Here is a 54,937-nt window from a genome sequence, read left to right as displayed (position 1 = left end):
CCGCGTCGTCGTGCAGCCGGCCGCCCACGTGCGCCAGCAGTTCGTCGTGGACCGCGCTCAGGACGTGTTCCGGTTCGTCGGACACATGGCGTGCCACCCCTTCGGCCAGCGGGTAGAACGTGCGCGCACGGTCGCGGGCCTCGGTGACCCCGTCGGTGTAGAGCAGCAGCTGGTCCCCCTCGGAGAAGGGCAGGATCTCCAGGCAGGGGGGCTCGGCGACGAGGGCGCGCAGGCCCAGGGGCGGGGCCGGCCGGGTGGACTCGGCCGCGACGACCTCCCCCGAGGCGGATATCAGGAGGGGAGGCGCGTGTCCGCAGTTCACCATCTCCAGCCGCCCCTCCCCCGGGTGTCCGACGACCACCGCGGTGACGAAGTCGTCGGGGCCCAGGTTGCGCGCCAGGCTCCGCTCGATCCTGCCGACGACGGCCAGGAGATCCGGCTCGTCGTAGGCGGCCTCGCGAAAGATCCCCAGGACCAGGGCGGCGGTGCCCACCGCGGGCAGTCCCTTGCCGCGCACGTCGCCCACGATGAGCCTGACCCCGTGCGGGGTGGACACCAGGGCGTACAGGTCACCGCCGATCCGGGCCTCCGCCGCCGCGGCGCTGTAGCGGACCGCCACCCGGAACGGGCCCACGTTCTGCGGCACGGGCTGCAGCACCGCGTGCTGCGCGGCCTCCGCGACCGAGCGGACGGCGTCGAGCACCCGCTCCCGACGCCCCCGCAACGCGCTGGCCAGGGCGCTCGCCAGCGTGACGGCCAGCAGGGCCGACAGGACGACGGCCAGCTCACGCGCCGGCACCCCGTCCCGGGCGCCGAGCGTCCCGCCGAGCGCCGCGGCGAGGAAACCGACACACAGCACGCCCCGGAAGCCGTTGGTGCTGGCCGCCAGCGCCGGACCGGCCGCGAGCAGCGGCAGCCAGAACAACCCCGAACCGCCGAGAACGTCCGCCCACACGACCCCGCAGACGATCAGTACGGGCAGCACCGGGATCCCGGCGGCCAGCTGCGGGACGGCGCCGCGGGAGGCAGCCGCTCCCGGACGCGCCCCCCGCTTCCTGAACGGCCACGACGGCCCGTGGTGGTCGCCATGTTCTTCCGCCTGCCTCATGTTCCGACCGCAATCCTCACTGCACGGGGTGCACTACCGACTTGTCCGTTTCATCCAGGAAAAGGGTTCGGTCGGCACGTCACAAGGAGCGGATTTTCAGATAGTGAACGAGAGGCTCCTGGTCACCCGGTCGGCCACCGGGAGCAGTCTGGCCCGCAGCTCGGGGAGCCGGGCGAGCCGTTCCGTCGGGAGGGAGACGCCGAGCGAGCCGAGAACGTCACCGCGGTAGATCGGCACGGCGACGCACACCGTGCCGAGCGCGTACTCCTCCAGGTCCGTGACGGCCGGGGCGAGGGGAGAGGTGTCGAGCTTGCGGAGCAGTTCCGGGAGGCTGGTGATGGTGCGGGGGGTCAGGTCGGCGAGATGGTGCCGGGAGAGGTAGTCGCGGCGCGCGTCGTCGTCCAGTTCCCGCAGGACCGCCTTGCCCAGCGCGGTGGCGTGTCCGGCGTCCTCGAAGCCCACCCAGAGGTCGGTCCGCGGCGCGCGGGGGCTGTCCACGATCTCGGCGACGCTGATCTCGCCCTCCTCGTAGAAGGTGAGGTAGGTGGCGGTGGCCAGCTCGTCGCGGAGGGCGGCCAGGGTCGGGCGTACGCGGCTGAGCAGCGTCTGCCCCTGGCTCGCGGTGTGCAGCGTCAGCAGTTTGTCGCCGAGAACGAACCCTCCGTCGTCCAGCTTGCGGAGGTATCCGTCGTGGACCAGGGTCCGCAGCAGGTGGTAGGCGGTCGCCAGGGGCAGCCCGGTCTCCCGTGCCAGTTGCTTCGCGGGCGCGCCGTTCTCGTGCGCGCTCACCGCCTCCAGCAGACGGAAGGCGCGTTGCACGGACATGATGAGCGTGGGGCTCTCGTGGACGCTCATGCCACCAGCGTGCGCCTGGCATCCGCCGCTAGCAAGGGGCGACCGCGCGGAGCTGTTCCGTCCCGTCAGCCGGAGGTCGTGGCGTCGAACCAGGTGGGCGCGTCCGACATGGCCTGCTTGATCCGGAAGGTGCCGAACTGGTTGAGTTCGGGCAGGGCGTCCACGTCGAACCAGGCCACCTCCAGCGACTCGTCGTCGTTGACCCGGGCCTCACCGCCGACGGCCCGGCAGCGGAAGGTGATGTCCATGTACTGGCAGACGTCGCCGTTGGGGTAGGTGACCGGGTCCAGCGCCTGGACGAGGACCACCCGCTCGGCGACGCAGCGCACCGCGGTCTCCTCGAAGACCTCCCGCACGGCGCAGACCGCCGGCTGCTCCCCCGGTTCCGGGATGCCGCCGATGACCGACCACTTACCGGTGTCGGTGCGGCGGCCCAGCAGCACTCTGCCGTCGTCGTCGAAGACGATGGCGGTGATCCCGGGCAGCCAGAGCAGCTGGTGGCCCGCGGAGGCCCGGACGGCGCGGATGAACTCAGGAGTAGCCATGAGCCGACCCTAGCCGCCCGGTGCCCGCGGGCCGGCCGGGACCACGGGGCGTACGGCGGGTGTACGGCTACGCGTCACCGGCGCGACGACGGCGCAGGCCGGACCCGATGGCCCAGCCGACACCGCCCGCGGCCGCCAGCACCAGGACGATCTCGGGCAGGATGCCCAGCTCGGTCGCGGGCGTCCGGGAGGTGCGCAGCGGCACCTTCTGGACCAGGTGGGCGGGCACGAACATGCCGGTCTTCTGGGTGATCCTCCCGTCCGGCATGATGATCGCGCTGACCCCGCTGGTCACCGGCACGGTGACGGTCCGGCTGTGCTCGACCGCGCGGATGCGGGACATGGCGAGCTGCTGGTAGGTCATCTCGCTGCGGTCGAAGGTGGCGTTGTTGCTGGGCACGGAGATCATCTCCGCCCCGTGCGTGACCGTGTCCCGCACGTCCCAGTCGAAGGCGGCCTCGTAGCAGGTGGCGAGGCCCACCTCGGTGCCGTCGATGTCGAAGACGCCGGGCTTGGTGCCGCGGCTGAAGTCCTGGCGGACCATGCTGGTCCAGTTCTTGTTGATGGCGCCGACCAGACCGCGCAGCGGCAGGTACTCGCCGAAGGGCTGGATCTGCCGCTTGTCGTAGGTCGCCGTCGGTCCCTTGACCGGGTCCCACAGGATCTGCTCGTTGAGCAGCTTGCCGTCGCGTTCCACGACTCCGCCGACCGAGATGGGCACGCCCACCGCCTTCGAGGCCTCGTCGATCACGGCCGCCGCGTCGGCGTCGGCGTACGGGTCGACGTCGGAGGAGTTCTCCGGCCACAGCACGAAGGCCGGTTTGGCGACCTTGCCCGCCTTGATGTCGGCGGCGAGCCTGAGGGTCTCCTTCACGTGGTAGTCGAGCACGGCCTGCCGCTGGGAGGCGAAGTCGAGGCCGGCCCGCGGCACGTTGCCCTGGATGAGCGCGACGGTCACCGAGCCGTTCTCCGCCTTGTCGCTCACCAGGGTCCGCGCCGCGACCGCGCCCACCACGGGGACCGCCACGCTCAGCAGGGCCGCCGCCGCTGCCCCGCGCCGGATCTCACGCGTGCGCCGCCCCTCGACGGCGAGCCGCCCGGCCTCGTACAGACCGAACCCGCACAGGACGACCGCGAAGCCGAGCACCGGGGTGCCGCCCACCGCGGCGAGCGGCAGGAAGACGCCGTCCGCCTGGCCGAAGGCGATCTTGCCCCAGGGGAAGCCGCGGAAGGGCACGCGAGCGCGTACGGCCTCGCCGGCGATCCAGAGGGCGGCCGCCCACACCGGCCACGCCGGCAGCTTGGAGACCGCCGCGACGCCCACCCCGACCAGGGCGACGAAGATCGCCTCGATGGCCACCAGCGCCAGCCAGGGACCGGGGCCGACCTCGACGCCGGTCCACACCAGCAGGGGCAGCAGGAAGCCGAGGCCGAAGAGATAGCCGAGTCCGAGGGCCGCCTTCCAGGCGCGGCCGCGCAAGACCCAGCCGAATCCGGCGAAGGCGGGCAGGGCGAGCCACCACAGGGTGCGGGGCGGGAAGCTGACGTACAGCAGCACTCCGCTCAGGGCGGAGACTGCGGCCGGAACCAGTCGGCGCAGCAGCGCGAGGCCACGCGCACCGGGCGTGGGGCGTGGCGTGAGCTGGTCCGATCGGTCCACGGAAGTTGCGGTGACGGTCACTCGGGGAGTGTACGGCCGGGACCGTACGGCCGACAGCGCGGTCTCGGGATGCAGGAAACGCACGGTTCCCGCTCAAGTCGTCCACAAAACGGGCATCGGCGGTTACGGTGTGCGAAGCGGGCGGCGGGGGCCGCCCCACAGGTCGGGGGACCGCGTGGTTCGGGGGGCGAACGGTGGGGTCGACCGGGATGACGTCCGTTGTCGGAACGGACGCGGACAGCGACAGACGAAACGTTTCGGACGTGGTGGGCGTCCTGGTGCTCGGGGCCTGCGCCGGGTGGCCGCTGATCTCGGCGGCCGGCCGCGACGGACGGCCCGAGGGCGTGCTGCTCGCGGTGCTCGCCGTCGCCGCGGGCTACGCGGCGGGCCGCATGTCCGGGGCGCTGCTGCCGGTGGCCGCGCCCTGTGCCGGTGCGCTGGCCGGGCTGGGGCTCGCCTGCGCGCTGCCCCGGACGGCGCCGGGTGCCCAGGTCACGACTCCGCTCGGCCAGGCCGGTGCGGTCGCCGCGCTGCTGGCCCTGGCGACGGGCGGCGCGTGCTGCGCGGCCTGGGCGACGCAGGTTCCCGCGCTGCGCCGCGGCCTGCGGCTGCTGGCCGCCGGGATCGCGGCGTCCGGGGCGGTCCTGGGCTCGGCGGCCGGGTGCGTCGCCAGTACGGCCGTACTGCTCTGCTCCCTCGCCGCCGGGCGGATACGGCACCGGGGCGCGGGCGTCGCGGGACTGGCGCTGGCGGCCGCGGTCGTGGCCGGTACGGTCCTGGCGGTCGCGGCGAACGTCCTGCCGGCCGGACTCGTCTCCGCGCCGGAAGGCCCTCTCGACGCGCGCCGGGTCCGGCTGTGGCGGGACGCCCTGCTTCTCGCGCGCCGGAACACCGCCCTGGGAGTGGGTCCGGGTCGCTTCGGTGAGGTGGGCGGCGCCGCGTCCGACGCCCTGGCGCCCGACGGCAAGCCGCATTCCGCACTGCTCCAGCAGGCCGCCGAGCAAGGCCTGGTCGGCGGCCTGCTGCTGGCCGCCGCGTTCTGCTGGCTGCTCTACGCCCTGTGGCGCTCGCCCCGCACCACCCCCGTGGCCCTCACCGCGGGCGCGGCGCTCACGGCGCTGGCCGTGCTCGCCGCGGTCGGCGACGCGCTGAGTTTCACGACGGTGCCGGCGGGCGCGGGTCTGCTGGCGGGCCTGGCGACGGCACGCCCGTGGGCGACGGCCGCCCCCGGCGGCTGAGTGAGGTACGCGTCGGAGCGGTTCCGGACCCCCGCGGCCCGGTGCCGTGACCGCGCGGTGGGCGCGCGTACGAGGGCGCGCCGGGTGGGGGCGGACTCCGCGGCCGGGCCGGCTGTGCGTGCCTGCTTCAGCGAGCGGTACCCGGGCTGATGGTCCGCAGGCGTTCCCTGATCACACGCACCGCGGACTCGGCGTTGTCCACGGTGATCGTGAAGGTGTGGCCGTCCCACAGGCGCAGGACGATGCCCTCGCCACGGCGCACCACGACGGCCGTGCCCTTCTCGGGGCGCCAGCGATAGCCCCAGCCGCCCCAGTGGCGCGGGGTGATCTGCGGGGTGAAGTCGGCGCCGGCCACGTGGGACAGCGGGATGCGCCGGCGTGGTACCCCTATGTGGCCGCAGCGGACTTCGAGGCACTCCCGGTCGAGTTTCAGGTCGACGTGCACGAAGGCGAGGGTGCCGAAGAGGACCAGCAGTCCGGCGGCGATGCAGCCGACGACGGACATCACCAGCGGGGCGCCCGAGGTCCACGCGGAGTCCACGGCCAGTTCGATGCCGAGCGCCAAGCAGGCCGCGCCGGCCAGCGCCAGCAGCCACTGGACGCGGTTCGTGGCGCGGCCGGTCCAGATGTCGGGTCGCGGGCCGTCCTCGTCCCCGAGGTGGCCTTGGGGGTGGTCCCTCATGCCTACGAGACTACTCAGGTTTCGCTGCGCGGGCACCGCGTCGCTGAGGGTGACCGCTCACTTCGGCGGTGTCCGCGGCCCGCGCGGGGTCACCGGGACACGGCGGGGCCGGCCGGAGCGACCGCCTGCAGCAGGCGGCCCTCGGCGTAGCTCAGCGCGGCCTCGGGCAGTTCCCCCTCACGGCCGTTGAGCAGCACCGTGACCGTACCGGTGGCCGGTGCGCCGGGGGCCGGCTGGGCGCCGATCCGGCGCAGCGCCTGGGCGGCCACGGCACCGGCGGAGCCGTGCAGGACGAGCGGCGCGGCGCCCGGGCGCTGCACGGCCGAGCGGATGCGGTCCGCGACGAGTTCGTAGTGGGTGCAGCCCAGGACGACGGTCGTCACGTCGTCGGGGGTGAGCTCGGCCGCGGCGCGCACGGCGGTGTCGACGGCCGACTGGTCGGCGTGCTCCACGGCCTCCGCCAGGCCCCAGCAGGGCACCTCGGTGACCGGCACGCCGTCGGCGAAGTCCGCGATGAGACCGCGCTGGTAGGCGCTGCCGGTGGTCGCGGGGGTCGCCCAGATCGCGACCGGACCGCCGCCCGCCGCGGCCGGCTTGATCGCCGGGACGGTGCCCACGACGGGGATGCCGGGCTCCAGACGGGCGCGCAGCGCGGTCAGGGAGTTCACGGTCGCCGTGTTGCAGCCGATGATCAGTACTTCGGGCCCGCGTGCCGCCGCGGCCTCGGCGACGGCCAGCGCGCGTGCGGTGACGTCCTCGGGGGTGCGTGGCCCCCAGGGCATGCCCTCGGGGTCGAAGGAGAGTACGAGATCGGCGTCGGGGCGCAGCCGCCGTACCGCTGCGGTGGCCGCCAGCAGGCCGATTCCGGAGTCCATGAGCGCGATCTTCACCCGGTCACGATAGACGATGGGCCGTCGCGCACCGGTCCGGTGGGGCAGACTGCGCGCGTGAGCGCCATCGCGTGGACCGCCGCCGTATCCCTCGCCGCCTGGCTGTGGCTGCTGCTCTGCCAGGGCTTCTTCTGGCGCACCGACGTCCGGCTGCCACCCCGGCGCGATCCCCGGGAATGGCCTGATGTGTGCGTGGTCGTCCCGGCCCGGGACGAGGCCGCCGTGCTGCCCCTGAGTCTGCCGTCCCTGCTCGGTCAGGACTATCCGGGCCGGGCCGAGGTGTTCCTGGTCGACGACGGCAGTACGGACGGCACCGGGGAGCTGGCCCGGGAACTGGCCGCGCGCCACGGCGGCCTGCGGCTCACCGTGGGCTCGCCCGGCGAGCCGCCCGCGGGCTGGACGGGCAAGCTGTGGGCGGTGCGGCACGGGATCGGCCTGGCACGCGCGCGTGACCCCGAGTACCTGCTGCTGACGGACGCGGACATCGCCCACGAACCGGACAGCCTGCGGCTGCTGGTGGCGGCAGCTCGCACCGGCGGCTTCGACGTGGTGTCACAGATGGCCCGGCTCCGGGTGGAGAGCCTGTGGGAACGGCTGGTCGTCCCCGCCTTCGTCTATTTCTTCGCGCAGCTGTATCCGTTCCGCCGGATCGGCCGTGCGGGCTCACGCACGGCCGCGGCCGCGGGCGGTTGCGTGCTGCTGCGCGCCGACGCGGCGGAGCGGGCGCGGATCCCGGACGCGATCCGGCACGCCGTGATCGACGACGTGGCGCTCGCCCGCGCGGTGAAGGGCACCGGCGGACACATCTGGCTGGGGCTCGCCGACCGGGTGGACAGTGTGCGTCCCTATCCCGGGCTGCGCGACCTGTGGCGGATGGTCTCCCGCAGCGCGTACGCGCAACTGCGGCACAACCCGCTGCTGCTGCTCGGCACGGTCGCCGGTCTCGTGCTCGTGTACCTCGTCCCGCCGGCGGCGGTGCTGGCCGGTGCGGTCACCGGCAGCGCCCCGGCGGCGCTGACGGGCGGTGCCGCCTGGCTGCTGATGACGGCGACCTACCTGCCGATGCTCCGCTACTACCGGCAGTCTCCCGGACTCGCTCCCCTGCTGCCGTTCACCGCGTTCCTCTACCTCCTGATGACGGTGGACTCGGCGGTGCAGCACTACCGGGGCCGCGGGGCGGCCTGGAAGGGCCGCACCTACACGCGCCCCGACGCGGTCGCCGACGAGGGCTGACGCGCGCCGGTCACTTGCGGCCGGGCGTCCAGTTCATCCCCCAGCCGTAGGCGCGGTCCACGGTGCGCTGCGGGCTCACGCCGCGCTCCGGGACCAGGTAGCGCGCCTCGCGCTGGACGACGAGATCCCCTCCGGTGTTGCTGATCAGGGCGAGCGCGCAGACCGTCGAGGGAACCGTGCACTCGTCGAGGGAGAAGTCGATCGGGGCGCCGTACTGGGGCTGGAGCGTGACGGTGGCGTGCAGGTCGGCGAAGGAGGTGGCGCCCTGGTAGATCGTCACGAAGACCAGGACGCGCCGGAAGTCCTGTCTGTGATCGAGATTGAGGGTGAGGTTCTCCCCGCTCGACACGGCCCCCGTCCGGTCGTCTCCGTCGAGGTGGATGTACGGGGGCCGGTTCAGCGAGCCGAAGGCGTTGCCCAGCGCCTGTACGACCCCCTTGCGCCCGTCGGCGAGTTCGTAGAGGGCGCAGAGGTCGAGGTCGAGGTCCCCGGCGCGCCGGCCGCCCCAGCCGGGGAGTTCCTTGCGGACCTGCCAGTTGAGGTTGACGCGCAGGGCGCCCGCCGTGCCGCCCTGTTTGGCCAGCGAGACGGCGGGCGCGGCCTTGGTCAGCGTCACCTTGGACAGGCGCACGGGCGCGGTCGACGGGGGCGGGGGGACCGGCAGACCGGCGGAGGTGGGCGCGGGGTGCTGCGGGAAGGGGGGCCCGCTCGGGGGCGGCGGGGGCGCCGGGGCGGGGGCCGGAGGGGCCGGGGTCGGGGGAACCGGGCTCGGGGCGGGCGGGGCGGCTCGGGGGGCGGGCGGTTGCTGCGCGTGCTGCGGCTCGTCCACCGTGATCCCGAAGTCGGTCGCGAGGCCTTCGAGTCCGCTGTCGTATCCCTGACCCACCGCGCGGAACTTCCAGCCGCCCTGACGGCGGTACAACTCACCGAATACGAAAGCGGTTTCCGTCGTGGCGCCGGTGCTGTCGAAACGTGCGGCCACATTCCCGTCCGCCGCGTCGCGGACCTCGATGTAGAGACCGGGGACCCGGCCGAAGGTGCCGCCGTCGGCGGAGGCCGCGAGGACGATCCGCTCGATCGGGGCCTCCACGCGCGCGAGGTCGACGAAAAGCGTGTCGGTGACCAGGTCGCCGGAGCGCCGCTTGCCCTCGTGCCGGACCGCGCCGGAGGCGTGCGAGGGCTGGTTGTAGAAGACGAAGTCCTCGTCGGAGCGGACTTTCCCGGCGACCAGCAGCAGCGCGGAGGCGTCCGCGTCGGGCACGCCCGCACCGGAGCGCCAGCCCAATTCGACGCGCAGCGCCGTGGTCGGCACCGGCGTATTCGATCCTTTCGACATTGACATGTCCGCCCCCATCACGTGTCGGCATGCCGGGCGCACCCGGCGGTCCCAGGTCATCCCTACCCGCACAACCTATTCCCGGGGACAGGGAACGCCCACGAACGGCACAGGAAGATCCCTGGCCAACTGCCGGTAACCGCCCTGGAACTCGGCCTTTACATGATCACAACGCCGATTGCCGTCCTTTTTTGCCGAGTTCGCTCGGATTGGGGATCCGGCGTCACCGCCGACACGGAAAACAACCCTCTTATCGGTCTCCCCAACCAGCACATCGTGGGCTTACCTTATGTGCCATGACCTCCCCCCGCTCCACCTATGGCGGCGGCTACTACTCCGCCTCCTTCCCGGACACCCCGATCTACGACTCGCTCGTGGCCGAACGGGGCACCCCGCAGATCGCCCCCATCCGGGTCCCTCCCGCCTACGACACGAGCAGCAGCTTCAACCTGCCCGCCCTGCCGTCGGCACTCCCCGCCCTTCCGGCCGCTCCCTCCCAGCCGGCCCCGGGCTACGGCTACCCGCAGCAGATGCAGCAGCCCGCACCGCTGCAGCAGGCGCCCACCGCCTACATCCCGCAGCAGGCGACGGCACCGCGCGGCTACCCCGGGCAGCAGCCGCAGCAGCCGCGTCCGATGATGGGCGGCACCGGTTACGAGGCGATGCGCCCGGCGGCTCCACGCCCCGCGCAGCCCGCGCCGTACCAGGACCCGTACAACAACCAGCAACAGCAGTACCGCGGCTACTGATCCCGCAATCGGTCCGCGTCCATCCGGTCAAGGCGCTCCGGGGCCGCCCGCCCCGGCAGGCCGTCATGGGACCAGGGGGCTGACCGGCGCCGGCTTCTGATCGACGACGGGGGAAAGGTCGTCACCGGCGCCCCTCCCATGCCCCTCGCGCCCACCGCCACCGAGCCGTTGCCCGGAGGCGGCACATGTGTGCCCTGTTACGCCCACGGCCGAGGCGTCCTCAACACCGGGCGAGCACGCCGAAAGAGGCCCACTCCCCGAGCGCCGCTGCCGACCGAGGCCGGTTCTGCGGAGCCCGGCGTCCCGCTCGTCTCAAGCGTCGTCCTGAGCACGACCGAACCGCCCGCTCGGTCGGTGCGAAACTCGCGCGAGCAGCGAGCAGGACGTCCCGCGCCGAACCACCCGCTCCCGCGCTTCTACCCCTGTCCGCCCGGACCCCCACGTCTGCCCCAGTCCGTCTGCACCCCGCACGTCTGCACCGAGTCCGCCAGCTCCCCTCGCATCAGCATCAGCACACGTCTGCCCCAGTCCGTGCGCCTCAATCCATCCGCACCCCACGTATCTGCACCCGACCGTCGCCCCGGTCCGTCTGCACCCCACCCGTCGATCCCCACCCGGCCTTCGGGCGCCGTGGCTGTGATCGCTCGGTCCCTGGTCCGGGGTCGAGTGACCTCCCGTCCGGCGGGAACCCGAGCCCGCGGTCCGGTCGTTGGCCGTCATGAGAAGTCGATGAAAGTGCCGGCCGGGGTGATTTCGCTCTCTCTTCGGCCGGAGCCTGCGGGTGAACGGTGCGGGTGGGGTTATCACGGAGCGGGAAGGGGGTGGTGGCCGGTGCGAGCGATCCGTGGCCTGTGGCGCTGGCGGCGCAATCCGCTGCGGCGTGCGACCGACCTGGTCGAGGCCTGGCTGGCCCTGGTGACGCTGGTGCTGATCGCGGTGGCCGCGCCCGTCCTCGGCTCGGTCGTCGGCGCGGCCGCCCAGGGCGCCCTCCAGCGGTCCGTCCGGCAGCAGCATCACGACCGGCATCTCGTCACAGTCACGGTGGTGCGCAGGCTGGGCGTCGGCACCCCGGTGGAGACCGACCCCGACGTCGCCGGCGTCCGCGACAGCCGCAGCCGTGTCCTCGCCGACTGGACGGCGCCGGACGGCAGCCACCGCCAGGGGCCGGTCCTGACGACCCTCAAGTCCCCGGACAAAGGCGACCACTTCGACGTCTGGACGGACCAGCACGGCCTGATAACGGCCCGTCCGCTGGACTCCGCGACGGCGTCCACCCACGCCGTGCTGGCCGGGTTCGGCGCCGCGCTGCTCGCCGCCGGTCTGGTCGAGGGCGCCAGACGGATGATCGTCTGGCGTATGGTCCGCCGCAGGTACGCGCGGTGGGACCAGGCATGGGAACGGGCGGGGCCGGACTGGGGCAAGGCCGGTACGGGCAGCTGACGGCCTTTCCCTCTCTGGTCAACCCACCGCCTCGGCGCACGCTACGGTGGAGCCGCCGAAGCGCATTCGGCATCGACCCGCGCGCGAGCGAACCGCAGGGGCAGGGCACCGTCCGCGATGCCGCCCCGAGGCCAGTCAGCGATCTGTACGACGAGGTGGGGGCACGGCAACGCCATGGCACAGGGCACGGTCCAGGTGACGCACACCGGCACATCGCGGTGGCGACGCCGCACGGGTGAGTACGCTTCGCTCGCCGCCGCCCTGGAGGCCGCCGCAGACGGCGACGTCCTCACGGTCGCGCCCGGCACCTACCGGGAGAACCTCGTGGTGCAGCGCGCCGTGACCCTGCGCGGTCCGGAGGGGGCGCCCGGCTCCGTGCGGATCGCGCCCGTGGACGGGGTGCCGCTGACCGTGCGCGCCTCGGCGGTCGTACAGGACCTGCACGTCGAGGGGCAGGACGCGGCGGCGCCCGCGCTGCTGGTCGAGGAAGGCACACCCGAGCTGCTGGACGTACGGATCGTCACCCGGTCCGCGGCCGGGATCGAGGTGCGCGGCGGCGCACGGCCCACCGTGCGGCGCTGCACCGTGGACAACCCGGCCGGCATCGGCATCGCCGTACTCGACGGCGGTGGTGGGGTGTTCGAGGAGTGCGAGGTCGTGGCGGCCGGCCAGGCGGGGGTGGCGGTGCGCGGCGGCGGCCATCCGCGGCTGGACCGCTGCCGGATCCACCACGCGTCGGGCACCGGGGTGACGGCGACCGGGGAAGGTTCCGCGCTGGAGGCGGTGGGCTGCGAGATCTACGAGGTGCGCGGCTCCGGGATACAGGTCACCGCGCGCGCCACGGCCCACTTCACCGACTGCGACGTGCACCGCACCACCGCCGACGGTGTCACGCTCGACACCGACGCGGTGCTCACCCTCGCCGACTGCCGGATCCACGACATCCCGGAGAACGCGGTCGATCTGCGTTCCCGCTCGGTGCTCACGCTGACCCGGACGACGGTGCGTCAGTTCGGGCGCAACGGACTGTCGGTGTGGGACCCCGGGACCCGGGTGGACGCCAACCAGTGCGAGATCTTCGACAGCACCGGCGACTACCCGGCGGTCTGGGTGAGCGACGGCGCGACCGCCGTGCTGGACTCCTGCCGGGTGCACGACGTGCCGGACGCGCTGTTCGTACTGGACCGTGGCTCCCGCGCGGACGTCGTGGACAGCGACCTCTCCCAGGTGCGGAACACCGCGGTGTCCGTGAGCGACGGGGCGACCGCCCAACTGGACGACTGCCGGATCCGGGACGCGGCCACCGGCGCCTGGTTCCGCGACCACGGCAGCGGCGGGACCCTCAACAACTGCACGGTCGACGGCACCCAGACCGGAGTGATCGTCACCAAGGGCGCCGATCCCACCATCGAGCGGTGCACGGTGGACGCCCCGGCGGAGGCCGGCTTCTACGTGTCGGCGGGCGGCCGGGGCTCCTTCCTGAACTGCCGGGTCACGGGCAGCGGCGGCTACGGCTTCCATGTCATCGACGGCTGCCGTACGACCCTGCGCAAGTGCCGCACGGAGCGGTGCGCGCGCGGAGGTTACGAGTTCGCGGAAGGCGGCCCGGACGCGGACCCGGGCACCGGTCCTGTGGTGGAGGACTGCACCAGCGACGAGAGCGGCAGCCTGCGCCGGCCGACGGCCCGCGAGACGGCGGTGCAGACGTCGTACCAGTCCCCCGGGCTGCTGGGTGCCATTCCCGGGCAGCGCAGCACCGAGCAGGAGCCCCTGTTGCCGCCGGCCGCGCCCGAGGAGCCGGCCCGGACCTCCCAGGCCGTGCTCGGTGAACTCGACGCACTGGTGGGTTTGGACAGCGTCAAGCGCGAGGTGCGGGCGCTGACCGACATGATCGAGGTCGGCCGGCGCCGTCAGCAGGCCGGGCTGAAGGCCGCGTCGGTCAAGCGGCACCTGGTGTTCACGGGCTCCCCCGGCACCGGCAAGACCACGGTCGCCCGGCTCTACGGCGAGATCCTCGCCTCCCTCGGGGTGCTGGAGAAGGGCCACCTGGTCGAGGTGTCCCGGGTCGACCTGGTCGGCGAGCACATCGGCTCCACGGCGATCCGCACCCAGGAGGCCTTCCAACGGGCGCACGGCGGTGTGCTGTTCATCGACGAGGCGTACGCGCTGTCGCCGGAGGACGCCGGGCGGGACTTCGGCAAGGAGGCCATCGACACGCTGGTGAAGTTGATGGAGGACCAGCGGGACGCCGTAGTGGTGATCGTCGCGGGCTACACCGAGGAGATGGAGCGCTTCCTTTCGGTCAACCCCGGTGTGGCCTCGCGTTTCTCCCGGACCATCACCTTCGGGGACTACGGCCCGCGGGAGCTGCTGCGGATCGTGGAGCAGCAGGCCGACGAACACGAGTACCGGCTGGCGCCGGGGGCGGCCGAGGGGCTGCTGAAGTACTTCACGGAGATCCCGAAGGGCCCCGCGTTCGGCAACGGCCGCACCGCGCGGCAGACCTTCGAGGCGATGGTGGAGCGGCACGCGAGCCGGGTGGCCCAGCTGGCCGATCCGACCACCGACGACCTCACCCTGCTCTACGCCGAGGACCTGCCGGAACTTCCCTGATCAGTCGGCCCGTTGTGGGTGCCCCGCGGGCGAGTCCTGGCGCAGCCGCGCCAGCAGCCGTGACCGTTCCACGGCGAAGGCCGGGTCCGCCTGGTAGTCGGAGTGGCCCAGGACGGGGGCGGGCAGCGGGTGGTCCGGCGTGCGTCCGTAGGCGAGGGGGTCCTTCAGGGGCGGGTGGTCGACCCCCGGGCCGTCGCCGTCGGCGATCCGGACGGGGCCGCCGATGGGGTCGGTGAGCCGGTAGAGGTTGCGCCAGCAGGCGACCTCGCGGTGCAGGGAGCCGAGCTCGGCCGGACCGAAGTGGGCCGGGAACCAGCGGCCGTACAGGCGCTCCAGCGGGGAGCCGTACGTCAGCAGGGCGACCCGGCTGCGGACCGCCGGGGTCAACTGCCAGGCGGCCGCGGCCGCGAGGACACTGCCCTGGGAGTGGCCGGAGAGGACCAGGCGGCCGCCGGTGCGGCGGGTCCAGGTGACCATCCGCCAGGTGAGGTCGGGTACCGCGCGCTCCGCGTAGCAGGGCGGGGCGAACGGGTGGGCGGCGCGCGGCCAGAAGGTGCCGACGTCCCAGAGGATGCCGATGGTGCGCCGAGCCGAGGCGTCCTTGTAGGCCCGTCGGCCCCAGGTGACGAAGAGGACGAAGCCGAGCCCCACCAGCCAGGAGCCGACCGCCTGCGAGGCCTCGGCCGCGCCGTGCACGGGGGCGAGCGTCCGCCCGGCGGCCCCGTCCGGCGTCTTTCCCGTGGCCAGGGCGCCCAGCAGGGCCCCGGCGCCCAGCACCAGCGTGGTCGCGCACAGCACGGTGAGCACGAACGGCGTCCGGTCGGTGAGGGCGGCCATGGCACGGACCCGGGCGATCCGGCGGGTACGGGCGACGTCCTCCGGCTCACCGGGATGGTCCCGGTCCACGGCGTCGCGTTCGGCGCGGCTGAGCCGTGCGGTGCGCCAGGAGAGCCGGGCGACGGCGGCCAGGAGCACCGCGAGCACGGCCGGGACCGTCGAAGCCTGCCAGGTCAGCAGCACCGGAGGGCCGGGAATGGAGGTGCCCGTGCCGTCCAGCCAGTCGGAGACCCGCTGGGTGACTCCGCCCGACATCACCCCGCCCAGCGCGCAGGCCAGCAGGGCGACCGCGGGCCCGTTCAGGCCGCGCATCGCGGCGCGCGGATCGGGGAGCCCGCGTCGCAGGTCGAGGGCGACGAGCCCGAGGACGATCACCAGCAGGCCCTGTGCCAGGGCCAGGCCGCCGAAGGTGGTGTCCCCGGCGAGCCGCCCCGTCGACCGCCATCCGGGCCGGGACCAGCCCGCGTACAGGATGACGAGCGCCAGCAGGGCGAGCGCGGCCAGGGGCAGGCGTCGTACGAGACGCCGGTCCAGTTCCTGGTCGAGGTGGTTCTCGGTGCGGCCCCGGCGGCACACCACCCCCACCACGGCCACCGCTCCGGCGACGAGCGCGCCGGTCAGCAGCCGGCCGATGGTGTCGAGCAGGGCGGCTCCGCCCGGCCTGCGGTCGAAGGCGGCCGCCGGTGTGAGGACGGCGGCGGCGACGGTGAGCAGGCCCGCGGCGGTGTGGGCGGTGCGCAGCCGGGCGACGAGCCGGCGCCCGTACCAGAAGCCGGGGCCGGCCAGCGAGGTGTGGCCGGGCTCGGGGTCGACGGACAGGGGCCGGGTGGACTCGTAGGCGCTCCAGGTGCGGTGCGAGAGGTACCAGAGCAGGCCGGTCAGCGCGGTGGGCACCAGGGCGGCCAGGGCGAGCCGGCGGCCCGGGCCGCTCCACCAGCCGCCGTGTGCGCCGTCCGGGGCGAGGAAACCGAGCCAGGAGTGCCGGCGGGCGCAGGCGGTGACGCCCGCGCACTGCCAGGCGGTGAGGTCGAGGGCCACCTCGCAGGCAGCGGCGACGAACAGCACCGTGAGGGTGAGCCCGGCGAGACGGACCAGCAGGCCGTAGAAGCGCACGGTGCGCGGACGGTTCCGGGCGGCGGGGCGCATCCAGTGGGCGAGGTTGACCACCATGAAGGGCAGGAGCAGCAGCCACAGGGCGCGGGAGGCGTTGCCTGACGTCAGGTTGCACCAGACGTACGCCTCCGGCACCGGACGGTCACGGTGGTCGGCGGGCCGGGACTCGGCGTCCACGTCGTCGGCGCGGCGGAAGACGGCGGCGGTGTCGTCGCCGGTGATCCGGACCGTGCGCGGGTCGTCGAGCATCTTCTCGGGGGTGGTGCCGCCGACGCCGTGCACCAGCAGTTCCAGGTCGGTCTGCGTCGGCCGCCCGGTGGGGCCGTCGGCGGTCCGTTCCCGCGCGCGTTCCACTGTGATCGCACTTCCCCTGTGCCACGCCGATGGTCCCTGTCCGTGCGGATCCCAGGATCTCCGATCACGGTGTGACGTACCCCACTTCTTACGGAATCTCCCCGTTGTGTGTGACGCCAGGTGCAACACCAGGTGACCGAATGACATGTGTGCACCGACACAGGCAGTGGCGCAACCGGTGCTCTCCCGTGAAAGGATGGGGCGCCCGCGCACCCGAACCGAACGGAATGTCCTGGTCGGAGCCGGTACGCGGGGCGTGTCGGACAGCTTGAGGCGAGAGGACCGGAGCGTACGTGAGTGAGAACCAGAACCTCCTCGCGGAGCAGCGCCGCGCCCTGATCCTGGACGAGGTCCGACGCCGGGGCGGCGTACGGGTCAACGAGCTGACCCGCAAGCTCGGCGTGTCGGACATGACCGTCCGCCGGGACCTGGACGCGCTCGCCAGGCAGGGCGTCCTGGAGAAGGTGCACGGCGGCGCGGTGCCGGTGATGGAGGCGAGCACGCACGAGCCGGGGTTCGAGGCCAAGTCGGGCCTGGAGCTGACGGCCAAGGAGGACATCGCCCGGGCCGCCGCCGAGCTGGTCGTGCCGGGGGCGGCGATCGCACTGTCCGGCGGCACGACGACGTACGCGCTGGCCCATCAGCTCCTGGAGGTTCCCGACCTGACCGTGGTGACGAACTCGGTACGGGTCGCGGACGTCTTCCACGCGGCGCAGCGCGTCTCCGGGCAGCGGCAGGGCGCGGCGACCGTGGTCCTGACCGGCGGGGTGCGCACCCCGTCCGACTCGCTCGTGGGGCCGGTGGCCGACCAGGCGATCGCGGCGCTCCACTTCGACCTGCTGTTCCTCGGGGTGCACGGCATATCGGTGGAGGCCGGCCTCTCCACGCCGAACCTCGCGGAGGCGGAGACCAACCGCCGTCTGGTGCAGTCGGCCCGTCGGGTCGTGGTGGTCGCCGACCACACCAAGTGGGCCACGGTGGGCCTGAGTTCGTTCGCCAAGCTGGAGCAGGTCGACACCCTGGTCACGGACGCCGGGCTGCCGCCGGAGGCACGCGCGGAGATCTCCGAGCACCTGCGGCGGCTGGTGGTGGCGGGCGAGACGGAGGACTGACCGCGGGGCGGGCGGGGCAGACATGTGACGGCACGTCAGTTATCGTGACGGGGGTCCGGTCAACGGCCCTGTCGGCCAAGGGGGTTTTCGCCCATGCCGCGTCAACTGCGCCCCGTGGGGCTCGACTTCGTCGAGACCGCACCCGTACGCCTGGTGTTCGCGCGGGAGATGTCCGCGCCGCCCGACCGGGTCTTCCACGCACTCAACGACGACGTGCCCGGCTGGGCGGAGTGGTTCGCGGCGGTGACGCACGCCGAGTCCGTCGATGACGGCGCCGGGCGCGCCATACGCCTCAAGGGCGGCGGGCGCTTCCGGGAGACGGTCATCGCGACTCGGGAGGCGGAGGTCTACGCCTACCGGGTGGACCTGACCAACGCGCCGGGCGCCCGCGCCATCGCCGAGGAGTGGCGGCTCGTCCCGTCGGGCGCCGGGACCCACGTGCAGTGGACCTTCGCCGCGGACGGCACGGCGCCGTTCCGGTTCGTGGTCAGGCTGGCCCGCGCCGGTCTGGGCCGGGCCTTCCGGGACGCGGTCGACGCGCTGGACCGGCGTCTTGCGAGCCAGAGCTCAGTCGGGCCAGACGCCGGTGGCCAGCAGTGACTCGATCGCCGCTGTGTACGGCGTGAGGTCGAGTCCCTGCTGCGCCACCCACGAGTCCGAGTAGTACTTGTCCAGGTAGCGGTCCCCCGGGTCGCACAGCAGCGTCACGACGCTTCCGGTGCGCCCCTGCGCCACCATCTCGGAGACGATCTTCAGCGCGCTCCACAGACCGGTGCCGGTCGAGCCGCCCGCCTTCCGCCCGATCGCCCGCTCCAGCGCCCGTACCGCCGCCACGCTCGCCGCGTCCGGCACCTTCATCATCCGGTCGACGGCGCCCGGTACGAAGCTCGGCTCCATGCGCGGCCGGCCGATGCCCTCGATCCGGGAGCCGCAGTCGCAGGTGACGTCCGGGTCGCCGGTGGTCCAGCCCTCGAAGAAACAGGAGTTCTCCGGGTCGGCGACACAGATCCGGGTGTCGCGCTGGGTGTAGTGGACATAGCGCGCGAGCGTCGCCGAGGTGCCGCCGGTGCCCGCCGTGGCGACGATCCACGCCGGTTCCGGGAACCGCTCCAACTCCAGCTGGCGGAAGATGGATTCGGCGATGTTGTTGTTGCCGCGCCAGTCCGTGGCCCGTTCGGCGTAGGTGAACTGGTCCATGTAGTGGCCGCTGGACTCCACCGCGAGACGCGCGGACTCCTCGTACATTCTGCGGGAGTCGTCCACGAAGTGGCACTGCCCGCCGTGGAATTCGATGAGCCGGCACTTCTCGGCGCTGGTGGTGCGCGGCATGACCGCGATGAAGGGCACGCCGATGAGTTTGGCGAAGTACGCCTCGGAGACGGCCGTCGAGCCGCTGGACGCCTCGATCACGGGGCGCCCGGGCCGGATCCAGCCGTTGCACAGGCCGTAGAGGAAGAGGGAGCGGGCCAACCGGTGCTTGAGACTGCCCGTGGGGTGGGTCGACTCGTCCTTGAGGTAGAGGTCGATGCCCCAGGCCTCCGGCAGGGGGAAGCGCAGCAGGTGCGTGTCCGCCGAGCGGTTCGCGTCGGCCTGGACCTTGCGCACGGCTTCTTTGAGCCAGTCGCGGTAGGCGCTGTCACTGCGGTCGACGTCGAGGGTGGCGCCGGTCCGGATCTGCTGGGTGGTGCTCACGACGGGGCTCCTTCGCTTCGCGCCGACGGCGTCCGAACGCGGTCGACGCCTCGATCATAGGCATCTTCCGCACGCTTCTCACCTGCATAAACGCAACTTTGGGCGCCTCAAAGGCACCCTGGGGAACACGCGGCGAAGCAGCCGGGAGCAGTGGCGTGATCCCGCCGGGCGCATTGCGGCGAGTGCTCCGAGCGCCCCCGGTCCGGCCGTCCGGGCGTACTGGTGCTCCCCGCCGGAGGGGGGCAGACTGCCATCCGACGGGACGAACGTCCCGAACGGGGGCGCACACTGGATCGCGACATGAACCGGAGCACGCCGGCCGGGACCACCACCTTCCTGGCCGGCGACCGAGGCAGTCGAAGGGGCGGGGCACGATGACGGAGCCGGAGTTCACGGCGACGGGCGTACGGATCGACAGGCGGCTGCGTTCGCTCACCCGGGCCGGGCAGGTCCGGATAAGGGACGGCAGGGTGCAGCTGCTGACGAGTTACGGCAGCGAGATCGACAGCGCGCCCGTACAGGCGGTACGGGCCTCCAAGCCGTGGTTCGCGTCGGACGACCGGGCCCTGGCGGACCTCAACGGCCAGCGCTACTCACTCACCCTGGGCGACCACGATCCGGCGCCGGGAGAGCCCGGTCCGCCCACAGCCCGCCGCTTCATCGAGGCGGTACGGCGAGCCGCGGGCCGGGACGGCTGACCACCGCGAGTTGCGCGACCGTAGGCGCTGGGTCACGCTTGTCACACGTCACTCTGGGTTTACCGGCGATAACGCTGCGAAGCAGCCCGCCGGTCACGACAGCAGGCGGCCCCATGGACGGCGGCCCCTTGCTGGATCCGTTCTCCCGTGTTCTTCCGGACCTCACGTCGGGGAGTCGCAGCCGTGATCAAACACCCAAGCAGACACTGCTCGGTGGAGCTTCAAGCCTTGCCCTCGCGGATCGGCCAGGTCCGCAGAATCGTATCTGCGCAGTTGCGCTACTGGCGTCTGGACCCGCTCATCGACCGGGCCGCACTCGGCGTGACCGAGTTGCTCACCAACGTCCACCGGCATGCCCAGCCGGACAAGAACTGCACCGTGGAGATCGAGCTCCAGCTCGACCGCCTCACGGTGTCGGTCCGCGACCACGATCCGCGCCTTCCCGTGGTCGAGGAAGGGACGGCCGCCACGCCTCTGGCCACCTGCGGCCGCGGTCTCGCGATGGTGGCCGCCGTCAGCGAGAGCTGGGGGGTGCGTCCGCACGACGACGGCAAGGTCGTGTGGTTCACGCTGCCCGCGCCGACGGCCGCACCGCAACCGACCCGGCCGCCCCGCGGCACCGCCGAGCCGGCCCCCCGCCGACTCCCGGATCCGGAACCGGCGCCGGCAGCCATGCCGACTCCGTCCCACGCAGGCGCCGGGTCACCGATGCCCGCCCATGCAGGTACCGGGTCACCCGTGCCGGCACACGCGAGTGCCGGACCACCCGTGCCCGCACATGCGGGCGCCGGGGCGCGCACGCCCGCCCACGCGATCGCGGGATCACCCGCGCTCGCACACGCGACCGCGGGAACCACCACCCCCGCACACACGAGCCCCGGATCACCCACCCCCGCGCACACGAGCGCCGGTGGTGTCACCCCCGCGCACGTGGCCTCGGGAGCCGTCGCGCCCGCGCACGCGGCCGGCGGTGGGTCCGTCGCCGCGCACGCTCCCGCCCGCTCGGCTGTCGCCAGTTGAGCGGGCGGTGAGGCTTCCGTCGGGGGGCGCGCACGATCGTGCAGCCGGTCCGGCTCGCGTCGTCACCGAGCAGGCAAGGCGAAGACGCCGATCACAGGCTCACGGCAGCGCACGAGGCCCGGAACGCCCGGCCACCGGGCGGTCTACCGGAGAGCCGCCAGAGGGTCGTCCAGCACCGGCTGCCAGGCCAACTCAGCGGCCCCGACGAGGCTGTTGTGGCTGAGCGTGCACGGCAGGATCGGCACGCTGCCGCTCTGCCCCCACAGGCTGCGGTCGGCGACCACCGCGCGCAGCCGCTCCGGGGCGGCGTCCAGCAGGGTGCGGTGCAGACCGCCGAGGATGATGCGGTCGGGGTTGAGGATGTTGACCAGCCCCGCCAGGCCGAGACCGAGCCGGTCGATCAGCGCCTCGGCGGCCCCGCGGACGGTCGGGTCGGCGTAGTGGTCGCGTACCAGGTCCTCGGCCTGCCGGAGCAGCGACACCTCGGGCCCCGGCTCGCGGCCGGCCTCGATGAGCAGGGCGAGGGGATCGGCCTCGACGTCCAGGCAGCCCCGGCTGCCGCAGTGGCAGGAGCGGCCCTCGGGGTTGACGGTGAGGTGGCCGACCTCCAGGGCCAGACCCGAGCTGCCGGTGTGCAGGCGGCCGTCCAGGACCAGCGCGCCGCCGACGCCGCGGTGACCGGTGGCCACGCACAGCAGGTCCCGGGCGCCGCGTCCCGCGCCGTGCCGGTGCTCGGCGAGCGCGGCGAGGTTCACGTCGTTGCCGGCGAACGCCGGTCCGGTGATGCCGGCCGCGCGCACGCACTCCGCGAAGATCCGGCGTACCGGGGCGCCCACCGGCCAGGCCAGGTGCAGGGGGTTGAGGGCGAGGCCCTCCGGTTCGGCGACGGCGGACGGCACGGCGAGTCCGGCGCCGACACAGCGCAGGCCCGTGGTGCGGAGCAGGTCGGCGCCCGCCTCGACGACCGAGCCGAGCACCTTCGCCGGGTCGGCGTCGACCGTCTCGCAGCCGGGGGCGGTGGCGACGATACGGCCGCCGAGGCCGACGAGCGCGGCGCGGTAACCGTCGGCGTGCACCTGGGCGGCGAGTGCGACGGGACCGCGCTCGGCGACCTCCAGCCGGTGCGAGGGGCGGCCCTGCGAACCGGCGGCGGCACCGGGGTGCGCGTCGACCCTGATCAGGCCGAGCGACTCCAGTTCGGCGGCGACGGCGCCCGCGGTGGCGCGGGTGACACCGAGTTCCGCGGTGAGGACGGCGCGGGTGGGGGCGCGGCCGGTGTGCACGAGTTCCAGGGCGGGGCCGAGTGCGCCACGTCCTCTGTCCAACCGGGGTTTCGGGGTTCCGTTCCCCGTCGGGTCGGGGGCGACCTTTCCGCTCATGGGAGGGAGTCTGCCATGATCCGCAGAAGCGGCCGAAGCGAAGGTGCGGCCCCGTGGGGGCCGGTCGCGCGGTTCAGAAGCCGCTCACTCTCAGCGTGAGGTTGAGACGGCCGGTCAGGCCCAGCTCCGCCGGCGCCGTGCCCGGACACACCCTCGGCACCCCGTGGTACGCGAGCCGTGACTCTCCTCCGAACACGAACAGGTCCCCCGATCTCAGCGCCACGTCCGTGTACGGCTTGCCCCTGTTCTCCGTGTTCCCGAAGCGGAACACGCATGTGTCGCCGAGGCTCAGTGACACCACCGGCGCGTCCGACCTCTCGTCGGCGTCGCGGTGCATGCCCATGCGGGCGTCGGCGTCATAGAAATTGATCAACGCGATGTCGTACGACAATCCGCCGACCGCTCGCGGCCCCAGCGCGTCGGTCACCGCGCGGCGGCCCAGTTCGTCGAGCCAGGCCGGGAACGGCTTGACCGGACTGCCGTCGCCGTCGACGACCCTGCGGGCGTAGGCGTACGGGTACCAGTGCCAGCCCAGGCAGACCTGGCGGGCGGTCATGGTGCCGCCTCCGGGGGTGCGGACCGTGCGCAGCCCGGCGGGCGGCCGCGCCCAGTCACGGCAGGCCCGCAGCAGCTCGCGCTGTCGCTCCGGGCCCAGCCAGTCCGGGACGTGCACGGCGCCCGGCGCGACCTGGGCGCACGCCCTCGGGAACAGCTCGTCCTCCATGCCCCCATCCTGCCCGACCGGGTCTGAGCTGGGGCTCGGCTAGCCTGGACGCACGATGAGCGACCGTATGACGACTCCGTGGGGCGAGGTCGAACTGTCCCGCTTCCCCGACGACCCGCGCGACCGGCTGCGTGCCTGGGACGCCTCCGACGCGTATCTGCTCCGGTATCTGGACCGGGAGCGGATCGTACCGGCCGGCCGGGTCGTGGTGTTCGGCGACCGGTGGGGCGCGCTGGTCACGGCGCTGGCCGAGCACAGGCCGGTGCAGATCAGCGACTCGTACCTGAGCCAGGAGGCGACCCGCCTCAACCTGGCGCGGGCGGGTGTCGAACCGGGTACCGTGCAGCTGCTCACCACGCAGGACCCGCCGCCGGACCGGGTGGACGTGCTGCTGGTGCGGGTGCCGAAGAGCCTGGCGCTGCTGGAGGACCAACTGCTGAGGCTGGCACCGGCCGTGCACGCGGACACGCTGGTGATCGGCACCGGCATGGTGAAGGAGATCCACACCTCGACCCTCCGGCTGTTCGAGCGGATCCTCGGGCCGACCCGGACCTCGCTCGCCGAGCAGAAGGCCCGGCTGATCCACTGCACCCCGGACCCGTCGCTGGAGCGCCCGGAGAACCCGTGGCCGTACGGCTACGCGCTCCCCGACGGCATCGGCGCGGTCTCCGGACGTACGGTCGTCAACCACGCCGGTGTGTTCTGCGCCGACCGGCTCGACATCGGTACCCGGTTCTTCCTGGGGCATCTGCCGCGGGGCGGGCGGCGCGTCGTGGACCTGGGGTGCGGCAACGGGGTGGTCGGTACGGCGGTGGCGCTGGCCGATCCGACGGCCGAGGTGCTGTTCGTCGACGAGTCGTTCCAGGCGGTGGCCTCGGCGGAGGCCACCTACAAGGCCAACGGGGTGCCCGGCCACGCCGAGTTCCGGGTGGGCGACGGGCTCGCCGGGGTCGCGGCCGGCAGTGTGGACGTGGTGCTGAACAACCCGCCGTTCCACTCCCATCAGGCGACCAGCGACGCGACGGCGTGGCGGATGTTCACGGGGGCCGAGCGGGCGTTGCGGCCGGGCGGTGAGCTGTGGGTGGTCGGCAACCGACATCTGGGCTACCACGTCAAGCTGCGCCGGCTGTTCGGCAACTGTGAACTGGTGGCCGGCGACCCGAAGTTCGTGGTGCTGAAGGCGGTCAAGCGGGGTTCCCGTCCGCCAGCAACCCGATGATCCGGGTGACCTCCCGGGCCATCGCCTCCCGGCCGGCGCCGAGGTACGTGCGGGAGTCGACCGCCTCGGGGCGGTCCCCGAGGAAGCGGCGGATCGAGCCGGTCATCGCCATGTTGAGCGCCGTACCGACGTCGACCTTGGCGATGCCGCCGGCGCCCGCGGCGACCAGGGCGTCGTCCGGGACTCCGGAGGAGCCGTGCAGGACGAGCGGCACGGACACGGCGGCCGACAGCCGTGCGAGCAGGCCGTGGTCGAGGTCGGCGGTGCGGGTGGTCAATGCGACATATCACTGCCCCTCCCCCGCCTGTCGCGTCTCGTGATTGTTATTGCAAGACAGGAGCAGTTTTCGAGCACAATCAAGCATTTCTTCGAGAGCCGGGTGCGCTAGGGTCGCCCGGAACCCGAGGAACGGAGGGGCGGATGTCGCGCGACGCACGCTGGAAGGCGCTGCTCGAGCTGCTCGTCGAGCGCGGTCGCCTCGATGTCGAGGAGGCGGCGGCCGAACTGGCGGTCTCGGCGGCCACGATCCGCCGGGACCTCGACCAGCTGGCCGAGCAGCAGATGCTGGTGCGCACCCGCGGCGGCGCGGTGGTGCACGGGGTCTCGTACGAACTGCCGTTGCGCTACAAGACCGCGCGGCGGGCCCCTGAGAAGGAGCGGATCGCCAAGGCGGTGGCGGAACTGGTCGCGCCGGGCGAGGCGGTGGGGCTGACCGGCGGCACGACCACCACGGAGGTGGCCCGCGCCCTGGCCGTGCGCGGCGACCTCGCCACGGGGGCACCGGCGCTGACGATCGTCACGAACGCGCTCAACATCGCCAACGAGCTCGCGGTACGGCCCCAGTTCAAGATCGTACTGACCGGCGGGGTGGCACGCCCCCAGTCGTACGAACTCGTCGGCCCGCTCGCGGACGGGGTGTTGAGCCAGATCACCCTGGACGTGGCGGTGCTCGGGGTGGTCGCCTTCGACGCCGTCCACGGGGCCGCGGCCCATGACGAGGCGGAGGCCGCGATCAACCGGTTGCTGTGCGAGCGTGCGGCGCGCGTGGTCGTCGCCGCCGACTCCAGCAAGCTGGGCGGGCGGGCGTTCGCCCGGATCTGCGCGGCGGAACTGGTGGACACCCTGGTGACGGACACGGCGGCGGCGCCGGAGGCGGTGGGCCCGTTCGAGGAGGCCGGGATCCGGGTCGTCACCGTGTGAGCCGGCCGCGGACCCCGGTCACCTGCCGCTGGTGTCCGCGCTGACGAAGCCCGCGCCCCGCTGATCGTTGCAGCCGAAGACCGGCCGGTCGACCGGGTCGGGCCAGTTCTGCTGGGCCTGGAGGGCGACGCTCACCAGGGTCAGCAGCAGGTCGACGTCGCTCGCGGCGTCGAGCCGTATCGTCACCCACTGCGAGCCGGGGACGATCCGGATCGCCCCCGTGTTCTTGAGGTCCTTGGCGAAATGCCGGATGGCCCGGGCGGTCAGACGTAGGTCCACATCGCGGTCGGAGTGGAAGTGCGCGATCTCGCCCTGCGTCGAACTCACCGCCTGGCCCAGGCCACAGCTCGGTAGGGCCTGCCTCAGGTCGGGCCAGGTCGCCAGTTGCGCGAGAGCGCGCGAGGCCAACGTCATGGGGCCATCATGGCCCGCTCACTCTCCGGTAACCAACCAGCGGGCCGTTATTAACCGAGCTGTTGCCGGACTCTGTCCGAACACAGGCTCAGGGGGCGAGTGGGCATCCGCAGGATTTCAGCGGTTCGAGGGACGCTTCGAGGGAGAGCAGGTACTACGCCCGCCTGGCGCCCGCAGCCGCGAACGCGTCGGCGGCCGCGAGGTCGAAGTCGCCGTGGTCGCTGCCGAGGCCCTGGGCGACCAACGCGGCCACCGCGTTGCCGAGTACGGCCGCCTCGAGCGGGGTGCGGCCCAGGCCGATGCCGTAGACGAAGCCGGCCGAGAAGGCGTCACCGCAGCCCGTGGTGTCGACGACGTCGATCTCGAACGCGGGGACCGCCTCGGTGCCGTCGGCGGTGACCAGCAGGGCCCCGTCCGCGCCACGGGTGACCGCGACCAGCCCGGCCCCGGCACCGACCAGTTTCTTCGCGCCCGCCACCAGGTCATCCTCCTCGGCGAAGCCCAGCACCTGGTCGTCATTGGGGAGCAGGTGGTCGATGTGGGGCAGGGCCGGAGCGAGTTGCTCGAAGCTGCCGAACACGCCGGGCGCGAGCAGGTCGACGGAGGTGGTCACGCCGTGCTCCTTGGCGAAGTGCAGGATTCTGGCGGCGACCTCGACGCCGATCAACTCCGGTCCGCCGAGGTGCAGATGGGTGGCCTCGGCGAGGGCTTCCCAGGGCACGTCGTCGAGGCCGTAGGTGACGTTGGCGCCGAGCAGATGGAGGGAGGGGCGGCCCCCGTCGGACCGGATGGGCAGCACGCTGGCCGAGGTACCGGTGTCGACCCGGCGGACCAGGAACTCGGTGTCGATCCCGGCCCTGCGGAGCAGTTGCACCAGCATGTCACCGGTGGCGTCGGCGCCGATCGCCCCGGCGGTCTGCACCGTGGCGCCGAGCTTGGCGAGGCTGAGGGCGGTGCCGGCGGCCGTCCCGGCGGCGGTCATCCTGATGTCCTCGACCAGAGTCGCGCCCTGCCCCTCGGGTATCGCGTCCACCGGCCGCACCAGCACGTCCAGCACGTGCACGCCCATCGTGACGACTCTCATTTGCCCTCCTGCAGGGATTGAGTGGTGCCGTAGTTCCGTGCGATCGCGGCCTCGATCACCGCGAGTTGCTGCTGCTCGTCCAGGACCCGGGGCTTTCCGAGCGCCGCCGCGTGCTGGTAGACCCCGCAGGCCCATTCGAGCAACAGGGCGTTCTCGACGGCCTTGTCCAGGGTCGGACCGACGGTGACCGACCCGTGGTTGGCCATCAGGGCGGCGCTGCGGCCGGACAGCGCGGTCAGTACCGACTCGGCCAGGTCCGGGGTACCGAAGGTGGCGTACGGCGCCACCCGCACGGCGCCACCGAGGGCAAGCAGCTGGTAGTGGATGCAGGGCAGTTCGTCGAGGACGCAGGAGAGGGCGGTGGCCATCGGAGCGTGGGTGTGGACCACCGCACCGGCGCCGTAACACCGGTAGACCCCTAGGTGCAGGTCGAGTTCGGAGGTCGGCTGCAGCGTCCCGGCGACGACCTTCCCCGACAGGTCGACCACCGTCACCTGGTCCGCGGTCAGGTGGGCGAGCACCGCACCGGTCGCGGTGACCGCGACCCGGTCCCCCACCCGCACGCTGACGTTTCCCGCCGTGCCGACGAGCAGTCCCGCGGCTCCCAGACGGCGGCAGACGTCCGCCACCTCGGCCCGCTCCTGCACCAGTGCGGAGCTTGAGTCCGTCATGGACGCGACGCTAACGTAAACCTGAAACAAAGTCACGTTCAGATTCAGGAGCCGTCCGTGTCCGAGCCGACCACCGACGAGACCGGGGTCGTACTGCGCCGCACTCCCCAACAGGCCCGCAGCAAAGCGCGGTTGGCGAGAGTGCTGGAGGCGGCGGAGCGAGTGCTGGTCGCCGAGGGCGTCCAAGCGCTCACCACGACCAGGGTCGCCGCCGCGGCCGGGGTGTCGGTCGGCTCGCTGTACCAGTACCTGCCGGACCGGGACGCCATCGTCGACGCGCTGGCGGCCGGTTACTTCGCGCAACTGGAAGCCGTCATGGACGACTTCGTCCGTGCGGCGGCCGTCGAGCAGTGGCCCGACCCGGTCGGCGTGCTCATCGACACGTATGCCGGGCTCTACCGCCGCGAACAGGGCTTCCGGGCCCTGTGGTTCGGCAGCGGGCTGACCGACCGGACCAGGGAGGCGGACCGCGAGCACAAGCGCCGGATGGCCGAAGGGGTCCGCCGGGTGCTCCTCGCCCTCGGCGTCGCCGACGACACGGAGACACTCGGCCGGGCCTGCCACGCCGCCGTCCTCACCGCCGACGCCCTCGCCCAGGAGGCCTTCCGCCGCGACGCCGAGGGCGACACGGCCCTCCTCGACGAGGCCAAGGTGATGCTGCGCGGCTACCTCACGGCCATCGCCCGGCGCCGGGAGCACGGGCGGGCCTGAGCGTTCCCGGGCGGCACCTGGAGCACCCCGGCGCCGCGCCGCACATGCGATGCTCGGCGCGCACGGCGGCCCTGCGGCAGGCGGCCACACCCGGCGCCCCGCCTCGCGACGGGGCAGCGCGACGGGGCAGGTGGACACCATCGGCGCCCTTGCACGGCGGCCGCGGTGGGTTACTGCGGCACCGGCGTCACCGGGCGCGACGCGGGCGACGCGGGCGACGGCACCGGCCGGGGGCCGTACGCCTGTGGTCGAGAGGTGGGACGGGGTTTGGCCGGGCGGCCGGCCGGATACCTTCGGCACCGCCAGGACTGTTCCCGTCACGGGCAACGGCCCGCGGTACGCGGGGGACCGACGCAGTCGCCGTGCCGGCCGCGGGCCACAGCTCGCAGCCGTTCGAGGAGGCACGTCGCCGATGCCCCGTCCGACCCGCCCCGCACCCGTTCGCCGCACGTCGGCGAAGATGCTGCTCCCCCTTGTCACCCTGGCGGCGGGCCACATCGGTCCCGCCGCCACCTGGCTCCCCGGTCTGCGGCACCGCTGCTTCCCCGGCCTCGCCGGACAGGGGCGCCCCGACCACATCGCCCTGACCTTCGACGACGGCCCCGATCCCGGATCCACCCCGTACTTCCTCGAAGCCCTGGACGATCTGGGCGTCCGGGCGACCTTCTTCCTGCTGGGCGAGAGCGCGGTGCGGTACCCGGCGCTCGTCCGCGAGACGGCCGAGCGCGGCCACGAGCTCGCGGTCCACGGCTGGACGCACGACCGGCCCTGGCTGCCCGCGCCCGCCCGCGACCGGTCGGAGATCCTGCGCTCCGTGGCGGCGCTGACCGATCTCACGGGCCGGCGTCCGCGCTGGTACCGGCCCCCCTTCGGGATTCTGACATCCGGACGATGGGCGGCCGCGCACCGGGCGGGACTGCGGACGGTGTTGTGGACCGCGTGGGGCGAGGACTGGACGGCCGACGCCACTGCCGTCTCGGTGCGGGCGCGGATCGGAGCCGACCTGCGGCCCGGCGGTACGGTCCTCCTGCACGACTCCGACCGGGTGGCCGCGGCGGGCTGCTGGCGCTCCGCCCTGGGAGCCCTGCCGGAGATCGTGCAGGGCTGCCGCGCGGCCGGGATGACGGTCGGGCCGCTCGCCGAACACCGCCCGGTGCGGCACCGCGGCCGCCTCCGCGCCGGCACGCCGCCCGGTGGTCAGGACGACGAAGGTCCCTGAGACGGTCGGGCGAGCACGCACGCGAGCAGGTCGTCCCGGAACAGCGCACGCCCCGCCGCGACGCGCCGGGCCCGCTCCGGGCCCGGTCCGGTCAGCCGGTCGAGCGAGTCGATGAGGCCGGTCGCGTCGGTAGCGAGGTCGCACAGTCCGAGGGCGGCCATCCGCCGCACCCCCTGCTCACCGTGGCCGGGCAGCGGCCGGTAGGCGACGACGGGCAGGCCGGCGGCCAGCGCCTGGACGGCGGTCTGGCCCGCCGCGTTGTCCACCATCGCGGCGCAGCCGTGCAGCAGTCGTGGCATGTCCGTCACCCAGCCGGGCGCGGTCACACCCGGGATCGCGGCCAGCGCCCGTCGCAACCGCTCGTTGCGTCCACTGAGCACGACCGGACGGAAACCGTGCTCGACGAGCAGCCCGGCCGTGGCCGGCAGGTCCGAGCCCACTCCCCAGGCGCCCGCCGACACCAGCACCGCGGGACGCCCGGTCCCGGGACGTCGCGCGGCGCGTTCGCGCGGGGCGTGCGCCCCGGTTCCCGTCCCGTCGCCGAAGAAGCGCGGGTCCACCACCGGGCCGACCGTCTCCGCCGGTCCGCCGAGCCATCGACGCACCTGACGGGCGGCGTCTTCGGAGACACACAGATGGCGGTCGTTGCCGGGATGCAGCCACTGCCGGTGCACGGCGAAGTCGACGATCATCACGGTGCTGGGCACCCGCAGCACGCCGGTGGCCCGCAGTTCCCCGGTGAGCTGCGCCGCCAGGTGGAAGACCGGCACGACCAGGTCGCAACGGGACCGGCGCACGGACGTCATGAAGGGGTCGGCGGCGAGCCGGGCCAACGGAGCGCCGTTCGGGCGACGGCCGCGTCCGGGCCGGAAGAACAGGTGGTAGAGGGCGCCGTACGCCCATGGCGCGCGCCGGACACAGGTCTCGTAGCACCCGCGCAGGCCCGCGCCGAGGCCGCGGGGCAGCAGGTCGAGCACATCGACGACCTGTGCCTCCCGGCCGGCCGCCCGGGCCCGGCCGGCCAGTTCGGCGGCGACGCTGTCATGCCCGGCGCCCATACTGGCGCTGACCAGAAGCAGCCGTCGGGCTTCCGGCACGGGTCCCGTCTCGTGGCGAGCGGATGCGTGGGCGGCCATGGGTCCTCGGTCGTCAGCGGCGACGTCGCCACGGTGTGGCCGACACCGCGATGAGTGACCCGCGACGGACGGCGCCAAACGCGCTCGGGTGGTCCCCGCCGACCTCATCGACCATGGTGGACATGGTCGTGGTTCCCGTCGCGCGGGGAGGCGGCTCCGTCGGTTCCGCCGTACGGCCGTTTCGAAGTCCTGCGCGGCCCGTACCCCGCGAAGCGACCAGGCCGCCCGGACGCAGGGGCGGTTCCGGTCCCCCACCTGTCCACCAGCGCTGCGAGGCCGTCCATGTCCCACGCCGCCTTCCGAGCCGACCCCACCGCGACGGCCGCGTCCGGGCCGAGCCCGCTGCCGGGCGAGCGGGCGGGCACCGTGCGCAGGACCGCGGCGTTCCGGGGTTCCGCCCTCGTCACGGGTGCGTCGTCCGGTATCGGCGCGGCGGTCGCGCGCCGTCTGGCGGCGGAGGGCGGCTGGCACATGGTCCTCAACGGCCGCGACACGACCCGGCTGGAACGGGTGGCCACGCAGGCGTCGGCCGTGGCCTTCGCCGCGGACCTCACCCGCCCGGACACCGACCGGGAGCTGTGCGACTTCGTCCTCGACCGGGTCGGCAGGCCCGATCTGCTGGTGGCCTGTGCCGGCGTGGGCTGGGCCGGGGACTTCACGGCCATGCCGCGTTCGGCGATCGAGGAGGTCGTCGCGGTGGATCTGCTGGCCACCCTGCACGTCGTACGGCGGCTCGCCCCGCACATGGCCGAGGCGGGCTCCGGACGCATCGTGCTGATCGGCTCCGTGGCGGGCTGTGTCGGAGTGCGCGGGGAGGCCGTGTACTCGGCGGTCAAGGCCGCACTGGGCGTCTTCGCCGACGCCCTGCGGTACGAACTGCGCACCACCGGTGTGGGGGTCAGCCATGTCATCCCCGGCGTGGTGGACACCCCGTTCTTCGCCCGCCGCGGAGTACCCTACCTGCGCTCGTCACCCCGGCCGGTGACCCCCGAACGGGTGGCCGACGCCGTCTGGAGCAGTGTGCGACGCGGCCGGGACGAGGTGTTCGTGCCGGCCTGGCTCCGCCTGCCCGCCCGGGTGCGGGGCCTGTCCCCCGGGCTGTACCGCTCGCTCGCCGCCAGATTCGGATGAGGGGCCGGTGGGAGCGCTCACGGTCGTCCTCGCCCTGCTCGCGGCGTGGTGCAACGCCTCGGCGTCGGTGCTGCAGCGGCGGGCCGCGGCGGAGGACGAGTCCGACAGCCGCCTCGACGCCCGGCAGGCCGTGCGCTGGCTGGCGCGCCTGCTGCGACGGCCGTACTGGCTCGCGGGCGCCGGTCTGCTGGCCCTGGCCAGTGTGTTCCAGGGTTCGGCGCTCGCCACGGGCAGCCTGTCCGTCGTCCAGCCGCTGCTGACCAGCGAGCTGCTGTTCACCCTGGTGGTGGGCAGTGTGGTGTTCCGTCGCCGCCCGGACCGGCGGACGTGGTTCGCGTTCGTCTCCCTCGGGGCCGGGCTGGCTCTCTTCCTCGTCGCGGCCTCGCCCACGGCCGGCCGGACCACGGCGAGCGGCGGCGCCTGGCTCGTGGCCGGCGGAGTGGTGCTCGCCGCGGTGACGGCGCTGGTGCTGGCCGGCCGGCTGGCCCGCGGCGGCCCGCGGGCCGCGCTGTACGGCCTCGCCTCGGCCATGTCGTTCGCGGTGACCGCCGCGCTGATCAAGGAGGTCGTAGGGAGGTTCGGACAGGGCCCGGCGGCGGTGCTCGGGCACTGGTCGCTGTGGGCACTGGCCGTCGCGGGGCTGATCGGTTTCACGCTGCTGCAGGCGGCGTTCCGCGCCGGATCGCTGACGGCGTCCCAGCCCGCCCTCACCCTCGGCGACGCCCTCACCAGTGTCGCCCTGGGCTGGGCACTGTTCGGGGAACGCATCGGGCTGGGGGTGCGGCTGGTGCCCGAGATCATCGGCGTTCTGCTCATCGGGGCGGGCAGCCTCGGCCTGGCAGGCGCGCCGTCGGTCAGCGGCACGTGGGACACGGTCCCCGACGACCCGGCCGAGCCCGGCCACGAACAGCGGCGGAACGGACAGCAGCGGCAGCGGCGGCGGCAGCGTCAGGAGCGTCAGCAGGGCCCCCGGGAGTGACGGGCCGGACCGTGGGGCGCGACGGGCCGGACCGTGGGACGCGGGGGGGGGGTCGACGGCCGCCCGTACCCCTTCCTCACCCCGGCCGCTCCCCCTCCCCCGTGTCCTGTCCCGGCATGGCCGGATGGCGGGCGAGCACGAAGACACCCGTGACGACGGCGACCAGGCCCACCACCTGCCAGGCGAGGGAGGCGCTGTCGGTGTGCAGGCGGTCGCCGAGGAACGCGATGCCACAGGCGATGCCCACGAGCGGTTCGGCGGCCGTGAGGGCCGGCAGGGACATGCGCAACGGTCCGGCTTCGAAGGCACTCTGCACCAGCATCAGACCGGTCACCGCCAGGGCCACCACCGCGTACGGCTCCCAGCGCAGGAGCAGGGCGACCACCCCGCGGGTACCGGCGATGCCGGTGGACACCCGGGTCAGGGCGTCCTGCAGGCCGTAGAGCATGCCCGCCGCCGTGGCCAGCAGCGGCGGTTCCTCGAACAGCGGCAGGTGACGTGCGAAGCCGATCAGGGCGAGGGCCACGCCGATCACCAGGCCGATGACAAGCCACTGCCGGAAGACGCCCGCGGCGGCCGGCCCCGGGGCGGGGCGGCCGGCCAGGGTGAACGCGGCCACTCCCCCGCCGAGCAGCAGGACCCCGGCCCAGCCGGCGGCGCCGAGCCGCTGGCCGCTCAGCCAGCGTGCCAGGGCGAACGCGAAGAGCAGGTTGGTGACGAGCAGGGGCTCCACCTGGGACAGGTTGCCCCGGGCGAGCGCGACGGTGCTCAGCAGCTGTCCGGCCACCATGCATCCGATGCCGCCCAGCCAGAGGCCGCTGTGCGCGAGGTCCCACAGGAGCCGGAAGCGCAGGACGTCGGCGGCGGGCGCCCGTTCGGCGGCGTGCTGCTGGAGTACGAATCCGACACCGAGCAGACATGCGGCGGAGATGCCCAGGACGTAGATCATGAGCGTTACCCGTCAAGTCCCCGTCCGCGTGCCGGACTGGTGCTCGTTTCATGGCGGACGATGGCTCGCCCGTGCCGGGCGCGTCCACGACGTCCCGCCGGATCGACCATACGTGACCAGCGACCCGCGCGCCCGCCGCGCGAGACGGCAAGACCTCCGCGCCGGATGCGCACTCACGCGCCGGCCCCTGCCCGTCGCCCTGCCCTCAGGAGGTGTCCTCGGGCGGTTCTCCGTCCCGCGGCTCGGCATCGGGAGGCGGGCCGGGGCGTTCGTGGGGCGGGGTGTCGAACCGCACCTGGATCTTCTGGAAGCCCTTGAAGGCCTCGGTGGCGGCGTACGACCGGTAGGCGCGGCGGTCCGCCGGGCTCAGGTGCACCCGGTCCGTGAAGGGCGTCAGCAGACTCCGCGGCCACAGCCGCATGACGCGTACGGCGCCGGTCTCGGCCGCCAGCACGAAGATCAGCGCACCCGCGTAGAGCCAGGCGAGCAGCCCGAGGACGATGCCGAACATGCCGTAGGTGGCGGTCGCCCCGCGCAGCACGTGGCTGACGTAGTACGTGCCCGCCCACTGCAGTGCCTGCCAGGCGAAGGCGGCGCCCAGCGCGACGCCGAGCAACGGGCGCGGTGGCAGGGGCCGGTGGGTCAGCAGCCGGTAACTCAGGACGAGCAGCAGGGTGTTGAGGAGTACGGAGCCGAACGTGGCGGCGATCCAGGTGCCGCCGCGCAGCCGCGCACCGAACAGGAACGTCTGCGAGCCCGCCACCGAGAGCAGGGTGAACGCGCACAGCCCGAGCGCCAGGACGAGCAGGAACAGCAGGCCCTTGAGCCGCGAGCGGAAGGGGTCCGGGCGGGCGTGCCGCGGCACCGCCCAGATCTTGTTGAGGGTGTACTGCGCGGCCTGTGCGACGCCCAGCGAGCCGTAGACGGTGCCCGCGATACCCACGGCGAGTGCGGCTCCGCTGCCGTGGAAGGAGTGGATGTTCCTCTCCAACTGGTCGCCGATGACCGGGAACTCGCGCAGCGCCGAGTCCAGGACCCGCTGCCGCAGGGCCGGGTCGCCGCTGAGGAAGGTGCTCAGGACGGCGACGAGGATCAGGAGCAGCGGGAAGAGGGAGAGGAAGCCGTAGTAGGTGAGCAGGGCGGCGAGGTAGGCGGCCTGGTCGTCGTAGAACTTGTACAGGACGGCGAGCGACAGTCCCACCCAGCGATGACGTCTCTGGAAGCGGTCAGCGCGCTCGAGAAGTCTCATGGCCCGTCATGCCCACACGGCATCTGTCCTTCCCGGAGTCCCGCCCGTTCGCTCGCGTGCCCGTCGGGTACCCGCGCCGGCCGGCCCCACGCGGCCCGGATCCGGCAGCCTTGCCGGGGTGTCCCGTCCTCACCTAGCCTGAATTTGTGCCGCTGATAAACAAAACCCGAACGAGCACCGTCGTGCCGGGTAGCCCCCTCGCCCTCACCCGGCTGCGGATCGCCCTGACCGCCTTCTTCGCCATGGACGGCTTCGTCTTCGCCGGCTGGGTGGTCCGGATCCCCGACATCAAGCACCAGACCCATGCCTCGGTCGGCGCGCTGGGGCTCGCGCTGCTCGGCGTCTCGGCCGGTGCGGTGATCACCATGACGCTCACGGGCAGGCTGTGCCGCCGGTACGGGAGCGGGCCGGTGACGATCGTCTGTGCCGTCCTGCTCTGCCTGAGTGTCGCGCTGCCCCCGCTGACCCACTCGGCAGCGGCCCTCGGTGCGGTCCTGCTCGTCTTCGGCGCCGCTTACGGCGGACTGAACGTCGCCTTCAACAGCGCCGCGGTCGACCTCGTCGCCGCCCTGCGCCGCCCGATCATGCCCACCTTCCACGCGGCGTTCAGCCTCGGCGGCATGATCGGCGCCGGGCTCGGCGGCCTGGTCGCCGCATCCCTGAGCCCCGCGCGCCACCTGCTCGCCCTCACCGTGACCGGCCTGCTGGTCACGGCGGTCGCCGGCCGGGTGCTGCTGCGTCACGACATCCCCGTCCCCCACGCCGAGGAGCGGGCCGGCGCCACGCCGGGCCGCCCGGACGGCCGGACGCGCCGACTGGTCCTCGTCTTCGGCCTGATCGCCCTGTGCACGGCGTACGGGGAGGGCGCGATGGCCGACTGGGGCGCCCTGCACCTGCGGCAGGACCTGGGCGCGTCCGCGGGGCTCGCCGCCGCCGGTTACACGTGTTTCGCGCTGGCCATGACGGTGGGGCGGGCGAGCGGGACGACGCTGCTCGAGCGGCTCGGGCGGTCCAGGACCGTGGTGTTCGGGGGCGGTACGGCCGCGGCCGGCATGCTCCTCGGCTCTCTCGCGCCGTGGGTGTGGGCCGCCCTGCTCGGCTTCGCGATCACGGGCCTGGGGCTGGCCAACCTGTTCCCGGTGGCGGTGGAGCGGGCCGGTGCGCTGGCAGGTCCGTCGGGCGTGGCGACGGCGTCCACCCTGGGCTACGGCGGCATGCTCCTCGGCCCGCCGGCGATCGGTTTCGTGGCGGACTGGACCTCCCTGCCGACGGCCCTGACGAGCGTGGCGCTGCTGGCGGCGGTGGCGACGCTGATCGGCGCGGCGTCCAGGTGAGCGGAACCCGCGCGCGAGCGGAGCACTCCGCCCAGTCGGGCGGCTCCGGCTCCCGTACCCGGTGGGCGTCGGGGCGTCGCTGTGCACGGCCGTGCCGGCAGGCGGGCCGCCGGCCGTGCGTGGACGATGGAATCCTGTTGCGTCGGCGCCCGCGTCGTCGTGCAGACTCACGGCATGGAGACTGCCGAGTTCCTTGAGACCCTGGACCGGGAAGGCCGTTCGCTGGCCGCGGCCGCCGAGGCGGCGGGGCCCGACGCCAAGGTGCCGACCTGCCCGGACTGGCAGGTGCGCGACCTGCTGCGGCACACGGGTACGGTCCACCGGTGGGCCGCCGGTGTCGTCGCCGAGGCACACCCCGAACCCCGCCCCATACCGGGCCCGCCCGACCTCGACGGCACTGAACTGATCGCCTGGTACCGAGACGGCCACCGCAGGCTCGTCGGAACCCTGGCCGACGCACCGGCCGACCTGACCTGCTGGACCTTCCACCCGGCCCCCGTCCCCTCACCGCTGGCCTTCTGGACCCGCAGGCAGGCCCACGAGACAACCGTCCACCGGTACGACGCCGAGTCCGCGCGCGGTGGCCCGGTGTCCCCCGTCGCCACCGGCTTCGCGGTCGACGGCATCGACGAACTGCTGCGCGGCTTCCACGCCCGTGCGCGCAGCCGCGTCCGCACCGAGACCCCGCGGGTGCTGCGGGTGCGCGCCGTGGACGCGGAGGCGGTGTGGACCGTACGGCTGACGGCCGAGCCCCCGGTCGCGGAGCCCGGTGAGTCCGGCCCGGCGGAGGCCGAACTGGCGGGTCCGGCAGACGAGTTGTACCTGGCGTTGTGGAACCGCGTGCCGGTGCCGCAGGTGACCGGCGATCCCGAACTGGCCCAGCTGTGGCGGACGAACTCCGGTATCTGACCGCCGGGTTCAGCCGACCAGCAACCGGCTGAGCACCGCGCGCTGCATGGGCAGCACCTCACCGTGCAGCGCGCGCCCCTTCCCCGTGAGCGCCACCCGCACCCCTCGCCGGTCCTCCGGGCACATGGCCCGCTCGACCAGGCCGTCCTTCTCCAGCCGGGCGACCAGCCGGGACAGCGCGCTCTGACTGAGATGCACCCGCTCGGCAATCTCCTGAACCCGGTAACTGCAGCCGCCGTCGGCCGCCGGACCGTCGGAGAGCAGGTCGAGGACCTCGAAATCGCTGGCGCACAGTCCGTGGCCGTGCAAGGCACGGTCGAGTTCGCACTGGATTCGAGCGTGCAGGGCCAGGATGTCCCGCCATTGCTCCACGAGCGCCTGCTCGGGCTTCTTCGCCGACATCTCGGCACCGTAGCAGAGAACCAGATTTATTGCACCGTAATTAAATGCGCTTGCATCCAATGCATATGCATGTAGCCTGCCGTGTCATGACCTCTCCGCTCACAGCCCCTGCCGCCGCGCCTTCGGCGGTGCGCTGGACCCCCCGGCTCTGGGGCACGCTGCTGGTGCTCTGCGCAGCGATGTTCCTGGACGCCCTGGACGTGTCCATGGTCGGCGTCGCCCTGCCGTCCATCGGCAACGACCTGCACCTGTCGACCTCGACCCTGCAATGGATCGTCAGCGGCTACATCCTGGGATACGGCGGCCTGCTGCTGCTCGGCGGCCGCACCGCGGACCTGCTCGGGCGGCGCCAGGTGTTCCTCGTGGCGCTCGGCGTGTTCGCGCTCGCCTCCCTGCTCGGCGGCCTCGTCGACTCGGGCCCACTGCTGATCGCCAGCCGCTTCATCAAGGGCCTCAGCGCGGCCTTCACCGCCCCGGCCGGCCTCTCGATCATCACGACCACCTTCCCGGAGGGCCCGTTGCGCAACCGCGCCCTCTCCATCTACACCACCTGTGCGGCCACCGGCTTCTCCATGGGCCTGGTGCTCTCCGGCCTGCTCACCGAGGCCAGCTGGCGCTTCACCATGCTGCTGCCCGCGCCCATCGCCCTGATCGCACTGCTCGCCGGCCTGCGGCTGCTGCCGCGCAGCTCCCGCGAACGCGACCACAACGGCTACGACGTCCCCGGCGCGGTCCTCGGCACCGCCTCGATGCTGCTGCTGGTGTTCACCGTGGTGGAGGCCCCGCGAGCGGGCTGGGCCTCGGCCCGCACCCTGCTGTCGTTCCTCGCGGTCGCCGTCCTGCTCACCGTGTTCGTCCGGGTCGAACGCCGCTCCCCCGGCCCGCTCGTCCGCCTCGGCGTGCTGCGCGCCGGCAACCAGGTCCGCGCACAGCTCGGCGCCGTCGCCTTCTTCGGCTCGTACGTCGGCTTCCAGTTCCTGACCACCCTGTACATGCAGTCCCTGCTGGGCTGGTCCGCGCTGCACACGGCGCTGGCCTTCCTGCCGGCCGGCGCCCTGGTGGCGGTCTCCTCGACCAAGGTCGGCGCGATCGTGGACCGCTTCGGCACCCCGCGGCTGATCGCGGCGGGCTTCGCGTTCATGGTCCTCGGCTACGCCCTGTTCCTGCGCATCGACCTGGACCCGGGCTACGCGGCGGTGATCCTGCCGTCCATGCTGCTGATCGGCGCGGCCTGCGCCCTGGTCTTCCCCTCGCTCAACATCCAGGCCACCAACGGCGTCGACGACCACGAGCAGGGCATGGTCTCCGGACTCCTCAATACCTCCGTCCAGGTGGGCGGTGCGATCTTCCTGGCGATCGTGACCGCCGTGGTCACCGCCGGGACCCCCGCCCACGCCACCCCGCAGGCGGTGCTCGACAGCTACCGGCCGGGCTTCGTGGTGGTCGCCTGCGTGGCCCTCGCCGGGCTGCTGATCACACTCACGGGGCTGCGCGCCAAGCGCCCGCAGGGGACCGTCGTGATCGCCAAGTCCACCTCCCCGGAGGCGGAGCGGGTGCCCGCCGCCCGCGACTGACCGCGCCGCCCTCAAGTCGACGCCCGGCGGAGCCTGTTGCTCCGCCGGGCGCACGGCTGTGAGACTGGCGGGATGACCAGTCACGGGGTACGACGCGGCCAGGCCGAACGGGACGCGATCACCGTCGAGATCGGATACGCCCTGTTCAGCGCGGCGTTCGCGGCAGCACTCGGCTTCGGAGCGGTGGCCGGCCCCGCCCTGCTGTTCGATCTGCCCGCCGGTGTCGAGCAGGCGCTGCGGCCCGCGGGCACGGTGGCGGCCGTGCTGCTCTTCACCGCCCGGGTGGTGAGCGTGCTCGTGCGTTTCCGGCGGGCCGGTCAGCCCGTCCGGCCACGCCGCGCCCGGCCCGACGGATCATAGGCCAGGAACACCGGCGGGACCCGGGCGTGTGGGTTGGGTCGCGCGGGCCCGGTCGCGCGGGCCCGGTCGCGCGGGCCCGGTCGCGCGGGCCCGGTCGCGCGGGCCCGGTCGCGCGGGCCCGGCGTGAGCGTCGGCCCGGTGTGAGCGTCGGCCCGGCGAGGTGGTCAGGCGTACCGCCGGAGAGGAGGCCGAGGCCCGCGGCCGACGGCCGGCCGGTCGGCGGTGCGACCGGGGTCAGGGCCACGGGAGAAAGGGGCCCGGGGTCAGCGGCCGGGCGTCAGCTCCGCCAGCTCCGCTTCGAACAGCCGCTCCACGTCGAAGCCCATGCCCGTGAAGTGCCCGGCGAGTTCCAGCGAGAGCACCCCGTGCAGCCGGGTCCAGAAGGCCAACGCCCGGCGCAGCACTCCCGGCGGTGCGGCATGGCCTTCGGCCCACTGGCGGTGCTGGCTGAGATGCGCGGTGAAACCCGCGGAGGCCGGCGACGGCGCCTCCAACCCGGCCGCCGCACAGACGTCGAGCAGGGCCGCCATGATCTCGCGGGCGATGGCGGTGGTGTCGTCGGGCGCGTGATATCCGGGCACCGGTGTGCCGTACACGAGGAAGTACCGCTGGGGGTCGTCCAGCGCCCACCGGCGCAGGGCGTGCGCGAGCCCATGGAGGCCGGCCCCGGAGTCGGCGGCGGCGCGCAACGAGTCGGCCAGACTGCGATAGGCGTCCCGGATCAGCTCGGTGATCAGTTCGTCGCGACTGCCGAAGTAACGGTAGAGGGCCGGGCCGCTCATGCCGAGTTCCTTGGCGATGGCGTTCAGAGACAGACCTGAGGCGCCCGACCTGGCCAGCTGCTCCCAGGCGCGCCCCTTGATGTCCGATCGCACCTGAGCCCGGTAGCGCTCCCGGGGGCTCACCGCACCCGCGCCCGCATCCGCGCCTGCGCCTGCGTCCGCACCAGTCGCCATGTCCGTCACTCTCCGTCCTCGATCCGGGGGTTTCGGGTACTCAGATTTGTTTCAACCTATCACTTTCGGCACGCCCTCTAGCGTTCACGACGGCAATCCCGATCGCGATAGCTTGACACTGGCGCGAGTATCGATCACTTTAGTTATAGCTTCTAACGCAAGCGTCAGGCTCTCACGAGAGCACGTAAACACGTGAACACGGAGGATCGTCATGGCAACCGCAGCAACTCCCGGAGCCGCCGGAACCACCTGCAGCACCCGGCTCGTCGAGGTCGTCCTGCCCGGCACGGTGGAGCCCGAGGAGCTCCAGCTCCGGCACCGCGAGGTCCCGGCGCCGGGCCCCGGCCAGATCGTCGTCCGTGTGGAGGCCACCGGGGTCTCCTTCGCCGAGCAGCAGATGCGCCGCGGCCGCTACTACGACCAGCCGCCCTTCCCCTTCGTCCCCGGCTACGACCTGGTCGGCAACGTGGAAACGGCCGGCGCGGGTGTCACACCGGAGCTGGTCGGCGCGCGGGTGGCGGCACTGGTCAAGGTCGGCGGCTGGGCCAGTCACGTGCTGCTCGACGCGGCCGACGCCGTGGTGGTGCCGGCCGGGGTCGGCGCGGCGGAGGCGGAGACGCTGGTCGTCAACGGCATCACCGCCTGGCAGATGCTCCACCGCAAGGCCCGCGTGCGCACCGGCGGGACGATCCTGGTGCACGGCGCCAACGGCGGGGTCGGCACCGTACTCGTCCAGCTCGCCCGCGCGGCGGGGCTGCGGGTGATCGGGACGGCTTCGCCCCGCCACCACGACGCGCTGCGGGGCCTGGGAGTGACGCCGGTCGACTACCGCGACGAGGACGTCCCGGCCCGGGTGCGCGAACTGGCCCCCGGCGGTGTCGACGCCGTCTTCGACCACCTCGGTGGCCGCAGCGTCGTCGACTCCTGGGGGCTCCTCGCGCCGGGCGGCACCCTCGTCTCCTACGGCAGCGCCACCACCAGGGACGACACCGGCTCCAAGCAGTGGCCGGTCCTGAAGATCCTCGGCCGGGTGTGGCTGTGGAACGCGTTGCCCAACGGCCGGCACGCCTACTTCTTCAACGTCTGGGCGGGCCGCGCGTTCGGCAAGCGCCGCTTCCGGGCCCGGCTGGGCGCGGACCTCACCGAGGTGTTCCAGGCTTTCCGGCGTGGCGAGGTCAGCGCGCACATCGCGGCCAGGCTGCCCCTGACCAGGGCCGCCGAGGCGCTGCGGCTCGCCGAGTCGGGGACGGTCGCCGGCAAGGTGGTCCTGGTCCCGGACACCGGCGACGGCCCGGACACCGGCGACGGCCCGACCGCCGACCCGGTTCGGTGAACGCCGGCGGCACGGTGGCGGTGGTCGGTCCGGCGAACGCCGGCTCAGTGGCCGCCCGGGCCCGCTCCACCGTCCACGCGCGCTCCACCGTCCAGGCCCGCCTCGCCGTCCGCGAAGGCGCCCGAGTCCGCGAAGGCCAGTGCGGCGAAGCGTTCGCCGATGAGGCGGTGGGTGGCCGCGTCGGGGTGGAGTCGGTCGGGTAGCGGGAGTTCGATGGAGTCGGCCTCGCCGTAGAGGGCGCGGCCGTCCAGGTAGTGGATATCCGGGTCGTCGGCCGCGCGCTGGGCCACGATCCGGGCCAGCTCGTCCCGGATGACGTGCAGGGTGAGCTTGCCGGCGGCCCGCTCGGCCGGGTCGCCGGCGGCCGTGAAGGTGAGCCGGCCCTCACCGAAGGCGCTCAGGTCCATGGCGGTAGGGCCGGGGGTGTCCTCGTGGATGGGGCACAGGATCGGCGAGACCACCAGCAGTGGGGTGGTGGGGTGCCCCTCGCGGACGGTGTCGAGGAAGCCGTGCACGGCGGGGCCGAAGGCCCGCAGCCGCATCAGGTCGGCGTTGACGACGTTGATGCCCAGTTTCAGGCTGATCAGGTCGGCCGGGGTGTCCCGGATGGCGCGGGCGGTGAACGGGTCGAGCAGCGCGCTGCCGCCCAGCCCCAGGTTCACCAGCTCCACCCCACCGAGCGCGGCGGCGAGCGCCGGCCAGATCGCGGTGGGGCTCGCCGCGTCGGAGCCGTGGCTGATGGAGCTCCCGTGGTGCAGCCAGGTTCTGCGGCCGCGGTCGGGTACGGCGGCGATCGGGGCGTCGGTGCGCAGCGCGACCAGTTCGGTGGTCTCGTTGTGCGGCAGCCAGATCTCCACGTCCTTCGCCCGCCCGGGCAGGCCCGTGAAGCGGAGGGTGCCGACCGGGCCGGGGCGCACCTCCGCCGTTCCGGCGGCCATGTCGACGAGCTGGACCTTGCCGCCGGTCACCATGCCCTGACCGGCCAGGGTGCCGTCGACGAGGAGGTCGTACACACCGTCCGGGCGGGGCGGGGCGCCGACGTAGCGGCGCTTGGTCGGCAGGGTGTCCAGCTCCACCGCGGTGGCGCGGGTGCGGAACACCAGTCGTACGCCGGAGGGCTGGGCCTCGACCATGGCGAGCTGCGGGTCGGCGCACTGGGCGCGGGCCCGGGCCGGGAGTCGGTGGGGCAGGACGCCGTGCTCGGTGCGTTCCAGGTCGAGGGCGCCGCGCAACAGGTCGGCGGTGACGGGGGTGGTGATCCAGGACTGGTCGTGGTCGGTGTTCATTGCCTCTGCTTGCCTGTCGGAAGGGGCGGGTCGGTCAGGTCGGCGCGGGCCAGTTGCGCAGCAGGGCGTCCAGGGCGTCCAGGATGCGGGTCCAGGACTGCTGGCTGTCGGGGGCGCTGTGGCTGAAGCCGCCGCCGAGCTCCAGGTCGACGTAGCCGTGGAAGACGCTGCCGAGCATGCGGACGGCGTGCGTCTGGTCCGGTTCGGTCAGGTCGTAGCCGCGCAGGATCGCCCGGGTCATCTGCGCGTGCCGGACACCTGCGCTGTCGGCCGCCGTCTGCGCGTCGAGGCGCAGCCGGGCCGCCGCGTAGCGGCCGGGGTGGGCCCGGGCGTAGTCGCGGTAGACGTCGGCGAACGCGAGGAGGGCGTCCTTCCCGGCCCGCCCGGCGAGCGCCTCGGCGGCCAGGTCGGCCATCTCCTCCAGCGCCAGCAGGGCGATCCTCGTCCGGAGGTCCTGGGAGCTCTTGACGTGCGAGTACAGGCTGGCGACCTTCACGTCGAACCGTCTGGCCAGCGCCGAGACGGTCACCTGGTCGAAGCCGACCTCGTCGGCCAGTTCGGCTCCGGCCCGGACCAGTCGTTCCGGAGTCAGTCCCGCTCGCGCCACCGCCGCTCCTCCACTCCACGCCTGAGCCGATTATGTATTTGCCTAATACCTTTAGGCAAATTAGCTTGCGGTGTATGAGACAGCTGAGTGAGCAAGAGATCCGCGGCGCGTTCGTGAACTGCACGAAGGGCGCCGCGAAGCGCCTGAGTGTCCCGCACGACCTGGACGGGCAGCCGTGGGCCGACCTGGACTACTTCGGCTGGCGGGATCCACAGGCACCCGACCGCGCCTACCTGGTGACCGAACTGGACGGCCGCACTCTGGCCGTGGCCCTGCGCTGCCCGAGCCCGTCCTCCTGGACGACCCGGCGCAGCATGTGCAGGATCTGCCTGACCACGCACACCGGGGGCGTCTCGCTGATGGTCGCCGCGAAGGCGGGGAAGGCCGGGCAGCAGGGCAACTCCGTGGGCGCCTACCTCTGCTCCGACCTCGCCTGTTCGCTGTACGTGCGGGGCAAGCGGGACGCGGGCGTCGGCGGGCGCATACCGGAGTCGCTCACTCTGGAGGAGAAGATCGAACGGACCGTGACCAATCTCGCCGCGTTCCTCGCCAAGGTGACGGCCTGAGCCTGGACACGCAGGGCCGGCGCCCGGAAGCGCGAGGCCCGAGCCGGGACGACCGCTACGGGTAGACCAGCCCCACTCCGTGGGCCAGCTGGGCGGCCGCGTGCCGGAAGAAGCGGTCCCGCTCCTCCACGACGCCCTTGAACTGCCCGAACACTTCGAACCCCACCAACCCGAACAGCTGCGCCCAGGCCGCGGCCATGGCGACGGCCACCTCCGGCGGGAGGCCGGGCACCAGTTCGTCGGCCATCCGCCGGGCCTCGGGGGCGAGCTCGGCGGGTACGGGCGTACGGGCCAGACCGCGTCGTTCGAACGCGTCCCGCAGGATGCCGATCAGCACCAGGGCGACCCGGGCGGCGGACGGGATCGTCGTCTCCGGCGCCGAGTAGCCGGGCACCGGCGAGCCGTAGATCAGCGCGTACTCGTGCGGGTGCGCCAGCGCCCAGCGGCGCACCGCCTCGCAGACGGCGACCCAGCGCTGGGCCGGAGCGACGTCGTGGGCAGTGGCGCGCGCGGCTTCCGCGGCCTCGCCCAGGGAGTCGTAGGCATCGATGATCAGAGCGGTGAGCAGGTCGTCGCGACTGGGGAAGTAGCGGTAGAGCGCCGAGGAGACCATACCGAGCTCGCGTGCGACGGCCCGCAGGGACAGCTTCGCCGCACCCTCGGCCGCGAGCTGTCTGCGCGCCTCGTCCTTGATGGCGGTGGTGACTTCCATCCTGGCTCGCGCACGGGCGCCCTGTGGGGTGGTCATGGGGATCAGTTTGCCATGGCTCAGAGCAGTGCACACGTTTTGGAGCAGTGTTCGCATACCAGTGCACCGCCCACAGAACAGAGCAGCGCCCGCAAGTCAGTGCGCCGCTCAAAAAAGAGAGCACTGCTCTTGCCAGGGAGCACTGCTCACCCCCACACTGATGTCAAGCGAGAGCACCGCTCTCTCAGTCCAGTGGGGGTCACGATGTCGTCGTCACAGTCACAGCCGTCGTCCGAGCCGTACTACGTCGAGGCCAACCCGATGGCCGTCCGGATGAACAGCCTCGTCGGCTGGCTGGCCCGGCACGGGATCAGCTTCGCCGGCAGCGCGGAGCTGTCCGTGCGCGGCCGCAAGAGTGGCCGGATGCAGCGCGTCCCGGTCAACCCGCACACGTACGACGGCACCCAGTACCTGGTCTCGGCGCGCGGCAACTCCCAGTGGGTGCGGAACATGCGCGTGGCCGGCGGCGGGGAGCTTCGCGTCGGCCGGAAGGTGCGCGAGTTCACCGTGGCGGAGCTTCCCGACGCCGAGAAGCTGCCGGTGCTGCGCACCTACCTGGAGAGGTGGGGCTGGGAGGTCAAGCAGTACTTTCCCGGGGTGACGGCCGCATCCTCCGACGCGGAACTCCTCGCGGCCGGTGCCGACCACCCCGTCTTCCGGATCAGCGTCACGAAGTGACGGCGTCCTCGTCGGCCGTGTGCTCCGCGGCCTGCTGGTCCTCGGACGTGGCCTTGGCCGCCGACGACGGGTCGAAGGCCGTGAGGGCGCGCTGGGCCAGCGGATGCGAGCGGACGAGTTCACCCAGGGAGGTCCGGCCCTGGGTGATCTCCTTGAACGCCCGCCAGGCCGGCCGGAACCCGGTCAACGCGGCGTGGAACAGGCCGGGACGGCGCTCGAACACGGCGAGCATGCTCTTGCCGACGCTCATCTCGACGCCGAGGCCCGCCTTGATGGCGAAGGCATAGTTCAGCGCCTGGCGTCGGGTGTCCACGGCGTCATGGGCCTCGGCGATCCGCACCGCCCACTCCCCCGCGAGCCGCCCCGAGCGCAGTGCGAAGGAGATGCCCTCGCGGGTCCACGGCTCCAGAAGCCCCGCCGCGTCGCCGCACACGAGCACCCGGCCCCGGGACAGCGGCGAGTCGTCGGCGCGGCAGCGGGTCAAGTGGCCCGAGGAGATGCTCGGTTCGAAACCGGCCAGGCCGAGCCGGGCGATGAAGTCCTCCAAGTAGCGCTTGGTGGCCGCGCCTTCGCCGCGCGCCGAGATCACCCCGACGGTCAGCGTGTCGTCCTTGGGGAAGACCCAGCCGTAACTGCCCGGCATCGGGCCCCAGTCGATGAGGACCCGGCCCCGCCAGTCCTCGGCGACCGTCTCCGGCACCGGGATCTCCACCTCCAGGCCGAGGTCCACCTGGTCGACCTTCACCCCGACGTGCGCCCCTATCCTGCTGGCGCTGCCGTCGGCGCCGACCACCGCGCGGGCCAGCAGGGTCTCGCCGCCCTGGAGGACGACGGCGACCGTGCGCCGGTCCGGTACGGCCGAGCCGTGCTGCTCGACCCGCTGCACGGCGGCCCCGGTACGCAGTTCGGCGCCCGCCTTCTGGGCGTGCTCGACCAGTTGCTGGTCGAACTCGGGCCGGTTGATCAGCCCGAACATCATCTGCTTGGAGCGGCGGGTGCGGGTGAACCGTCCGTTGTTGGAGAAGGTGACCGCGTGCACCCGGTCCTTGAGGGGCAGCTCGAAGCCGGGCGGCAGCGCGTCGCGGGAGGGACCGATGATGCCCCCGCCGCAGGTCTTGTACCGGGGCAGTTCGGCCTTCTCCAGCAACAGCACGCGCCGTCCCGCGACCGCCGCCGCGTAGGCGGCCGAGGCGCCCGCGGGTCCCGCGCCCACCACGACGACGTCCCACACCCGCTGCGCGTCGTCCGCCTGCACGTCGTCCGCCGAAGAATTCTCGCCGCTCACGATGGTCCGCCGCTCCGATCAAGCCGTAGAAGCCGTATCAAGCCGTATCAAGCCGTGGGCCGGGCCCCGTCGGTCCCTCTCCGTGGGCCGACACCTGTCACCCGTCCCCCCGCATCCTACGGCGGAGATCGCCGCAGGCCACTGTGGGAGGATCGGTGGACACACCAGTTCAACGTCGCACCCACGAGGAGCGTGCCCATGTCGTCCAATCCGGTCGCCGAGACCGTCGCCGCCCTGCTGCCCAGGGCGAAGGCGGAGCTCGCCGAGCTGGTGGCCTTCAAGTCGGTCGCGGACTTCACCCAGTTCCCGAAGAGCGAGAGCGAGGGGGCCGCGACCTGGGTGGCCGACGCGCTGCGCGCCGAGGACTTCCGGGACGTCGCCGTACTGGACACCCCGGACGGTACCCAGTCGGTGTACGGCTACCTGCCGGGTCCGGAGGGTGCCAAAACGGTCCTGCTGTACGCGCACTACGACGTGCAGCCGCCGCTGGACGAGGCCGCCTGGACGAGCCCGCCGTTCGAGCTGACCGAGCGGAACGGCCGCTGGTACGGACGCGGTGCCGCCGACTGCAAGGGCGGCCTGATCATGCACCTGCTGGCGCTGCGGGCGCTGAAGGCGAACGGCGGTGTGCCGGTCCACGTGAAGGTGATCGCCGAGGGTTCCGAGGAGATGGGCACCGGCGGCCTGGAGCGGTACGCCGAGCAGCACCCGGAACTGCTCACGGCGGACACGATCGTCATCGGCGACACGGGCAACTTCCGCGTCGGGCTGCCGACCGTGACCACGACCCTGCGCGGCATGACCCTGGTCCGCGTCCAGATCGACACGCTCCAGGGCAATCTGCACTCCGGGCAGTTCGGCGGCGCCGCCCCGGACGCCCTGGCCGCGCTGATCCGCGTGCTGGACTCGCTGCGCGCCGAGGACGGTTCGACGACGGTCGACGGGCTCGCGCCGGAGTCGCGCTGGGAAGGTCTGGAGTACGACGAGGAGCAGTTCCGCAAGGACGCGAAGGTGCTGGACGGTGTCGGGCTGATCGGTGACGGTTCGGTCGCGGACCGCATCTGGGCCCGTCCGGCGGTCACGGTGCTCGGCATCGACTGCCCGCCGGTCGTCGGCGCCACCCCGTCGGTGCAGGCCGGCGCCCGCGCCCTGGTCAGCCTGCGGGTGCCGCCGGGTGTGGACGCGGCGGAGGCGAGCAAGCTGCTCCAGGCCCATCTGGAGGCGCACACACCGTGGGGCGCGCGGGTGCGGACGGAGCCGGTCGGCCAGGGCCAGCCGTTCCGTGCCGACACCGCGAGCCCGGCCTACCAGGCGATGGCCGACGCGATGAAGGTGGCCTACCCGGGCGAGACCATGCAGTACGCCGGTCAGGGCGGCTCCATCCCGCTGTGCAACACCCTCGCGAGCCTCTACCCGCAGGCGGAGATCCTGCTCATCGGCCTGAGCGAGCCGGAGGCACAGATCCACGCGGTCGACGAGAGCGTGTCCCCCGAGGAGTTGGAGCGGCTGTCGGTGGCGGAGGCGCTCTTCCTGCGCAACTACGCGGCGGGCTGAATCGCTCTGCCGACGGCAGTGGACCCCCGTCTCCGGACGGGGGTCCACTACGGCGTCGGGGCCGTCGGCGGACCGGGGTTCGGCGCATGGCGGGAGTCGCCCGCGGCTGCCCCGCGAACTTGGGGCAGCGGGTGCGGAGGCGGCAGCCGCCGGGCGGCCGGACCGTGTTCGGGGCGTCGCCCTGGACGGAGACGTCAGGTGGGGTCAACCGACCGGGACGCCGGCCTCCAGATAGAGCGCGGCACCGCGCTCACGGGCCCGCAGCGCCCAGCGCAGTCGTTCGTAGCGCACCGGCGGCAGCAGTTCGGCGGCCTCCTGCTCGGTGACGAAACGCCAGTCGCGCAGTTCGGGCCCGGGCAGCACCAGCCGGGCCGCCTCGGCGGAGTCCAGCCTGCCGCCGTCGAAGAGCAGCCGCAGTCCGCCGTAGCGGGGCGGCGTGGGCCGCTCCCAGTCGATGACCAGCAGGCCGGGCGTCTCCTCCAGCCGTATCCCGGTCTCCTCATGGACCTCGCGGACACCCGCCTGCGCGGGAGCCTCGCCGGGCTCGACGACGCCGCCGGGGAACTCCCAGCCGGCCTTGTAGGTGGGGTCGACGAGGAGGACGCGGTCGTGTTCGTCGAAGAGCAGGACGCCTGCGGCCACGGTCTCGGCGGTGGGTTCGGGCGTCTGTACGATGTCGCAGACCGCGGCGTCGCCCCGGTCCACCGCCGCCGCGATCAGCACCGCCGCCTCGTACGGCGTGAGTTCGCCGGTGTCGACGAGATGGGCGTCGGCGCTGATCCAGGAGGCGAGGGCGGCGCGGTAGGGCTCGATCCGGTCGTACGACCACTGGCGGACCCGCATCTCGCCGTCGGGGAGGTCGGGCGGGATCTCCCGCCCGGCTATTCGCTCACGCAGGATCGTTTCGGCCGGTGCGAGGCACACGTGGCGGACAGGTATTCGGCGGGCGGCGAGGCCGCCGAAGATCTCGTCCCGGTACTCCTGGCGCAGCAACGTCATCGGAACCACCAGGGTTCCGCCCAGCTCGGCGAGGATCGCGGCCGCCGTGTCGATCACCAGCCGGCGCCAGATCGGCAGGTCCTGGAAGTCACCGGCCTCGGCGAGGCGCTTGGCCGGCAGCAGGTGCGTCAGCGCCGCGCCGATGACCTCGGGGTCGAAGAGCGTGCTGTTCGGGATCAGTTCGATCAGTTCACGTGCGGTGGTGGTCTTCCCCGCACCGAACGCGCCGTTGACCCAGACGATCACGGACTCCCCCTCTTCTGTTCGGCCCCCTGTTCGGCCCCCTGTGGCTTGCCCGCTCCACACTGCCACGGAAACCAGTTCCCGTTGAGGGCGCGCATGACGCAGTGCCGGTGTCCCTCCGCGGAACACCGGCACCCCTGTTCGCCCCTGTGGCGCCGGGCTACTCCTGCCCCAGGAAATCCGGGTCGACGTGGAAGCTGTCCTGGCTCACCCCGGGGTCGACGTGTTCCAGGGTGTCCGAGACGTTCAGGTCGCCGAGCGATCCGTTGTCGGCCGAGTGGGACGGAGTGATGGCGGCCACGACGAATCCGGTGGCCAGGCTGGCGATGGCGAGCATGCTGCGCTTCTTCATGCCCGTTTCAACTGCGCGCGGCGCGAGGAGTCACGGGCGGCCCCGCGAGCGGAGCAACGAGCAACCGGCGGCGGCACGCGTCACGGGCCGAACGATCTCCACCGAACTCTTTCCAACAGAGTCGACCAGATCCTACCGTAACCGCGCAGAATGATCAGGCGTCGCAGATTGATGAGGCGTCGCAGGATGATCAGGCGTCACCGAGCAGCCCGGTCGGCCGGACCTGAACCCCGGCCGACCGGGCTCGACGCCGCCACCCGGCGCCGCCGGCGGCTCAGACCCCGGCCGCGGTCGCGTCCGGCCTGCGGGCCAGTGCGGCAGCGGCGGCACCCACCAGGCCGGCGTCCGTGCCCATCTGGGCGGGCACGACGGTGAGGCGCTGGACGAAGGAGAGCGTGGCGTAGTCGGTGAGCGCCTTGCGCAGCGGCGTGAGGAGGATGTCCCCCGCCTTGCCCACTCCCCCGCCGATGACCGCGATGTCGATCTCGACCAGGGTCGCGGTGGCCGCGATCCCCGCCGCCAGCGCCTGCGCGGCCCGCTCGAACGACGCCACGGCGACCGGGTCGCCGGCCCGGGCCGCGGCCGCCACGGCCGCCGCCGAGGTGTCACCGTCGGGACCGGGCCGCCAGCCGCCCTCGAGCGCGCGGCGGGCGATGTTCGGGCCGCTCGCGATCCGTTCGACACAGCCACGGGATCCGCAGGGGCAGGGGTCGCCGTCGAGGTCGACACTGATGTGGCCGATGTGGCCGGCGTTGCCCGTGGGCCCCGGGTGCAGCTTGCCGCCGAGCACCAGGCCGCCGCCGACCCCCGTCGACACCACCATGCACAGGGCGTTGTCGTGGCCGCGGGCCGCGCCCTGCCAGTGTTCGGCGGCCGTGATGGCGACACCGTCGCCGATCAGCTCGACCGGCAGCCCCCCGGCGGCCGCGCGCACCCGCTCGACGAGCGGATAGTCCCGCCAGCCCGGCACGTTGACCGGGCTCACGGTGCCGGCGGAGGCGTCCACCGGCCCCGCGCTGCCGATCCCGAGCGAACCGGCCCGCTCCCACAGAGGTGAAGCGGCGAGTTCGCCGACCACCTCCTCGACGGCCCCCATGACCGTCTCGCCGTCCTGCTGGGCGGGCGTCGGGCGCTGGGCCCGCGCCTGGATCCGTCCGTGGCCGTCCACCAGCGCGCCGGCGATCTTGGTGCCGCCGATGTCGAGGGACGCCACGAGGTCGGTGTGCATCAGAGTCAGATCTCCCCGTCAACCATGAGTAGCCGAGTAAAGAACAGGCCGGTCAAGCGGTGGGGGCGCAGGCCGGAGATTGCGGTGGACAGTCTCCCTTGCATCTGACAACGTTGTCCAGGCTCTATGCTCGACGCCACATCCTCATACAAACGCATGAGCTTGTGTATCCCTGATACAAACCTTGAGCCAGGACACCGACCCGTGAGCCCCGTGCCTCCCGTGGACGACAGGACAGGACGCCGTATCGTGCCCGAGACCTCCCGCCGCGCAGACCGTCTTCCCGGCTCCCGCTATGGGACCCGGCCGACGATGAAGGACGTGGCGGCGCGGGCCGGCGTGGGACTGAAGACGGTGTCCCGGGTGGTCAACGGCGAGCCCGGGGTGACCCCGGACACCGAGCGTCGGGTCCAGGAGGCGATCGACGCGCTCGGCTTCCGGCGCAACGACAGCGCGCGGGTGCTGCGCAAGGGCCGTACCGCGAGCATCGGTCTCGTCCTGGAGGACCTCGCCGACCCCTTCTACGGCCCGCTGAGCCGCGCGGTGGAGGAAGTGGCCCGCGCGCACGGGGCCTTGCTCATCAACGGCTCCAGCGCCGAGGACCCGGACCGCGAGCAGGAGCTGGCCCTCGCGCTGTGCGCGCGCCGGGTGGACGGCCTGGTGGTGATCCCCGCCGGGGACGACCACCGGTACCTGGAACCGGAGATCAGGGCGGGCGTGGCGACGGTGTTCGTGGACCGTCCGGCCGGGAAGATCGACGCCGACGTGGTGCTCTCCGACAACTACGGCGGCGCCCGGGACGGGGTCGCCCATCTGATCGCGCACGGCCACCGGCGGATCGGGTTCATCGGGGACATGCCCCGGATCCACACCGCGGCCGAGCGGCTGCGCGGTTACCGGGCCGCGATGGAGGACGCCGGCATACCCGTCGAGGAGGCGTGGACCTCGCTCGGGGTGACGGATCCGGAGCGGGTGCGCCGGGCCGCCGAGGAGATGCTGTCCGGGCCCGCCCCGGTCACCGCGGTCTTCGCGGGCAACAACCGGGTGACGGTCACCGTGATCCGGGTACTGGCGGAACTGTCCCGCCCGGTCGCCCTCATCGGCTTCGACGACATCGAGCTCGCCGATCTGCTGCGTCCCGGGATCACGGTCGTGGCCCAGGACTCGGCCCTGCTCGGCCGGACCGCCGCCGAGCGGCTCTTCCGCCAGCTGGACGGTACGCTCCTGGCGCCCGAGCGGATCGAGCTGCCGACCAGGTTGATCACCCGCGGCTCGGGCGAGCTGCCCCCGGCGGACTGAGCCGCGCATGACGGGCCCCACGCTCGTGGAACTCGGCCTCGACAGGGCGCCGCGCGACCATCCGCTGAGCTACCCCGGCAGCTGGCCGGCGGACTCCGGACTCCTCGACGGCGACCGGCTGTTGCCGCTGGACCGGCTGGTGCACGACGACGGCCGGGTGCCGGTGCTCGCGGTCGGCTCCAACGCCTGCCCCGCCCAACTCCAGCACAAGATGGCCGAGTTCGGGGTCGCCGGACCGATTCCCATGGTGCGTGCCTGGGTGACCGGCCTCGCGGTGGGCGTCTCCGCGCACGTCAGCCGCCTCGGCTACGTCTCGGCGTCGCCATTCCGATCCACCGCGGCGGTAAGCGAGTTGTTCGTCGTGTGGCTGGACGGACGGCAGCTGGAGGTGATCGACGCGAGCGAGGGCGTGCCGCTGCCGGACGGCAACTTCGAACGGGCCTGGCTGCCCGCCCCGGCCGTTCGCGTCGGCCTCGCGGACGGCACATCACTCCCGGGCGTCCACGCCTACGTCAACCGCCACGGCGTACTGCACGACGGCACCGGCGCTCCCCGGCATCACCCCGGCCAGCGCCCTCTGCTCACCGAACTCCTCGCCGGTTCGGCCGAGTTGCGGGAGCTGTTCGGGAGCACGCCCGAGGAGTTCTGCGCCCGGGCGCGGTCCGACTCCGCGTTGTGCCGACGGGGTACCCGGCTGTTCGCCGAGCGGAGCTGGTCGGTGGCGTCGGGCCTGGAGCGGTATGTGGACGTTCAGCAGACGGGGAGTCCGGGGAGCGGCTCGTCGTTGTCGCCGCCCTCGATGTAGACGTCGCTGATGTACACGCCGGTGTTGCCGCTGTCGTCGTCGGTCTCGGCCCACCAGACGTTCGTCCACCGGCCGTGCGTCGCGCGGCGGCCGAGGTCGGCCTGGCAGGAGAACGCGTGGGAGCCCGGATGGACCTTGCCGACCACGTCGCCCGAGGAGGAGTAGGACTTGGCGGCGCTCCGGACCTCGCAGGTGTAGGTGCCGCTCCCGGTGGCCTGGCAGGCCGGGGTGACCGTGGCGGAGGGGGTGGAGGTGGCGGCCGCGGTGCCCGCGCTCTCCGAGGGGCCGGGGCCGGAGGCGTTCGCCGACGGGGCCGAGGCGGACGGGTGGGCCGACGCCTTGCCGTCCTTGGGGTGGAGGGCGCCGCCGGTGGGGGCGGTGGTGGCCTCCTCGCCCTGCCCCACGGGGTCCGGATCGGCCGAGTGCCCGCTTCCGGCACCGCGGACACTCGCCGAGGCTCCGGCCGGGGCCGAGAAGGGCGGGGCCGCGTCCGGCTTCGCCGGGTGCCCCTTGTCGTTCAGGAGGGCGATGGTCAGACCGAGGGTGGCGAGGACGACGGCGACGGCGATCGTGGCGAGCCGTCCGGCCCGGCGGCCCGTCCGACGGTCGCCGCGGCGCCCCGGAGGCGGCGGGGCGGGTCTCGACCGGCCGTCGGGACCGGGGCGCCGCGGCGCGCGCCCTAAGCCACGCGCGGCCCCCTGCCCAGCCGCCTGCCCGTCCACCGCGGGGGCGTCGCCCGGCCACGTCTCGGCCGCCGGACCCCCGCCCGTCCCGGCGTCCCCGACGGGCACGCCGGCCGCCACCACACCACCCTGCCGCCCCTCGACCGCCCCGCCACCGACCACCTGGTCCTCACCCGACCGCCCCTCGGCCACCCCGACGTCGTCCCCCTCGACCTCACCTGACCGCCCCTCGGCCACCCCGACGTCGTCCCCCTCGACCTCACCTGACCGCCCCTCGGCCACCCCACCGCCGACCGACCGCCCCTCGCCCACCCCGACCTCGCCCGAGCGCCCCTCGGTCGCCCCACCGCCGCCTGACCGGCCCTCGGCCGCCCCAGCGCCGACCACCTCGGCCTCACCCACCCCCGGCCCGGCGGGCACCCCCGCTCCGGGCTGCTGGGCAGGCGCGCCGACCGGCGTTCCAAGGGACCCTGGGCGCCCCCGCAGGGCCGTCGTC

At 73.2% G+C, this 54,937-nt stretch carries 51 protein-coding genes and 2 pseudogenes (2 of these 53 cut by a window edge); 25 read left to right on the top strand and 28 right to left on the bottom strand.

Translation table 11 applies throughout. The features are described from left to right. The 4 genes from ACZ3KP_RS27945 to lnt form a co-directional block, all read right to left on the bottom strand. Positions 1–1,108, bottom strand: partial view of a PP2C family protein-serine/threonine phosphatase gene (locus ACZ3KP_RS27945; protein WP_467502587.1) — the 5' portion only. It extends 128 nt beyond the left edge of the window; only the first 1,108 of its 1,236 coding nucleotides appear in the window; it begins with the start codon at positions 1,106–1,108; the stop codon falls past the left edge of the window. Positions 1,109–1,204: 96 nt separating this feature from the next. Next, positions 1,205–1,963, bottom strand: a complete 759-nt coding sequence (locus tag ACZ3KP_RS27940; protein ID WP_467502585.1) for an IclR family transcriptional regulator — start codon at positions 1,961–1,963, stop codon at positions 1,205–1,207. A gap of 65 nt (positions 1,964–2,028) precedes the next feature. Continuing rightward, complete coding sequence (locus ACZ3KP_RS27935) at positions 2,029–2,508, bottom strand: NUDIX hydrolase (protein ID WP_467502584.1); 480 nt, start codon at positions 2,506–2,508, stop codon at positions 2,029–2,031. 67 nt (positions 2,509–2,575) lie between these two features. Next, positions 2,576–4,189, bottom strand: a complete 1,614-nt coding sequence (gene lnt / locus ACZ3KP_RS27930; protein ID WP_467502582.1) for an apolipoprotein N-acyltransferase — start codon at positions 4,187–4,189, stop codon at positions 2,576–2,578. A 188-nt stretch (positions 4,190–4,377) separates the two neighbouring features. Here lnt and ACZ3KP_RS27925 point away from each other — a divergent pair, with 188 nt between their 5' ends. Beyond that, positions 4,378–5,406 carry an O-antigen ligase family protein gene (locus ACZ3KP_RS27925; RefSeq protein WP_467502580.1) on the top strand — a complete coding sequence of 343 codons (1,029 nt, stop codon included), beginning with the start codon at positions 4,378–4,380 and terminating at the stop codon, positions 5,404–5,406. A 127-nt stretch (positions 5,407–5,533) separates the two neighbouring features. Here ACZ3KP_RS27925 and ACZ3KP_RS27920 read toward each other — a convergent pair whose 3' ends face one another. Together ACZ3KP_RS27920 and ACZ3KP_RS27915 are read right to left on the bottom strand one after the other, a co-directional pair. After that, positions 5,534–6,088 (bottom strand): hypothetical protein, encoded by a 555-nt coding sequence (locus tag ACZ3KP_RS27920; RefSeq protein WP_467502579.1) that lies wholly within the window; start codon positions 6,086–6,088, stop codon positions 5,534–5,536. 89 nt (positions 6,089–6,177) lie between these two features. Further along, positions 6,178–6,978 (bottom strand): glutamate racemase, encoded by an 801-nt coding sequence (locus tag ACZ3KP_RS27915; protein ID WP_467502578.1) that lies wholly within the window; start codon positions 6,976–6,978, stop codon positions 6,178–6,180. A 39-nt stretch (positions 6,979–7,017) separates the two neighbouring features. On the opposite strand from ACZ3KP_RS27915, the gene ACZ3KP_RS27910 reads away from it, so the two are divergent. Further along, on the top strand, positions 7,018–8,211 hold the full coding sequence (locus ACZ3KP_RS27910) for a glycosyltransferase (RefSeq protein ID WP_467502577.1): 1,194 nt from the start codon (positions 7,018–7,020) through the stop codon (positions 8,209–8,211). A gap of 10 nt (positions 8,212–8,221) precedes the next feature. On the opposite strand, the gene ACZ3KP_RS27905 is transcribed toward ACZ3KP_RS27910, so the two are convergent. Further along, the gene (locus ACZ3KP_RS27905) at positions 8,222–9,547 is read right to left on the bottom strand and encodes a TerD family protein (RefSeq protein ID WP_467502575.1); all 1,326 of its coding nucleotides are present in this window, start codon (positions 9,545–9,547) and stop codon (positions 8,222–8,224) included. Between the two features lie 296 nt (positions 9,548–9,843). Here ACZ3KP_RS27905 and ACZ3KP_RS27900 point away from each other — a divergent pair, with 296 nt between their 5' ends. The 3 genes from ACZ3KP_RS27900 (at position 9,844) to ACZ3KP_RS27890 (ending at position 14,349) form a co-directional block, all read left to right on the top strand. Beyond that, positions 9,844–10,296: a DUF6643 family protein gene (locus tag ACZ3KP_RS27900; RefSeq protein WP_467502573.1), complete on the top strand. Its 453-nt coding sequence runs from the start codon at positions 9,844–9,846 to the stop codon at positions 10,294–10,296. Between the two features lie 831 nt (positions 10,297–11,127). Then, complete coding sequence (locus tag ACZ3KP_RS27895) at positions 11,128–11,736, top strand: Rv1733c family protein (RefSeq protein WP_467502571.1); 609 nt, start codon at positions 11,128–11,130, stop codon at positions 11,734–11,736. Positions 11,737–11,910: 174 nt separating this feature from the next. After that, the gene (locus ACZ3KP_RS27890; RefSeq protein ID WP_467502569.1) at positions 11,911–14,349 is read left to right on the top strand and encodes a right-handed parallel beta-helix repeat-containing protein; all 2,439 of its coding nucleotides are present in this window, start codon (positions 11,911–11,913) and stop codon (positions 14,347–14,349) included. On the opposite strand, the gene ACZ3KP_RS27885 is transcribed toward ACZ3KP_RS27890, so the two are convergent. Further along, positions 14,350–16,653, bottom strand: a complete 2,304-nt coding sequence (locus ACZ3KP_RS27885) for a hypothetical protein (RefSeq protein WP_467502568.1) — start codon at positions 16,651–16,653, stop codon at positions 14,350–14,352. A gap of 293 nt (positions 16,654–16,946) precedes the next feature. On the opposite strand from ACZ3KP_RS27885, the gene ACZ3KP_RS27880 reads away from it, so the two are divergent. Together ACZ3KP_RS27880 and ACZ3KP_RS27875 are read left to right on the top strand one after the other, a co-directional pair. After that, positions 16,947–17,765, top strand: a complete 819-nt coding sequence (locus ACZ3KP_RS27880) for a DeoR/GlpR family DNA-binding transcription regulator (protein ID WP_467502567.1) — start codon at positions 16,947–16,949, stop codon at positions 17,763–17,765. 93 nt (positions 17,766–17,858) lie between these two features. Next, entirely contained in the window at positions 17,859–18,365 is a 507-nt protein-coding gene (locus ACZ3KP_RS27875) for an SRPBCC family protein (RefSeq protein WP_467502565.1), read from the top strand. Here the strand turns inward: ACZ3KP_RS27875 and ACZ3KP_RS27870 are convergent. Then, on the bottom strand, positions 18,333–19,457 hold the full coding sequence (locus ACZ3KP_RS27870) for a PLP-dependent cysteine synthase family protein (protein ID WP_467502564.1): 1,125 nt from the start codon (positions 19,455–19,457) through the stop codon (positions 18,333–18,335). The two genes, ACZ3KP_RS27875 and ACZ3KP_RS27870, sit on opposite strands and share 33 nt — an antisense overlap. 374 nt (positions 19,458–19,831) lie before the next feature. Here ACZ3KP_RS27870 and ACZ3KP_RS27865 point away from each other — a divergent pair, with 374 nt between their 5' ends. Continuing rightward, positions 19,832–20,155, top strand: coding sequence for a hypothetical protein (locus ACZ3KP_RS27865; RefSeq protein ID WP_467502563.1), 324 nt, complete (start codon positions 19,832–19,834; stop codon positions 20,153–20,155). 183 nt (positions 20,156–20,338) lie between these two features. Next, positions 20,339–20,878, top strand: a pseudogene (locus ACZ3KP_RS27860) (ATP-binding protein); the annotation flags it as partial. A 440-nt stretch (positions 20,879–21,318) separates the two neighbouring features. On the opposite strand, the gene ACZ3KP_RS27855 reads toward ACZ3KP_RS27860, so the two are convergent. Together ACZ3KP_RS27855 and ACZ3KP_RS27850 are read right to left on the bottom strand one after the other, a co-directional pair. Then, a complete protein-coding gene (locus ACZ3KP_RS27855; RefSeq protein ID WP_467502562.1) occupies positions 21,319–22,554 on the bottom strand; it encodes an ROK family protein in 1,236 nt (411 codons plus the stop codon). A gap of 73 nt (positions 22,555–22,627) precedes the next feature. Further along, complete coding sequence (locus ACZ3KP_RS27850; RefSeq protein WP_467502560.1) at positions 22,628–23,278, bottom strand: alpha-ketoglutarate-dependent dioxygenase AlkB family protein; 651 nt, start codon at positions 23,276–23,278, stop codon at positions 22,628–22,630. Between the two features lie 67 nt (positions 23,279–23,345). On the opposite strand from ACZ3KP_RS27850, the gene ACZ3KP_RS27845 reads away from it, so the two are divergent. Then, a complete protein-coding gene (locus ACZ3KP_RS27845; RefSeq protein WP_467502558.1) occupies positions 23,346–24,497 on the top strand; it encodes a methyltransferase in 1,152 nt (383 codons plus the stop codon). Here ACZ3KP_RS27845 and ACZ3KP_RS27840 read toward each other — a convergent pair. Beyond that, positions 24,463–24,777: pseudogene (locus ACZ3KP_RS27840) on the bottom strand (class II fructose-bisphosphate aldolase); the annotation flags it as partial. The gene ACZ3KP_RS27845 and the pseudogene ACZ3KP_RS27840 overlap by 35 nt on opposite strands. A gap of 140 nt (positions 24,778–24,917) precedes the next feature. On the opposite strand from ACZ3KP_RS27840, the gene ACZ3KP_RS27835 reads away from it, so the two are divergent. Further along, positions 24,918–25,697 carry a DeoR/GlpR family DNA-binding transcription regulator gene (locus ACZ3KP_RS27835; RefSeq protein WP_467502556.1) on the top strand — a complete coding sequence of 260 codons (780 nt, stop codon included), beginning with the start codon at positions 24,918–24,920 and terminating at the stop codon, positions 25,695–25,697. Between the two features lie 18 nt (positions 25,698–25,715). On the opposite strand, the gene ACZ3KP_RS27830 is transcribed toward ACZ3KP_RS27835, so the two are convergent. The 3 genes from ACZ3KP_RS27830 to ACZ3KP_RS27820 form a co-directional block, all read right to left on the bottom strand. Continuing rightward, the gene (locus ACZ3KP_RS27830; protein ID WP_467502554.1) at positions 25,716–26,111 is read right to left on the bottom strand and encodes a luciferase domain-containing protein; all 396 of its coding nucleotides are present in this window, start codon (positions 26,109–26,111) and stop codon (positions 25,716–25,718) included. 154 nt (positions 26,112–26,265) lie between these two features. Then, positions 26,266–27,195, bottom strand: a complete 930-nt coding sequence (locus tag ACZ3KP_RS27825; protein WP_467502553.1) for a carbohydrate kinase family protein — start codon at positions 27,193–27,195, stop codon at positions 26,266–26,268. After that, positions 27,192–27,866, bottom strand: coding sequence for a class II aldolase/adducin family protein (locus tag ACZ3KP_RS27820; RefSeq protein ID WP_467502552.1), 675 nt, complete (start codon positions 27,864–27,866; stop codon positions 27,192–27,194). Before ACZ3KP_RS27820 ends, ACZ3KP_RS27825 begins: the two co-directional genes overlap by 4 nt. A 57-nt stretch (positions 27,867–27,923) precedes the next feature. On the opposite strand from ACZ3KP_RS27820, the gene ACZ3KP_RS27815 reads away from it, so the two are divergent. Beyond that, a complete protein-coding gene (locus ACZ3KP_RS27815) occupies positions 27,924–28,577 on the top strand; it encodes a TetR/AcrR family transcriptional regulator (protein WP_467502550.1) in 654 nt (217 codons plus the stop codon). Between the two features lie 412 nt (positions 28,578–28,989). Further along, a complete protein-coding gene (locus tag ACZ3KP_RS27810; RefSeq protein ID WP_467502549.1) occupies positions 28,990–29,796 on the top strand; it encodes a polysaccharide deacetylase family protein in 807 nt (268 codons plus the stop codon). Here ACZ3KP_RS27810 and ACZ3KP_RS27805 read toward each other — a convergent pair. Continuing rightward, positions 29,775–30,932, bottom strand: coding sequence for an MGDG synthase family glycosyltransferase (locus ACZ3KP_RS27805; protein ID WP_467502547.1), 1,158 nt, complete (start codon positions 30,930–30,932; stop codon positions 29,775–29,777). The two genes, ACZ3KP_RS27810 and ACZ3KP_RS27805, sit on opposite strands and share 22 nt — an antisense overlap. A gap of 282 nt (positions 30,933–31,214) precedes the next feature. On the opposite strand from ACZ3KP_RS27805, the gene ACZ3KP_RS27800 reads away from it, so the two are divergent. Both ACZ3KP_RS27800 and ACZ3KP_RS27795 read left to right on the top strand, forming a co-directional pair. Continuing rightward, positions 31,215–32,063 (top strand): SDR family NAD(P)-dependent oxidoreductase, encoded by an 849-nt coding sequence (locus ACZ3KP_RS27800; protein ID WP_467502545.1) that lies wholly within the window; start codon positions 31,215–31,217, stop codon positions 32,061–32,063. A 7-nt stretch (positions 32,064–32,070) separates the two neighbouring features. Continuing rightward, positions 32,071–33,042 (top strand): DMT family transporter, encoded by a 972-nt coding sequence (locus tag ACZ3KP_RS27795; RefSeq protein ID WP_467502543.1) that lies wholly within the window; start codon positions 32,071–32,073, stop codon positions 33,040–33,042. Positions 33,043–33,118: 76 nt separating this feature from the next. On the opposite strand, the gene ACZ3KP_RS27790 is transcribed toward ACZ3KP_RS27795, so the two are convergent. Further along, complete coding sequence (locus ACZ3KP_RS27790) at positions 33,119–33,991, bottom strand: DMT family transporter (protein ID WP_467502541.1); 873 nt, start codon at positions 33,989–33,991, stop codon at positions 33,119–33,121. Between the two features lie 205 nt (positions 33,992–34,196). Continuing rightward, positions 34,197–35,192, bottom strand: a complete 996-nt coding sequence (locus ACZ3KP_RS27785; protein ID WP_467502539.1) for a YihY/virulence factor BrkB family protein — start codon at positions 35,190–35,192, stop codon at positions 34,197–34,199. A gap of 230 nt (positions 35,193–35,422) precedes the next feature. On the opposite strand from ACZ3KP_RS27785, the gene ACZ3KP_RS27780 reads away from it, so the two are divergent. Further along, positions 35,423–36,574, top strand: a complete 1,152-nt coding sequence (locus ACZ3KP_RS27780) for an MFS transporter (protein WP_467502537.1) — start codon at positions 35,423–35,425, stop codon at positions 36,572–36,574. 174 nt (positions 36,575–36,748) lie between these two features. Further along, positions 36,749–37,483 carry a maleylpyruvate isomerase family mycothiol-dependent enzyme gene (locus ACZ3KP_RS27775; protein ID WP_467502535.1) on the top strand — a complete coding sequence of 245 codons (735 nt, stop codon included), beginning with the start codon at positions 36,749–36,751 and terminating at the stop codon, positions 37,481–37,483. Positions 37,484–37,492: 9 nt separating this feature from the next. Here ACZ3KP_RS27775 and ACZ3KP_RS27770 read toward each other — a convergent pair whose 3' ends face one another. Next, positions 37,493–37,885 (bottom strand): MarR family winged helix-turn-helix transcriptional regulator, encoded by a 393-nt coding sequence (locus ACZ3KP_RS27770; RefSeq protein ID WP_467502533.1) that lies wholly within the window; start codon positions 37,883–37,885, stop codon positions 37,493–37,495. 86 nt (positions 37,886–37,971) lie between these two features. Here ACZ3KP_RS27770 and ACZ3KP_RS27765 point away from each other — a divergent pair, with 86 nt between their 5' ends. Both ACZ3KP_RS27765 and ACZ3KP_RS27760 read left to right on the top strand, forming a co-directional pair. Continuing rightward, a complete protein-coding gene (locus ACZ3KP_RS27765) occupies positions 37,972–39,459 on the top strand; it encodes an MFS transporter (RefSeq protein ID WP_467502531.1) in 1,488 nt (495 codons plus the stop codon). 72 nt (positions 39,460–39,531) lie between these two features. After that, a complete protein-coding gene (locus ACZ3KP_RS27760) occupies positions 39,532–39,819 on the top strand; it encodes a DUF6332 family protein (RefSeq protein WP_467502529.1) in 288 nt (95 codons plus the stop codon). Between the two features lie 263 nt (positions 39,820–40,082). Here the strand turns inward: ACZ3KP_RS27760 and ACZ3KP_RS27755 are convergent, their stop codons facing one another. Next, positions 40,083–40,775 carry a TetR/AcrR family transcriptional regulator gene (locus ACZ3KP_RS27755; RefSeq protein ID WP_467502527.1) on the bottom strand — a complete coding sequence of 231 codons (693 nt, stop codon included), beginning with the start codon at positions 40,773–40,775 and terminating at the stop codon, positions 40,083–40,085. A gap of 211 nt (positions 40,776–40,986) precedes the next feature. Here ACZ3KP_RS27755 and ACZ3KP_RS27750 point away from each other — a divergent pair, with 211 nt between their 5' ends. Beyond that, positions 40,987–42,108, top strand: coding sequence for a medium chain dehydrogenase/reductase family protein (locus ACZ3KP_RS27750; protein WP_467502525.1), 1,122 nt, complete (start codon positions 40,987–40,989; stop codon positions 42,106–42,108). A gap of 44 nt (positions 42,109–42,152) precedes the next feature. Here the strand turns inward: ACZ3KP_RS27750 and ACZ3KP_RS27745 are convergent, their stop codons facing one another. Both ACZ3KP_RS27745 and ACZ3KP_RS27740 read right to left on the bottom strand, forming a co-directional pair. Further along, on the bottom strand, positions 42,153–43,394 hold the full coding sequence (locus ACZ3KP_RS27745; RefSeq protein ID WP_467502524.1) for a GDSL-type esterase/lipase family protein: 1,242 nt from the start codon (positions 43,392–43,394) through the stop codon (positions 42,153–42,155). 34 nt (positions 43,395–43,428) lie between these two features. Continuing rightward, complete coding sequence (locus tag ACZ3KP_RS27740) at positions 43,429–44,001, bottom strand: TetR/AcrR family transcriptional regulator (RefSeq protein ID WP_467502522.1); 573 nt, start codon at positions 43,999–44,001, stop codon at positions 43,429–43,431. Positions 44,002–44,075: 74 nt separating this feature from the next. Here ACZ3KP_RS27740 and ACZ3KP_RS27735 point away from each other — a divergent pair, with 74 nt between their 5' ends. Beyond that, on the top strand, positions 44,076–44,567 hold the full coding sequence (locus ACZ3KP_RS27735) for an FBP domain-containing protein (RefSeq protein WP_358973510.1): 492 nt from the start codon (positions 44,076–44,078) through the stop codon (positions 44,565–44,567). 55 nt (positions 44,568–44,622) lie between these two features. On the opposite strand, the gene ACZ3KP_RS27730 is transcribed toward ACZ3KP_RS27735, so the two are convergent. Further along, positions 44,623–45,315, bottom strand: a complete 693-nt coding sequence (locus tag ACZ3KP_RS27730; RefSeq protein WP_467502520.1) for a TetR/AcrR family transcriptional regulator — start codon at positions 45,313–45,315, stop codon at positions 44,623–44,625. Positions 45,316–45,519: 204 nt separating this feature from the next. Between ACZ3KP_RS27730 and ACZ3KP_RS27725 the strand changes: the two genes are divergently transcribed. Then, positions 45,520–45,993, top strand: coding sequence for a nitroreductase/quinone reductase family protein (locus ACZ3KP_RS27725; protein WP_467502518.1), 474 nt, complete (start codon positions 45,520–45,522; stop codon positions 45,991–45,993). Here ACZ3KP_RS27725 and ACZ3KP_RS27720 read toward each other — a convergent pair. Continuing rightward, positions 45,983–47,278, bottom strand: coding sequence for a geranylgeranyl reductase family protein (locus ACZ3KP_RS27720; RefSeq protein WP_467502516.1), 1,296 nt, complete (start codon positions 47,276–47,278; stop codon positions 45,983–45,985). The genes ACZ3KP_RS27725 and ACZ3KP_RS27720 overlap by 11 nt on opposite strands. A gap of 198 nt (positions 47,279–47,476) precedes the next feature. On the opposite strand from ACZ3KP_RS27720, the gene ACZ3KP_RS27715 reads away from it, so the two are divergent. After that, entirely contained in the window at positions 47,477–48,832 is a 1,356-nt protein-coding gene (locus tag ACZ3KP_RS27715; RefSeq protein WP_467502514.1) for a M20/M25/M40 family metallo-hydrolase, read from the top strand. Between the two features lie 204 nt (positions 48,833–49,036). Here ACZ3KP_RS27715 and ACZ3KP_RS27710 read toward each other — a convergent pair whose 3' ends face one another. The 3 genes from ACZ3KP_RS27710 to ACZ3KP_RS27700 all read right to left on the bottom strand — a co-directional run bounded on the left by ACZ3KP_RS27710 (position 49,037) and on the right by ACZ3KP_RS27700 (position 51,654). Continuing rightward, on the bottom strand, positions 49,037–50,077 hold the full coding sequence (locus ACZ3KP_RS27710) for an NUDIX hydrolase (RefSeq protein ID WP_467502512.1): 1,041 nt from the start codon (positions 50,075–50,077) through the stop codon (positions 49,037–49,039). A gap of 157 nt (positions 50,078–50,234) precedes the next feature. Beyond that, on the bottom strand, positions 50,235–50,426 hold the full coding sequence (locus tag ACZ3KP_RS27705) for a hypothetical protein (protein WP_132887456.1): 192 nt from the start codon (positions 50,424–50,426) through the stop codon (positions 50,235–50,237). A gap of 274 nt (positions 50,427–50,700) precedes the next feature. Next, on the bottom strand, positions 50,701–51,654 hold the full coding sequence (locus tag ACZ3KP_RS27700; RefSeq protein ID WP_467502510.1) for an ROK family protein: 954 nt from the start codon (positions 51,652–51,654) through the stop codon (positions 50,701–50,703). A gap of 249 nt (positions 51,655–51,903) precedes the next feature. Here ACZ3KP_RS27700 and ACZ3KP_RS27695 point away from each other — a divergent pair, with 249 nt between their 5' ends. Both ACZ3KP_RS27695 and ACZ3KP_RS27690 read left to right on the top strand, forming a co-directional pair. Further along, positions 51,904–52,953 (top strand): LacI family DNA-binding transcriptional regulator, encoded by a 1,050-nt coding sequence (locus ACZ3KP_RS27695; RefSeq protein WP_467502508.1) that lies wholly within the window; start codon positions 51,904–51,906, stop codon positions 52,951–52,953. A gap of 7 nt (positions 52,954–52,960) precedes the next feature. Then, positions 52,961–53,758, top strand: coding sequence for a hypothetical protein (locus ACZ3KP_RS27690; protein WP_467502506.1), 798 nt, complete (start codon positions 52,961–52,963; stop codon positions 53,756–53,758). Here the strand turns inward: ACZ3KP_RS27690 and ACZ3KP_RS27685 are convergent. Further along, a protein-coding gene (locus ACZ3KP_RS27685) for a serine/threonine-protein kinase (RefSeq protein ID WP_467502505.1) crosses the window boundary here: on the bottom strand, positions 53,704–54,937 show its 3' portion. Its footprint extends 872 nt past the window's final position; only the last 1,234 of its 2,106 coding nucleotides appear in the window; its start codon lies beyond the right edge, outside the window; it ends in the stop codon at positions 53,704–53,706. The genes ACZ3KP_RS27690 and ACZ3KP_RS27685 overlap by 55 nt on opposite strands.

Source organism: Streptomyces sp. NPDC020958 (assembly GCF_055562175.1).
This window is presented reverse-complemented; position numbering and strand designations above follow the sequence as displayed.

What these genes read in the sequence shown, in the direction of transcription:
- ACZ3KP_RS27940 (WP_467502585.1), bottom strand. Translation starts at nt 1,963, where the DNA reads ATGAGCGTCCACGAGAGCCCCACGCTCATCATGTCCGTGCAACGCGCC.
- ACZ3KP_RS27935 (WP_467502584.1), bottom strand. Translation starts at nt 2,508, where the DNA reads ATGGCTACTCCTGAGTTCATCCGCGCCGTCCGGGCCTCCGCGGGCCAC.
- ACZ3KP_RS27925 (WP_467502580.1), top strand. Translation starts at nt 4,378, where the DNA reads ATGACGTCCGTTGTCGGAACGGACGCGGACAGCGACAGACGAAACGTT.
- ACZ3KP_RS27920 (WP_467502579.1), bottom strand. Translation starts at nt 6,088, where the DNA reads ATGAGGGACCACCCCCAAGGCCACCTCGGGGACGAGGACGGCCCGCGA.
- ACZ3KP_RS27905 (WP_467502575.1), bottom strand. Translation starts at nt 9,547, where the DNA reads ATGTCGAAAGGATCGAATACGCCGGTGCCGACCACGGCGCTGCGCGTC.
- ACZ3KP_RS27900 (WP_467502573.1), top strand. Translation starts at nt 9,844, where the DNA reads ATGACCTCCCCCCGCTCCACCTATGGCGGCGGCTACTACTCCGCCTCC.
- ACZ3KP_RS27890 (WP_467502569.1), top strand. Translation starts at nt 11,911, where the DNA reads ATGGCACAGGGCACGGTCCAGGTGACGCACACCGGCACATCGCGGTGG.
- ACZ3KP_RS27875 (WP_467502565.1), top strand. Translation starts at nt 17,859, where the DNA reads ATGCCGCGTCAACTGCGCCCCGTGGGGCTCGACTTCGTCGAGACCGCA.
- ACZ3KP_RS27865 (WP_467502563.1), top strand. Translation starts at nt 19,832, where the DNA reads ATGACGGAGCCGGAGTTCACGGCGACGGGCGTACGGATCGACAGGCGG.
- ACZ3KP_RS27855 (WP_467502562.1), bottom strand. Translation starts at nt 22,554, where the DNA reads ATGAGCGGAAAGGTCGCCCCCGACCCGACGGGGAACGGAACCCCGAAA.
- ACZ3KP_RS27850 (WP_467502560.1), bottom strand. Translation starts at nt 23,278, where the DNA reads ATGGAGGACGAGCTGTTCCCGAGGGCGTGCGCCCAGGTCGCGCCGGGC.
- ACZ3KP_RS27845 (WP_467502558.1), top strand. Translation starts at nt 23,346, where the DNA reads ATGACGACTCCGTGGGGCGAGGTCGAACTGTCCCGCTTCCCCGACGAC.
- ACZ3KP_RS27835 (WP_467502556.1), top strand. Translation starts at nt 24,918, where the DNA reads ATGTCGCGCGACGCACGCTGGAAGGCGCTGCTCGAGCTGCTCGTCGAG.
- ACZ3KP_RS27830 (WP_467502554.1), bottom strand. Translation starts at nt 26,111, where the DNA reads ATGACGTTGGCCTCGCGCGCTCTCGCGCAACTGGCGACCTGGCCCGAC.
- ACZ3KP_RS27825 (WP_467502553.1), bottom strand. Translation starts at nt 27,195, where the DNA reads ATGAGAGTCGTCACGATGGGCGTGCACGTGCTGGACGTGCTGGTGCGG.
- ACZ3KP_RS27820 (WP_467502552.1), bottom strand. Translation starts at nt 27,866, where the DNA reads ATGACGGACTCAAGCTCCGCACTGGTGCAGGAGCGGGCCGAGGTGGCG.
- ACZ3KP_RS27810 (WP_467502549.1), top strand. Translation starts at nt 28,990, where the DNA reads ATGCCCCGTCCGACCCGCCCCGCACCCGTTCGCCGCACGTCGGCGAAG.
- ACZ3KP_RS27805 (WP_467502547.1), bottom strand. Translation starts at nt 30,932, where the DNA reads ATGGCCGCCCACGCATCCGCTCGCCACGAGACGGGACCCGTGCCGGAA.
- ACZ3KP_RS27800 (WP_467502545.1), top strand. Translation starts at nt 31,215, where the DNA reads ATGTCCCACGCCGCCTTCCGAGCCGACCCCACCGCGACGGCCGCGTCC.
- ACZ3KP_RS27790 (WP_467502541.1), bottom strand. Translation starts at nt 33,991, where the DNA reads ATGATCTACGTCCTGGGCATCTCCGCCGCATGTCTGCTCGGTGTCGGA.
- ACZ3KP_RS27775 (WP_467502535.1), top strand. Translation starts at nt 36,749, where the DNA reads ATGGAGACTGCCGAGTTCCTTGAGACCCTGGACCGGGAAGGCCGTTCG.
- ACZ3KP_RS27770 (WP_467502533.1), bottom strand. Translation starts at nt 37,885, where the DNA reads ATGTCGGCGAAGAAGCCCGAGCAGGCGCTCGTGGAGCAATGGCGGGAC.
- ACZ3KP_RS27765 (WP_467502531.1), top strand. Translation starts at nt 37,972, where the DNA reads ATGACCTCTCCGCTCACAGCCCCTGCCGCCGCGCCTTCGGCGGTGCGC.
- ACZ3KP_RS27760 (WP_467502529.1), top strand. Translation starts at nt 39,532, where the DNA reads ATGACCAGTCACGGGGTACGACGCGGCCAGGCCGAACGGGACGCGATC.
- ACZ3KP_RS27755 (WP_467502527.1), bottom strand. Translation starts at nt 40,775, where the DNA reads ATGGCGACTGGTGCGGACGCAGGCGCAGGCGCGGATGCGGGCGCGGGT.
- ACZ3KP_RS27750 (WP_467502525.1), top strand. Translation starts at nt 40,987, where the DNA reads ATGGCAACCGCAGCAACTCCCGGAGCCGCCGGAACCACCTGCAGCACC.
- ACZ3KP_RS27745 (WP_467502524.1), bottom strand. Translation starts at nt 43,394, where the DNA reads ATGAACACCGACCACGACCAGTCCTGGATCACCACCCCCGTCACCGCC.
- ACZ3KP_RS27735 (WP_358973510.1), top strand. Translation starts at nt 44,076, where the DNA reads ATGAGACAGCTGAGTGAGCAAGAGATCCGCGGCGCGTTCGTGAACTGC.
- ACZ3KP_RS27730 (WP_467502520.1), bottom strand. Translation starts at nt 45,315, where the DNA reads ATGACCACCCCACAGGGCGCCCGTGCGCGAGCCAGGATGGAAGTCACC.
- ACZ3KP_RS27725 (WP_467502518.1), top strand. Translation starts at nt 45,520, where the DNA reads ATGTCGTCGTCACAGTCACAGCCGTCGTCCGAGCCGTACTACGTCGAG.
- ACZ3KP_RS27715 (WP_467502514.1), top strand. Translation starts at nt 47,477, where the DNA reads ATGTCGTCCAATCCGGTCGCCGAGACCGTCGCCGCCCTGCTGCCCAGG.
- ACZ3KP_RS27705 (WP_132887456.1), bottom strand. Translation starts at nt 50,426, where the DNA reads ATGAAGAAGCGCAGCATGCTCGCCATCGCCAGCCTGGCCACCGGATTC.
- ACZ3KP_RS27700 (WP_467502510.1), bottom strand. Translation starts at nt 51,654, where the DNA reads ATGCACACCGACCTCGTGGCGTCCCTCGACATCGGCGGCACCAAGATC.
- ACZ3KP_RS27690 (WP_467502506.1), top strand. Translation starts at nt 52,961, where the DNA reads ATGACGGGCCCCACGCTCGTGGAACTCGGCCTCGACAGGGCGCCGCGC.